A 57,671-nucleotide genomic window follows, 5' to 3' on the forward strand; every position below is an offset into this window, starting at 1 on the left:
ACCGCGTCTATATACCTAACATGATTTTGTGATTTTCAAAGGAATTCTTCATTATTTAGACAATTCGAACTATTTTCATGTTATAATTCCTCCCATATAGCTAAGTAGAGAGATGGGGATACCTGATGTTTGATTGGTTGGGATTTCGCAAAGGGCTGCCTTTATGGCGGTCGTACAAGCTGAATGCAGGGATGAAGGATGATGTAGCGGATATTTTTGAAGGCATCGCAGATACGCGGATGGATATTCTCACGGCATGGACGACGGAATATTGGGATCATCTGGATCGGCTGCACCATCAGCTGTCCTTTCGCCAGCCCGGAGCGGCAGAAGACGAAGCTTGGGATCCCGCCACATTGGAGCGTTTATTCGCAGGAACTCGCGCACGTGCGTCGGATTTCTCCGAGATCTTCCTGCTCGGCGAAGACAGCCGCGTTGTTTTCTCAACAGAGACGCGCCATAGCGGCGAGCATTATGGAACGGGCAGTCTGCTGGAGCCGGGTTTGGCTTATTCGAAGGGTGGTGCTCCGAGTGGCCGCAACTGCTTATTCGGACCTTATGCTGATCCATGGACGCTGAAGATTGGGCCGAGCTCTTCTTCTTTTCACGATAAAATGACCCTGCTGTTCATCTCTCCAATCATGCTTGGCGGCAAGTGGAGAGGCGCACTCTGCGGCCGAGTTCCAAACGATGTCATCGGCGACCTCATCCAGCGCGAATCCGGGCATGTGTATCCCGATTCCGGGGACAACTATCTGTTCATGGCGCGCCCCGTGTTGAATACTCATATTGCACCGGGTACGGCTTTATCGCGAAGCAGGTTCGAGGACCGCACGTTTACGCATGGCGAGAATTTGAAGGACGGTGTAACTACAGATTGGGGCATCGTTTCCGTGAAGGAACACACAGAGCTGGAGCTAGTCTTCACGGATCCTGCTACAGGTCAGCTTCACCCCGGTGTGGCCAACACGATCCGAAACGGCAGCAATCTGTTCGTGGAGTTTCCCGGTTATTCGGATTATCGACATATTCCTGTTATCGGCAAAGGTGTTACCTTCCAGCTTCCCCACTGCCCGGATGTATGGGGGATGATGTGCGAGGGCGATTTGGAGGAAGTGTATCGCATTCGAAGCATTCGCTTCACCCAATTCAGGCATGCTTTAAGCTGGCTAGCCGCTCTTGGTGCACTGGGTACCATTCTCGCGTACTGCTTATTCACGAACGCCATGCCTGTTGCCGGGGCCATTATTGTTGGTCTTTTCAATTTCGTGTTCGGATTGGCCATGATGTGGTCCTTGGATCGCAAAGGCAATCTGGTGACCTCTCTCCAAATGCGAAGGCTGAACCAGTTTATCCGTATTAATGCCGAGGGGAAAGGAGACCTTACTCAGCGGCTTGATACGAGCTTGTTCCCGCCTAACGAAACTCGCGAGCTTGCCAAATGGATTAATAATATGATCGACTCCCTCGAAGGCGTTATGCTGCAGGTGAAGCTTGCTTCCGGCGATGTATTGACGAATCAACGCGCGCTGCTTGAGACCACCGGAGCGACCGCAAGCACGACCGAGCGTGTCAGCAGCCGGATCGGGGATATGATTCTCAGCATTCGGAATCAGCTGAAGGATATCGACATCGCCAAGGATGTGGCCGGCGAGATGCGAGAAACGCTTCGTCTGCTGGAAGATAAGGCATCCGCCAACATCAGCGTGGCGCAAGGGGAACTGCTCCGCATCGGCGATAAAATGGAGCAGATAGCCGGCCGCGTAACGGAAACGAACCGGTCTATCGAATCGTTCATGAAAACAACGAATGAAATTCGCAATGTTCTCGGCGTCATTGAGGAAATCTCCGCACAAACGCATCTGCTTGCACTGAATGCTTCCATTGAAGCGGCGCGTGTCGGCGAGCAAGGCAGAGGTTTCGCTGTAGTTGCGGGGGAAATCAGGAAGCTGGCGGCCCTCACCAAGAAGTCGACGGAAGAAGTGCACAGCATCGTCCAAGATATTTATGTCCATGCCCAGGACGCTACAACTACGATGGCCCAGGGCACGCTTGTCGTGTCTGAGGGGACGGCGCTCGTCGCGGCGGCTTCCGAGCTGCTCAGCAGCACCCAGGAAGATGATTCGCTGAAATCGCAAATTATCGACGAGGTCGTTGTGATTATGGAGAAGATCGCGGCGGTCAGCAAGCAAAATCGCACCATTTCAACAGAGGTTGAGGGCAATGTGCAGGAGCTGCTCGGCGATTTCGTCAACGTCCGCCATACCTCCAATCATGTCGAGGCCATTACAGCGTTCCTGCAGCAGCTGGTTGGACAGTTCCAGCTGAGCGAGGATCGGAAGCGGTAAGCGAACTAAGTGAAGTGCGTGAGCGGTATGGGAAGATACCTAGCCCTTCCGATTGCAGTTGCTGCAATTGGAAGGGCTTTTTTGCTTTTTTGGCGATTGGCATCAGTCGTAGATCGGGGTGTGGGGGCCAAGTTTGCCTGTGAGTACGCTCAGCAGCTCCCGGTTGAATTTCTCCCTCTCGTCGTAGAATAGGCCATGCCCGCTTTCTTCAAAGGGGATGAATCTGGCGTTCTGAATGCCTTTATGCTGCAGCTCGCCAAGGGCGAACGGAACGATACGGTCATGCTTGCCGTGCAGAATCGTTGTCGGCACATGGACATGGGCTAAGTCGGCGCGAAGATCCTCATCCCGCAGCGCCTTCGTCCCTCCAATGGCACCATAGGGAGATGCCTCGAATCCGAGACCGTTGAACCATGTACGGAACGGATCACTGATTGGCTTGTGGAAGAACAGCCGGCCGAAGCCGTCAATGGTCTTCGGTCTATCGGTCATGAGTCCAAGGAGTGTGGCGTCCGATTCAGCGGCCGGTTTGCCGAATGGATAGCCCGGCCGCTGGGTCATCAGCGGTGCGGCTGCGGCGGCAAGGACAAGTCCGCACATTCCGCGGGCGGCGTGCCGTGTAATATAGCGGATGGCGATGGCACCGCCCATGGAGAAGCCGACGAGTGTCGCGTTTTGGATGCCGAGCGACTCCACCACCATTCGAATATCGTCAGACATTCGATTGTAATTGTACCCATGCCAAGGGGCATCCGACTTGCCAAAACCCCGCAAATCGATGCTGATGCAGCGAAAACCGTATTTTGGCACGACATTCAGCTGGTACTCCCACATTTGGCGGTTGACCGGCCAGCCATGTACGAATACGACCGGTCTGCCGTATCCGACATCTTCGACGTACACTTTGACGCCGCGCTCTACTTCCACATAGAACCCCATCGATCAGCCACCTTTCTCCCATCTCTATATGTATACCAAGAGGCGGCTGCATAGTATTGAAACGTACCAAAATCGAACACCAGATAGGCGATAGCCGCATACACTGAACCGAGACATTTACCTATCCACGCTTTTGGAAAAGGAGTTTGATACATGAGTTACTACACGTATATTCCTGGTGCGCCTGCTGGCTATTCCAGTAAATATTCGGATTGTGGCTGCGGCGGACCACGCGCGTTCCCCGGCGGAGCAGGCGGCATGCTTCCCGGAGGCGGCGTATTCCCTGGCGGTGGCGGGGGCGGCGGCATGTTCCCCGGCGGTGGCGGCGGCATGTTCCCTGGCGGCGGGGGCGGCGGCTTCCCTGGCGGCGGGGGGGGCGGCTTCCCTGGCGGCGGAGGCGGCGGCTTCCCTGGCGGCGGGGGCGGCGGCTTCCCTGGCGGTGGAGGCGGCGGCTTCCCTGGCGGCGGAGGCGGCGGTTTCCCTGGCGGCGGGGGCGGCGGCTTCCCTGGCGGCGGAGGCGGCGGCTTCCCTGGCGGCGGGGGCGGCGGCTTCCCTGGCGGAGGCGGCGGCTTCCCTGGCGGCGGAGGCGGCGGCTTCCCTGGCGGCGGAGGCGGCGGTTTCCCTGGCGGCGGAGGCGGCTTCCCACCACCACCATTCCCAGGACCTGGGCCATTCCCACCACCACCTCCTCCGTTCCCATTCCCGGTTCCAATCCCTATTCCGATTCCGGGGCCAGGACCATTCCCAGGACCAGGACAGCGATTTGTGAGAGTCGTCATCAACGGCGGAGCGTTCTTCCCTTGGGTAACACAGGTTTATAATGTAAGACATTTCCCTGGCATGACCATAGCGCAAGCGCTGGCAGGCACAGGTGTTGTACGCTTTGGCAATAACGGCCGAATTATCTCCGTCAACGGAGTTGCTACCATTGGCAGTGTCGACACCATTCTGCGTCTCAACGGTCGCCGTATTCCGGAGTCGCTGCTGTACCTGCCGGTTCAATTCAACGACACCGTTGGACTTGAGCTCATCGCAACCCCAATCGGCGGCCCGCGCGGTGATGATGAGTATTTCGGACTTCACCCCGACCAGATTGAAAATAACTACGAGCAGCTTCAGCGCTTGGAAGAAAACAACCAAGGCTAATCTGCACATCAAAAACCGCCCGCAGTCAATTACTGCGGGCGGTTTTTTGTAGTTTGGAAGCTGGTTGTTTCACAAGACACTGCGCGGTTACGTGGTCAAAGACCTACCGCTAATCTTTTAGCGGTTATTCCGTTTACAGCACTGTTTTCGCATGTTTTCGAACTTCGAAAGCGGTATATCCGCTAACAGCCGCCGAAACCGACGATAATTGGACAGTTTCACCTCTCGAACATCATCGATAGCGGCTATTCCGCTTACAGCTGTAATTCCACATGTTCCTCCCCCTCGAGAGCGGTATATCCGCTATCAGCTTGCAATTGGGGTTAGTTTCCTCATATGTGCCACCATCGGCGCATTGAGACGACTCCCCCAACTCTCGAGCTCATTTCAACGCTGTTTCAGCGGTGATAGTTGGTTTTTCCCACTCTCAGCATCCGGGGCGGAGATAGATTAGTTAAACCACTGAGAGTTCCATTTTTCGACTCTCAGCTTCATTTCAGCGCAGTTTCGACGGTGAGAGTTCCATTTTCGAACTCTCGCTCCTACTCACGGCGCCAAGCTGGTTTGTTGAACCGCTGAGAGTTCCGTTTATCGACTCTCAGCTTCATTTCAGCGCAGTTTCGACGGTGAGAGTTCCATTTTCGAACTCTCGCTCCTACTCACGGCGCCAAGCAGGTTTGTTGAACCGCTGAGAGTTCCGTTTCTCGACTCTCAGCTTCATTTCAGCGCTGTTTCGACGGTGAGAGTTCCATTTTCGAGCTCTCGCCCCTACTCACGGCGCCAAGCTGGTTAGTTGTACCGCTGAGAGTTCCGTTTATCGACTCTCAGCTTCATTTCAGCGCAGTTTCGGCTGCGAGAGTAGGATTTTCCGACTCTCGCTTCCACAAACAGCGCCAACTAGGTTAGTCTGACCGCAGCCCCCCCGCCTACAAACAAAAAGCGGATGCACAGCCTACCGGCTGCCCCATCCGCTTCAAAAAAAGTATTAGTGCGTGCTGCTCGCTTCTTCCTTGATCGCTTTCAGGCGCTTCATGACGTCGTTTGCGCCGCGGCCGTAGTAATCGTGAAGCAGGTTGTACTCGGCGTACAGCTTCTCGTAGACGGCAACGTTTGCCGGGATCGGCTTGAACGTTTCCTCGCGAACGCGGGCCATAGCTGCCGCTGCGTCAACGACGCTGTCGTAGCCGCCTTTGCCCGCTCCGGCTGCTACTGCGCCAAACATGGCGGCGCCGAGCGCCGGCGTTTGCTTCGATGCCGCGATTTTGATCTCGCGGTTCGTGACGTCTGCGTAGATTTGCATCAGCAGACGGTTCTTCTGCGGCAAGCCGCCGCAGGCGTAAAGCTCGTGCACTTCCACGCCGTTGCTGTGGAAAGCATCGATGATTTTGCGCGTGCCGAATGCAGTGGCTTCCAGCAAGGCGCGGTAAATTTCCTGCGGCTTCGTGAGCAGCGTCAACCCCACCAGCATGCCGGTCAAGTTCGTGTCGACGAGCACGGAGCGGTTGCCGTTCCACCAGTCGAGCGCGAGCACGCCGGATTCGCCGACGTTCAGCTCAGCGGCCGCCTTCTCCAGCCATTCGTGGACGCCGATTCCTTCACCTTTGGCCGCTTCGACGACATAAGCAGGAACCGCCTCATCCACATACCAGGCAAAAATATCGCCAACCGCCGATTGCCCCGCCTCATAGCCAAAATACCCCGGAATGATGCCGTCTTCCACCACGCCGCACATACCTTCCACTTGCTTCTCTTCCGAGCCAAGCAGCATGTGGCAGATCGAAGTCCCCATCGCCATAACCAGCTTGCCCGGTGTCACCACGCCAACTGCCGGAACGGCAGCATGTGCATCAACGTTGCCGACCGCAATGGCCGTGCCTGCAGCAAGCCCCATGCGTGCGGCCATCTCAGCTGTAAGCTCGCCGGCCTTTGTACCGAGCGGAAGAACATCGCCGCGCAGCTTCGTTTCCGCCAAATCCTCGAGCCTCTCGTCAAGCGCTTTCAAGAAGGCGCGGTTCGGATAGCCGTCTTGCTTATGCCATACCGCTTTATAACCGGCTGTGCAGCTGTTGCGTACAATGTTGCCCGTCATTTGACCCACGACCCAGTCGGTCGCTTCAACGAATTGATCGGCTGTTTCATAGATTTCCGGTGCTTCATTCAAAATTTGCCATACTTTCGCAAGCATCCACTCCGAGGAGATTTTGCCGCCGTAGCGAGGCAGGAATGCTTCTCCGCGTGCCGCTGCGATTTCATTGATGCGGTTCGCCTCATCCTGCGCCGCATGGTGCTTCCATAGCTTCACCCAGCTGTGCGGGTTCTCCTTGTAGGCCGGATCGAAGCAAAGCGGCTGCCCCGCTTCATTAATCGGCAGCATAGTACAAGCGGTGAAATCAATCCCAAGACCGATAATATCGGCAGGATCAATGCCGGATTCACGCACAACCGCAGGCACGGATTGCTCCAGCACCTCCATGTAGTCGGCCGGATGCTGCAGCGCCCAATCATGCTCCAATTTTAAACCGCTTTCAGGTAAACGCTCATCAATTACATTATGGCGATAAGGCGTAACATGCTCGGCAATCTCAGCACCATCGGACAAACGAACAAGCACCGCGCGGCCGGACTCCGTACCATAGTCAACACCAATAGCATATTTAAAATTCATGATTAGGCCTCCTAAAATAATGTACACTGCTACTTCCGATTACGTTATAGATGACTTCCTAATCCGAAACTCCCTGCCTTCTACTTCTGCCCGTAATACGCGTTCTTGCCATGCTTCCGCAAGTAATGACGATCGAGCAGGTGCTGGTCCATCGGCTGGACCTGCGGGTTCAATTGGAAAGTATGCAGCGCCATCTTGGCCGCTTCCTCTACAACAACGGCGTTATGAACCGCATTATGCGCGTCCTTCCCCCAGCAGAATGGCGCATGGCTGTACACGAGCGCAGCCGGGACTTGAAGCGGATCGATGCCGCCTTTCACGAAAGCCTCAATGATGACATTGCCCGTTTCAAGCTCGTAAGCGCCGTCAATTTCAGCCTCCGTCATCGGACGCGTACAAGGAATTTCCCCGTAAAAATAATCCGCATGCGTCGTGCCCAGCGCCGGAATCGCGCGTCCCGCTTGTGCCCAGCTTGTAGCCCACGGTGAGTGTGTATGCACAATGCCGCCAATCCCTTCAAACGCCTTGTATAGTGCCACATGCGTCGGCGTATCCGATGATGGACGAAGGCTGCCCTCCACAACATGGCCTTCTAAATCCACCAAAACCATTTGCTCAGCGCGCAGCTCCTCATAGGGCACACCGCTTGGTTTAATGGCAACCAATCCGCTTTCGCGGTCGATGCCGCTCACATTCCCCCATGTGAACGTCACAAGCCCATAACGAGGCAGCTCCATATTCGCTTCCCATACTGCTTGTTTCAATGCTTCCAACATACGCCCGCTAACTCCCCTCGCCAGGTCAATTGTAAGCCCATTATAACTTGTACGTACAAGTGTGTCACGACTTAATTTATAGGCTGCATGGGAACAGGGCCGGTAGATTCACGAACGATCAGCTTCGGTTCATAGATCACATCCGCGATACGTTCCTGCCCGCTGCGCCGCTCGATTATAGACATAAGCAGAGCTACGGCATCCTCGCCCATCTTCGTCTTGGGATGCTCGAACGTGGTGAGCTTCACTTCCGTTGCGGTCGCAAGCGAAGCATCATCAAAGCCGACCATAGACAGATCACCAGGTACACTTAGCCCGCTTCGACGAGTGATATCCAGCAGCCGCACGGCCAGCTCATCGTTATAACATACGATAGCCGTCGGACGTTCCGCCGGGTCAAGGCGCAGCAGCTCAGCCAGCATAGCAGCAGGCTTAGTCAGCTTCTCCTCGGTCGTATAACGAATGATCATTTCAGGTTGAAGAGTGATCTTCCGCTCTCTTAGACCTCGCATAAAGCCGCGCATCCGGTGTACACCTTGAAAGTCGTCCGTCTTGAAAAATCCTGCAATCCGCTGATGCCCCAGCTTCACCAGATGCTCTACCGCGCGGAAGCCGCCCAGCTCGTCGTCCACCTTCAAGCAGACCGCATCGAGATCGCTGTATCGCTCATTCAGCATGACATAAGGGATATTCCTCGCCTCCAGCGCCAGAAAATAATCCAGATTCGGATTGCCCTCCGCACTCTTGGTAGGCTCAATAATCAGTCCGCCAAGCTGCTGCTGGAGCAGCATAGACTCCAGATTCTCACGCTCCCGCGACTTCTCGTTCTCCGTACTCGAGAGCAGTAATCTGGCTCCCTGCTTCCGCAGCTCCGACTCTACGCCACGCACAATCGTCGGAAAAATATAATCCGAAATATGCGTCGTCATCATCCCAATTGTCAGCTTCTGCTGCGGCTCTATACGGGACTGACCCTTCTCTACATCCGATACAAAGGTCCCTTTGCCCTGAGCACGGTATAACCAGCCCTCGGCTTCCAAGTCGCCAAGCGCCTGGCGAACAGTCTGCCGGCTGAAGCCGAATCGCGATGCAATTTCATTCTCAGACGGAAGCTTATCATGGGGCTTGAACTGCGCCATCGCGATCCACGAGACGATCTCCTCTTTGAGTTGAATATATTTGGGTGGAAGCTGTTCCTTCATGGCCAAGCACCTCTATTTTCTTTTGTTTCCGCCAACTTGTATGGAAGTAGTATAGCATGCACGCAACTTGTACGTACATACAAGTTGCGAGACCTCCCTTTCTAGCACCATAAGTATAAAAAACTAGACCTCCGCGCAATTTACAAATACGACCGGTCAGCAGTAAGATGATAGCAGCACGGCCATATTGAAAGGAGGGTTTGCATGCCCGAAGGCAATCGTTATCTGCGCATGACGATATTTTTGCTTGCGGTATTATTTGCAGTTTGTATTGTCATTCAAGTGTACTTAGCCGGAATGGCCACTTTTATCGATGGTACGCATTGGTCAGATCATAAAAACTTCGTCCATATTATTGAACCGGTGCCGCTGGCGATATTCGTCCTGTCTTTCTTCGGCCGCGTGCGGGGAGCCGTTCGCTGGATTGGACTTGCCATGCTTGTACTTGTTATGGCCCAATATGCGACCGCCCATTTGAGCGACAAGCTTCCTTACTTCTCTGCTACCCATCCTGTTATTGCTATGATTCTGCTTTGGTTGTCCGTTTACACGGTGAAGCGCTCCTATCAAATATGGCGCCGTACGGTATAGCAAACAAAACCCGCATGGACCGTTTACTAACGGTACATGCGGGTTCTTTATTCTTTATTAGGCGTCGTAAATAGCAGGTAGTCTAATCTCAACGACCGTTCCCCGATCCAGCTCACTCGAAATCTCAATCTCGCCGTGATGTTCATGAATGATTTTGTAGCTGGTCATTAGCCCAAGCCCGATGCCTTGTTCTGTCGTCCCGTAGAAAGGCTGTCCCAAATATCGGATTCGGTCGGGGGCAATGCCGCGCCCGGTATCCATAACCCGAATGATGACCTGATCACCGACATCGATACAAACCACACGCACCACTCCGCCATCCGGCATCGCATCGATCCCATTCCTCACAATATTCATAACCGCCCGCTTGAGCAGCTGCTCATCACAATGCAGATGCGAGTTCCCCGGTCCCTCCATCTCCACTTCGATGGAAACCCCGTTCTGCAGCGCTTCGCTCGCCAGCATAGCCTGTACCTGCCTGATGATACTAAGCGGTTCGCGTTTCATAAATTGCACAGAAGGATATGGCTTCGACAGCAAAATAAACTCTTTGGTGAGCGCCTCGATTTGGTTCAGCTCTTCATTCATAATTTCGATATAAGCCTGAAACTCCGAGCGTGCCCCCATTAACTGCAGGAAGCCTTTCACCACTGTGAGCGGATTTCGGATTTCATGCGCGAGCCCTGCCGCCAGCTGCTGTGAGACATGCAATTTGCTGAAATGATGTTTGAGTTCCTCTATACGCAGTTGATCTGCGACCCGCTTAAGCTCCAGCTCGTCCATAACTACTTGGGCTAGTGTTTCAAGTATACCGATTTCCTCATCTGTCATATGCCGCGGCTTGTAATCCAATACACAAAGGACGCCCACATGCTGCCCCTCGCGGCTGGTTAACGGAACTCCGGCATAGAAGCGCAAACCGCTCTCTCCTGTGATAAGAGACTCCGTACTTGCGCTAGAATCAAGACCTATATCCACCACAATATAAGGCTTATTGGAATAGACTGCTGCACTGCATAGACCGGAATTTCTCTCTATCTCTCGCAGATCAGTGCCATAGCTCGATTTCACCCCAATCCGATCTTCCTCAACGAAATTAATCATGCATAGCGGAATGCCGAGCAGCTGTGCCGCCAGACTTGTAATTCTATCGAAAGCATCTATCGGCGTAGTGTCAAAAATCGGATAGGTCCGTGAAGCCTTTAACTGTGCATATTCGTTCTCGGATGAATTGGGCATAGATGCCTGCCTTTCAAGTCGTAGATTGCCGATTTTTTCCATTATATACTATTTATCATAAGGTTAGTTCCGCATAAGTTCATCACATAATAGTTGCGCGATTGCGCAATTAATTTTGCGCACGAATGAAAAAAGAATTGCATATTCAGCATGATACTGAATATGCAATCCTTAGTTAATTTGGTAAAATAATGGCTAAGTCTTATAACCAGTTACCAGCTGGCTGTGCGTCCTCGGACTTCGCAGCTTTGTTAAAGGTTCCGCTTAGTGCTGCTGTTTCTTGCATCGAGAGCCCTTGCTTAGCCAGAAACGAGCTTACCGTTTCGCGCAATTCGACCTTCTTCATCTTGTGAACCGTGTTGTGAAGCTGGGAGCTTAACTGAATCGCTAGCATGGTGAACAACTCCTCGTGTCGAATTTTGTCTAACGTGCCTATTATAGCAAACTTTACTATCATATGGGAGAATTTGCGTGCGAAATAACATCATCATCAAGCTAAGTGTCTTCACCTTCGTAATGCTGCAGCTTTGGTGTTCGTTTATTACTTTTACAAACCCTTATACAGGTATTAATCTTGCTCTTAGTCCTGAACAACAATGGGTCATCTCGAATTTAGACCCCTCAGGAATAAGCAGTCAACTAGACGTGAAAGTAGGAGATATCATTGTAGAGGTCGATAACAGCATCCCTAATGAATTTTCGACCGTTAGAACCTGGCATGTAATCGAACAAGCACATCACTTGGTGCTTTCAAGGAACGGACTTGAGCATGAAGTCAGAATAAACATGAACAAGCCCACAGCTTACACCATAATTCCATTTCTCGCCGAAATCAGCTGTCAATTTATGGCTCTATTTCTCCTTGTCAGAATGAGACATTCATTATCTGCCAGACTTCTGTTGTTGTTCTTCTTAAGCGCCGCGATAATCTATATGAGCTTAGGCGCCTCCATTAGGGGCGATGCTGTCGGTAAATTGCTAATAGTTAGCTTCATGGTCCTTTTACCTCTCGTTTTCTATCACTTTTTAGGTGTCTTTTTCAAAGAAAAAGGAGAGATCCGACTACAGATACGGTTCTTAAACGTTCTCTACGCAGCAGCAGCTTTAGCCACGGTTGTACGACTATATTTCTATTTCTTTAACACTCGGTTTGCTTACGCGATGATCCACTTTGAGAGTCCGGTCACGTTGCTGCTGTTCATCGCCGGATTTCTATTCAACATGTACGTCTTAACGGCCCTTTATATGAAGTTTCGCAAACAGCAAACGCCAACCTCAACCATCGTTAAGACCGCATGGTGGTCCATGCTTGTCTCGTTCTCACCTGTTATTGGCCTGACCTTTCTTCCTCAATTATTGACCGGTTCGCGCATGTTAGATGGTATCTATACAAGCTGGTTTATTCTATTGTTTCCGATCTCATTGGCGTACCTCCTCTTGTCTGATCAGGTACATGATATCGCGCTGGTACTGCGAAGATTTCTATTTACCGGATTAATTGCTGCTCTTCCTGTCACCTTCTTTACGGGAATCTATATGCTGCTCTTCTACAATTCGGTGGATATGAAACAAATCTTATTTGTATTTCTCGGTACGCTTTCACTTGTGGCCATGATGCTTTATGCTGCAGAATATTTAATGACGCGGTTCGAGCCGTTTCTTTTTCCAAGGAAATTCATCCTGCAATCCGCGCTCATGAACATCTCCCGCCAACTCGGCAGCATTTCCAGCTTCCGTGAATTGAAGGAATTGTTCCTCGTCGATATCGTCAAGACGCTTCAGGTGACGGGAGGAGCGATTGTGTTTGAGTATAACGGCGGAACAGAAATCATTCATGAGGGCGACCTTGATGCGGAGGCAATCAAACGGCTGCTGGTTTCGCAATCGCTTACAGATAATCGGGACTACACGTGCTTGAAAATGAACAACCACGAGGATTATGCCAGCTATTTGATCATGTCTCGGAAGAAAACGAATATGCGCCTTGGCAAAGAGGAGCTCCGCTGGCTTGGATTAATCGCGAACTATCTGGAAATCAGCTTAGAGAATCTCCATCTGATCAATAAGCTGAAGGGCAGACTGCAGGAGCTTGCGGCAAGGCTTCCCGATGAGAGCTCTGCCAGAGACATTCAATGGTTCCGCAAAATCATGTTTGACCTTCAAGAGGAAGAACGCATCCGCATCTCTGCCGATCTTCACGATACAACGATGCAGGATCTCTTCTTCCTGAAGCGCAGGCTGCTGCAGCTTGGCGAGATGCTCGATCGAAGCCCCGAAAGCCGGGAGCAGATCAACAATACGGTTAATTTCGTGGACATGATTAATGCCAGCCTGCGTCAAAGCTGTTTTGATTTGAATCCGTATTTACTGAGCGAAATCGGACTTGTACAGACGGTAAGAACGTATCTCGATAAGGAAGCGTGCACCGTGCCTTTCGAGCTTACCTTCAACGCCGAGCAGGTTCAATTTATCGAAACGAAGGATTTGCAGATGCAGCGGCATATCTTTCGAATCGTTCAAGAGCTGCTCAACAATGCGAAGAAACATTCGGAAGCTTCTAAAGTCATGTTCCGCTTTACCGAGTCCGGTTCTCAGTTTCATTTGAGTTATCAAGACGATGGGGTAGGGTTTCTTCATGAGGAGCTTGCTCAAAGACAGATCGGACAAACGTCCGGCATGGGCATGGAACAGATCAGAAGCAGAGTACAGCATCTGGGCGGTCAGATGCTGATCGTTTCGATGAAAGGCAATGGCGTGAACATCAAGATTACCTTACATAATGAAAAGGAGATTTCGGCATGAACGAACGGGTCAAAACACTCATAGTAGACGATCATCCACTCTTCGCCAGCGCCACCAAAGCATTACTTGAACAAATGGAAGACATTGAAGTCATAGGTATTGTAAGCAGTGCCGCGCAATGCCTCCAGCAAGTATCCTTATTAAGGCCCGGTCTCGTATTCTTGGATTATCATCTGCCCGATCAGTATGGTACAGAGGTTGCCGCGCAAATTAAAAGTCAATTTCCGGATACGCATATCGTTATTTTCTCCGGCATTGAGCTGACTGACATCTATAATAAGCTGATCGATATCAAAGTCAGCGGGGTGCTCTCGAAGGAATCCAGCGAACGCACGATTAAGAATATGGTGAATTGCATTCTGGATAACCATACGATGATGCCACTGGCGCTCTATCAGCAATGTCAGCTGAACGGAACGCTCGCAAGCAAAACAGCGCTCTTGGAAGAAGAAGAAATACTTATGATGAATTTACTCGTAAAAGGCTCCACCTTGGATCAAATTGCAGCCCGCATCCACATGAGCAAACGTACCGTCGATAACTATTTACGCAAAATCTACGATAAATTAGGCGTGCGAACGCGAACGGAAGCGATTGAGTCTTTTATAAAAAGCAGCTATTATTCCTAACCAACGGAGCGTGCAGCTATGGAGTCGACAATCAAAGAGCATATGTACCGTATCGTGGATGACTATATAGATTCGGAGGATTTGAACGGTATGCTGAAATCGTTTATCGACGATAAAGCAGCAGAGACAAGCGTTTGGTCGGAGATTACCATTCTAACGCACCGAATGCTTGGCGGCGATCATGCAGCAATGGAACGGCTCGCGGCTGCCGCGGAGCTGATGATTCTAAGTCTGGATATTATCGATGATCTGCAGGATCAAGACCAACCCGGCAAACCCTGGATGCAAGGTCCGCAAGGTTATGTCTTAAATGCCATTCTGGCTATGCAGATGGGATTCATTGGCGAGTTGGGCAAGCAGCAGCTGGCACCGCAGGCCTTCACGGAAATAGGCCGTATCGTTGCACGAGCCGTAAACGGGCAGCAGAAGGATTTGAATCAATCTGCGGCTAGCGCGGAAGCATATTTATCCATGGTGCAGGAGAAGTCCGGCTCTATTTTCCGGCTTGCATGCTGCATCGGCTATGCTCCGCTAGCCGTCGATGAGGAAACGGCATCGCAGCTATTGGACCTTGCTGATTGTATCGGCCTCATTCATCAAATTCAGAATGACATTAAAGATGTACTTCGCTTTGATGTGAAGAACGACCTGCTCGGCAAGAAACGCACGCTTCCTCTACTATACTTGCTTACGATCGAGGATGACGCCTTCGCACCTATCCAAGACTATTACATGGGCAGCGTAACGTCCGACTTCATTCTGAGCAACAAGCATGAAATCTGCCAGCTGATTCACGACTCGGGATGCTTGGAATACGCCCGTGTCATCCAGTCCATTTGCCTTCAAAAAGCAGAGGAGCTGTTCGGCAGTCTGCCGCTCAGCTCCCCGTGGAAGGAACAATTCAAAACACTTACATTTGGATCGTTCGCCTCGTAGTGTTTACTCGTTAGCTGCTCTCTGGCCATAGGTTCGAATGATCGCTTGGTGCTTCTCATCGGCCTGCTGCATGAGGATACCGAATCCCTCTTGGTCTCCTCTTAACAGCGCCATTTGACCTTTCTCCATTAGGGCCGCTAACGAGTTCGCACCGATATCAAAGGCCATTCCTTTGAGCGTATGAACGAGCCGTTTAGCTTTGCTCAGGTCACCCTCGTGAACAGCTTCAAGAATTTGCTCAATCGCATTAGAATGATTGCTCATGAATAACGCGAGTATCCGATTATAGAGTGCGGTATTTCCTCCAAGCCTCGTGATAACACCTTCCGAGTCCAGCTTCTCAGCAGACGCCTGCTCCTCATTCTGACAGAACCGCAGCAGCACATTATAGAGATCTACAGGATCAAACGGCTTCGTGAGATACCCGTTCATGCCGATCGACATCACCTGATCCTCTACGCCCTTCATAACATCGGCAGTCATGGCGATAATCGGAACGGCTTTCTCCACATCCTGCAATCTTTCCTGTGCTCTGATCGCTTTCGTCGCCTCATAACCATCCATTACCGGCATTTGCAAATCCATCAGAATGGCATCGTAAGCTTTAAGCCCCGCGAGTTTGACTGCCTCTTCACCGTTGTTTGCCACGTCTATATGACGGACTACCTCACGCAGCAGCTCTTTCGCAACCAATTGGTTAATTTCGTTATCCTCGACCAGCAAAATTACGGCGTCCTTCAGATCTGTAGGTTGCAGAGGCTTCATCCCGCCTTCCGGCAGATTGTAAACCCCATCTCGGTGAAGCAGCTCACCTAGTTCGTTATACAATTGCGACTGGCTGATCGGGTACAACAGCGCCTTCGAGATGTACGGTAATTGCACCGCTGCCTCGTACTCCGCTTCATGATAAGCGCTAATGAATAGGACTGACGGGCTTTTCCCATCGAAATCCCGTATAATCTCTTCAGCTAGCTTAGCTGTACATATACCTTTAAGCTTCCAATCAATCAGAACGAGATCATAGGCATTGCCTGCCTGCAATAGCTCCCTTGTCTGATCGGCGTCCGAGCTTGTTTGAACTTTGAAGGCCAGCTGTTCCAGCTGATTCTCTAGCACTGAACGCATCTCGTTATCCTCACAGACGAGCAACAAGCGAGGTTTCTTCTTACCGTAACCCTTCCCCTCTTTGCCCGGTTTGTCTGAAGGTACTGCCAATTGGAAGGGCAATGTAACCGTAAATAGACTGCCTGCGCCAAGCTTACTTTCAACCTTGATGTTTCCGCCCATCGTTTCGGTCAGCTTTTTGCTAATCACCAAGCCAAGGCCTGTACCACCGAACTTGCGCGTGGTCGTCATATCGGCTTGCGTAAATTCCAGGAACAGATTGCTGACTTGCTCAGCGCTCATCCCAATGCCGGTATCGCGAATTCCAAAGGACAGCGTTGCAGTCTGCTCCTCTTGCGAAACAAGGTTTACTGCAATGGAAAGCTCGCCTTTAGGCGTGAATTTAACCGCATTATTCGTAATATTCAGCAGGACCTGCTGCAAGCGGAACGGATCACCCATAATCATCTGCGGAACGTCATGATGAATGTCAAAGTGAAACCTTAAGCCCATCTCATTCGCCTTATAACTAATGAGATTCGAAATATTGCGGAGCACCTCATACAGGTCAAACCGCGTCGATTCCAGGACGATCTTATTCGCCTCGATTTTGGACAGATCCAGCACATCGTTGACCAAATTCAGCAAGCTCTTGGCTGCTGTAATGGACTTGTCCACGTATTCCAGCTGCTTCGGATTCAAATTCGATTGCTGCAGAATATAATTAAGTCCGATAATGGCATTGATCGGCGTACGAATTTCGTGGCTCATATGGGCCAGAAATTGACTCTTCGCTTTGTTCGACTCATCCGCTGCCTTGCGCTTCATGATGTCACTCGTGTCCACGGCACTTCCGATTACATCGACAACTGCACCGTGATTCTTTACGGGATGCAGCGTAACAAGAATATTGATATCCATCATCGTTGTTTCGTAGGAGATCTTCTCCCCTTGCCACGCCTTCTCGTATTGAACTTTAAGAAACGCAGCAAACGCTTCCGGGAATATCCGAACATCGTCTATGGATTTGCCAATAAAGTCATTCGGCTTCGCCCCTAATTGTTTCAAGAGCCGGCCTTCAATTAAACTGTATACAAATTGACCGTTTTTCTTCCGAAATCGAAAGGTAAAGCCCGGCTGCATCCGAAGCAAATAACTCATATCCCGTTCGGTTTGGATCATTCTGGTTTTATAGCGGTGATTGCGGATCAGATAATAAAGGAAGCAGGCGATCAATTGGGAGTAAATGAGTTGAATGAGGATGTATAGCAAGATGGTATTAAAGCTCATCTGACCGGCCAAACATAAGGCTCCGTAGTAATAGATTAATAGAAACAGCGCTCCAATTGGCCACTTGACCCAATACGGACGGATGCGGAAGAACAAATAACCTGTCCCGTATGCTGCCGTTATCCCTATAGCCATTTGGACCCAATTAATCGAGCCGTCTTTCATCAATCTTCCTATGTATACGACTGCCAGCTCCGCAAGCGCCCCCGCCGTACCTCCGAAGAAAGCAGCCATCATAAGCGCAATTCCACGCAAGTTCAAAGGCACTTCCGTACCTTGAATCTGTATGCCGAAGAACATCAGAATGACGCCTAATAACCCGAAAACGCCACCTATATACAATCGTTTGACAAACGACGGCTTGGCCTGGTTCTCCTCTCGGATGAAGAACGGGGAGACGAAGAAAAGATACACGCTGAGTATCGCAAAATTTAGGATTAAATCTTTAGGCACACCGTCACCGTCCAAGGGCTTTTTATACTAATTTACAACATAAATCGACATTACAATAGCCCTTGGACATAAATAAATACGAATATCGGAGTAGGCCATTTCTCCTTGAATTACAGCCTCTAAATCTGACATGAATTGGGAACTATCTCTCCAAATCGGATGGTAATATTAAACAATATTGGGGTCGTTTCATGGAATTGACGCCGGTATTCTCACATATGGAACTTTCACTTCAATCTGTGCTCAGTTGACCTGCAGCGTGTAGCTTACCGTAATCGGTCTGCCTTCTCTGGCGAATTGTCCCCAAACTTTATAGATGCCCGGAGCGGGGAATGTCGTATGGAAAACAGCCTCCGAATCGGCTGATTTCACGTCCTCAGGGTGCACGTGGATGTATTGCTCCGAATCGCCGCTGATAATGACGACATGCCCGGCCGCCCCCAGATACGGTTCAAGGTTATTTGCAGGTTTCTTCGTCTTCGCATCCGCAATATGGAATGTTAGGTTCGTCTCTTCACCGGCAGCCAATCGGTCATAGGTTAACGAAATGATCTCGTGCTCGGTAGATTTCGTGAGCGATGTATCCGGCGAAAGCGGTTTCGACTCTGCTTTCCCGCTTAGCATAATAGCTTGTCTCGATACGACAGAGCCGCCTCCCTCCGGCTGAAACTCCGCGAATAAACGGTACTCGCCCCCGAAAGGAAGCTTGGTATCGATCGTAAACATACCCTCTCCGTCATATTCCGGATGGATATGGTTGAAATACGACAAATCTTTACTCACGACGATCAGATGAAGCAGCTTCTCATGCATGGCGGTGAACCGCGTGACCGGCTTCCCATCTGAGCCATGTGCCATAAATTGAATCCGTATGTTCGAATGCGGAGCCGGTATCTCCGGATTTAATCGCCACATGCCTTGAACCGAAGAGCTCTCCATCTCATGATGCTCATGCTCGTGATGTCCACTGACAGGCGCGGATTCCCCCCTCATGCTTGCCGCTCTGGAGCATGCGCTTAAACCAAGTACGAGTATTACCAAACCAACTATTGCCGCGTTTCGTTTCAATCTTTCCACCTCTTCAATAAATCATCCTATCCCCCTCTATATTCCACAAAATGGTACCATCCATACCCTCAGCAAAAGGAAGCTCAATAAGACAAGGCCACAGACTGGTTCACATAAGTCGTATCCTTTAACGTCCTAAGCAGAAAATGGGCCACGTCCGCACGGGATATACGCCCCTTCCCTCTCGGCACGCCATGCCTGGCTTCGAGATATTGTCCTCTAAGCCGCCCATTGCCAAGCTGCAGCGGCCGGGCAATCGTCCACTGCAGCCCGCTTGCTTCAAGTGCATCAGCCGCGCGCCGATGATCGGCCAGCACCTGTCGCAGCAGCAGCTGCACTACGAATCCGGTCACTCCCGGAATCTCATTGTAGATTCCCGCTGATGCCACGTAACTAATCCGCCCTACGTGATGCTGCTGCATCCCTGCAATAAGATTGGCAGTCATTTTCGAGATGGCTTTTCCGCGGCGACTTAATCCCTTTGTGCCGAGGCAGGAGACGACTACATCATGCCCTTCAATAGCATTGCCGACAGCCTCTTGATCCAGCGCATTGCCTTGCACAACAAGAAGCTTGCCATTGCCCTTGTTTGGCACCTCTATAGTCAGTTTCTGCGGCGAACGAACGAATGCGGTTACGGCTTGCCCCTGCTCCAATGCCTGCCTGACTACCTCTTGCCCCGTCCTCCCGCTTGCACCAAACACGATCATCTTCATTCGTGCTCCGCCTCCGGCCAGTAACATTTTTCTATTGACTTCCATCCTTATTTATAATAATTTTAATTTAGAACTTATTATCATTTAGTTTCAATTTCAATCACATTGGGTTATAGAGGGGAAAGGAGCAATCATTCCATGGAAAACATCGTTATCGTAGGCACAGGGCCAGCCGGCTTGACGGCAGCCATCTATCTCGCTCGTGCCGGTTACAGTCCGCTTGTTCTTGAGGGACCGCAGCCGGGCGGCCAATTGACCACTACTACAGAGGTGGAAAACTTCCCGGGATTTCCCGATGGCATACTAGGCTCCGAACTAATGTCGAATATGCGCAGTCAGGCTGAGCGCTTCGGTGCTCGCTTTGAGACCGGTTGGGTGCAGCATGCCGACCTGTCTGAGCGTCCTTTCAAGCTGTCTCTGGACGGCGGACGCGAATTGATTGCAGGTGCCATGATTATTTCGACAGGTGCTTCGGCAAAATATATGGGTATCCCTGGTGAACGTGACAATATTGGGCGAGGTGTGAGCACCTGTGCAACTTGCGACGGCTTCTTCTTCCGCGGCAAGAAAATCATTGTTGTTGGCGGCGGCGACTCCGCTATGGAGGAAGCCGGCTTCCTGACTAGATTCGGCACTGAGGTTCGTCTCGTGCACCGCCGGGAAGAGCTACGCGCATCCAAGATTATGCAAGACCGGGCACGCGCCAATGACAAAATCAAATGGAGCCTCGGCGTCACTCCGATCGAAGTCGAAGCAGGTGAGCACAGCGTGAAGGGACTTCGTGTCCGCGATAACGCCACTGGCGAAGAAATGCTCCTTGAAGCAGACGGTGTATTCGTAGCCATTGGCCATACGCCGAATACCGCTTTCCTAGGCGGTCAAGTGACGACAGATGAGCTTGGTTACGTCGTTGTAACACCAGGCACCTCGAAGACGAATATCGAAGGCGTCTATGCCTGCGGCGACGTGCAAGATCACCGTTACCGCCAAGCGATTACTGCGGCAGGAAGCGGCTGTATGGCTGCACTGGATTGCGAGCATGATCTGGAAGCATGGAAGGCGACAGCAGGGCTTGCGACAGACACAGCAGTCAATGTGTAAAGTGTAATTCCTATATCCTATTATGAAGGAGCTGTTCAAGATGACGACTAAACTACAAACGAAACTACAAGGCACTCTCAACAAACAAATTGCAACGTGGAGCGTATTGTATATCAAGCTTCATAATTACCATTGGTACGTGAAGGGCAATCAGTTTTTCACCCTGCACGTGAAGTTCCAGGAGCTGTACGAACAAGCAACACTTCATGTCGATGAAATCGCGGAGCGCCTGCTTGCGATTGGCGGCCAGCCGATTGCGACGATGGCCGAGTACCTCAAACACTCCAGCGTGAAAGAAGCGACAGGCAGCGAGTCTGCCGTGGAAATGGTTGACGCCGTCGTAGCCGATTTCACCTTGATCGCTTCCGAGCTCAAGGAAGGTATGGAAGAAGCGCAATCCGCCGGCGACGAGACGACCGGAGACATGTTGCTTGCGATCCACAGCGAACTTGAGAAGCACATTTGGATGCTTAAAGCATTTAACGGGAAAGAAGTTTAAAGTCGAACCAGCCACAATGCAGGCCACTTAATTGCTTGCTTGCGGTTTAACCATACAAAAGACACCTTCTGCAGCCGGGAGTTCCCCGCTGCAAAAGGTGTCTTTTTCGCATCTCATCTATTTCTTCTTATTCGCCGCAATTTGCTCGGCAAGTTCGTTTAAGTATGCCCAGCGGTCCATCAGTTGCTCCAGCTTTGTCTCGAGCTCCTGCTGTTCCTTCAGCAGATCTTGCAACGTAGCCGAGTCGCTGCTCGATACTTCCATCTTCGTTTGAACGGCTGCAAGCGCCGCTTCGGCTTTCTCGATATCCGAATCGATGGATTCGAATTCCTTCTGCTCTTTGTAGGTCATTTTGGTCGGAAGAGCAGGGTCGTTGCCGGTCGCGGCCGGCGTAGCCGAAACAGCTTCCGCCTTGCGCTCCGCAACTGCCGCGCCGCTTGTGCCGGCGTTCGTACCGGAACGATTGCCGTACTGCGCCGCATACTGCTGATAATCCGAGAAGTTGCCCACATGCTGTTCGATGACGCCATCCCCTTCGAAAGCGAAGATGCGATCGGATGTGCGGTCTAAGAAGTAACGGTCATGGGATACGGTGAACACGACGCCCGGGAAGTCGTCCAAATAATCCTCCAGCACCGTTAACGTTGTAATGTCCAAATCATTCGTCGGCTCATCGAGCAGCAGCACGTTCGGCGCTTCCATCAGCACGCGCAGCAGCTGCAATCTGCGTTTCTCTCCGCCGGAGAGCTTCGCAATCGGCGTCCACTGCTGCGCTGGCGGGAACAGGAATCGCTCCAGCATTTGCCCAGCGGTTATGTTCGTTCCGTCGCCGGTCGTCACGCGCTCCGCACTCTCGCGGATGTAATCGATGACGCGCATCGTCTCGTCCATCTCTTCGCGCTCCTGCGAGAAGACGCCGAGCTTCACCGTCGGGCCAAGCCGCACCTCGCCTGCATCCGGCTCCAGCTTGCCGGCGATCAGCTTCAGCAGCGTCGACTTGCCCAGACCGTTACGGCCGACGATGCCAACGCGATCCTCGGGAACCGCAATGTAACTGAAATCGCGGATAACCGTCCGCCCCTCGAAGGCTTTAGTCAACCCTTCCAGCTCGATTATCTTCTTACCGAGCCGCGTGGAAGCCACGGAAACCTCGAGCTTCCCGTTCGCTTTCTCCGGAGCTGCGGCGCTCAGTGCTTCAAAACGCTGAATACGTGCCTGCTGCTTAGTCGACCGCGCCTGCGCACCTCTTCGCATCCAAGCAAGCTCGTTGCGAAGCAGGTTCTTGCGCTTCGCTTCCGACGCCGCTTCCCGCTCCTCCCGGTCGAGCTTCAATTCAATAAACTTGCTGTAGTTCGCCGTATAGAAATAAGCTTTCCCTTTGTCGAGCTCCAGCGTCCGGTTGCTGACCCGGTCCAGGAAGTACCGATCATGCGTAATCATAAGAAGCGCGCCTTTGCGCTTCTGCAGCATCCCTTCCAGCCATGCGACGGATTCGTTGTCGATATGGTTGGTAGGCTCATCGAGCAGCAGCACATCGGCTGGCTGAATCAGCGCCGCAGCCATCGCGACACGCTTGCGCTGACCGCCGGAGAGCGTACCGAGCTTGGCGCCATAGCTTGCGATGCCAAGCTTCGAGAGTGCGATCTTCGCCTCGCTCTCGATGCCCCAAGCATCCAGCTCCGCCATCCGCTGATTGGCGCGAACGAGCCGTTCCTGCAGCCCGGCGTCGCCCGGCAGCAGCTCCAACGCTTGCAGCGCCTCTTCATAGGCGCGCACCGCAACCATTTGCGGCGAATCGCCGCCGAGCACATGCTCCAGCACGGTCTGCTCGGGATCAAACTGCGGATCCTGCGAGAGCATCCGCACCGTTACGCCCCCAGCAACAAGAATAGAGCCCGAATCAGGGGGCTCTGTTCCTGCAACAACTTGAAGAAACGTCGATTTACCGGTGCCGTTGACGCCGATAATTCCGATTTTGTCGCCCGTTTCCACGCCGAACGACACGTCTTGAAACAATATTTTTTCACCGTAGGTCTTTGAAATATGATCAACCGTTAATACGTGCATCTTGTCATTCCCGCCCAACGTTAGTAAATCGCAAAACGCACCGCGCTACGCGTGATTGGTTCGAACATAGCGACAGCCGTTAATCCGTATCTACTCACTTTAAACGATCTGCTAAGCTTCAATCAAATCTTTCTTTGCAAAATCGCCCGCCGCTTGCTCCGCTTTGATCGCAATTGCCGCCATCGTACGAACCGCCTCAACCGGATAGTTACCCGAGGCTGTCTCGCCGGAGAGCATAACCGCATCCGTGCCATCCCATACCGCATTGGCAACATCGCATGCTTCTGCGCGTGTCGGACGCGGGTTGCTTTGCATGGAATCCAGCATTTGCGTAGCTGTAATAACGAATTTGCCTGCGCGGTTACACGCTGCAATCATCCGCTTCTGCGCCATCGGCACGTCTTCAATCGGAATCTCTACGCCAAGGTCGCCGCGAGCAACCATGATGCCTTCAGACGCTTCCACGATTGCGGCAAGCTCATCCAGACCTTCTTGGTTCTCGATTTTCGAAATAATTTGGATATGGCTCGCGCCCTTCTCTGCCAGCAGACGCTTCACTTCAAGCACATCCTCCGCGCGGCGGACGAACGACATCGCGATCATATCGACGCCCGTTTCGATACCGAAGGCGATATGCAGCTTGTCTTTCTCCGTTACGCCCGGCAGGCTTGTTTGAATACCCGGCAGGTTAACGCCTTTACGAGACTTAATGATGCCGCCGTTCAAAATAACGCAAACCACATCGCTGCCTTCAATACGAACCACTTGCAGCTCGATCAAACCGTCATCGATCATAATGCGCGAGCCGACGGTAACATCTTTGGCCAAGTCATAAGAAACCGAAATGCGCGAAGCCGTACCTGCGATCTGTTCTGTCGTCAACGTCAGGAACTCACCGCTTCTTAGCATGTAAGAGGATTCTTGAAGGACCCCTGTCCGAATTTCCGGTCCTTTAATATCCAGCATAATCGAAACAGGTACGTTCAACTTGCTCGCTGCTGCCCGAACCGATAAAATCCGTCCGCGGTGGTCATCCAGCTCGCCATGCGCCAAATTCAGTCTTGCTATATTCATGCCTGCTTTCAGCATTTCTTCTAACATATCAGCCGACATACAAGCAGGTCCCATCGTGCATACAATCGCCGTCTTTTTCATGTCGATCACTCCCAAGTCTAATATCGTTCTGTTACTTTTTATTGTAAGAGAACAATTGCACGATTACATAGGACTATAGTACAGTGGTTGTAAAATAGTACGATCATTGTCTGAAAGCGAGCGTTGCCCCATGTTCCATATCTTCGATATCCGGCAAGAACGCGGCATTCTGCAAGGGGAGCGGCGCGTGCTCGGAATGGATAGCTATACGCTGGTATGGGTCCGCTTCGGCCAAACCAGCTACACCTACTCCGGCCAAACGATCAGCTGTCGCAAAAACGAGCTGCTGCTTATCCCGGCCGGCGTTCCCGCCGCGGAGCTGCATGGCGCGGGGAGCATCCGCGAGAGCGTTACGGTGCGCTTCAGCCCGGCCGATATTTCGGCGATGCAGCTGCTGCCTATTCTGGCGAGAAGGACACCGCTTCGCTGGGTCACGCATATGCCGGAGCTGCTGCTGGAGAAGCTGCTCTATATCGTGGAGCAGTGGAGTGCCCGCGACCGTTACTTCTCCGTCATGTGCTCGGCGCTGCTGACCGAGCTGATCGTGACGATCAGCCGGGAGTATGACGAGGGCGAGAAGGCGCCGTCCTCCATCCAGCACATTGAGCGGATGAAGCGCTACGTCGAAGACAATTACCGCGGCAAAATCACGAAGCTCGAGCTCGGCACCTGCATCAACGTCAGCCCGAATTACGCAGCATCGCTTTTTCGCAAAGTAACCGGCCTCACCATCAGCGAATACGTGCACCGCAGACGAATGAAAACGGCCCACTACATGCTGCGCCACTCCCAACTAACCGCACAGGATATCTCCGAGCATCTCGGTTATAGCGATCCCTCGTATTTCAATCGTATTTTCAAACGCATCATCGGCAAGCTGCCCTCGGATTTAATCGCGGAGCGCACGGCGCGGGAGTGAGTTGGCGTGGTGCTGCTCTGCTTGAGGAGGGGACCTCGGAGGCGAGCGTATGATATTCGAACTCTCGATTCCACACAGAGTGGCGAGATTGGTTAGCTTGAACCCTGAGAGTTCGATTTCTGGACTCTCGGCTTCATTTCGCCGCAGTTTCGGTGACGAGAGTTCGATATAGGAACTTTCGGCTCCACACTTGGTAGTGGGATTGGTTAGCTTGAGCTCTGAGAGTTCGATTTCGGGACTCTCAGCTTCATTTCGGTGCAGTTTCGGTGATAAGAGTTAGATTTTCGAACTCTCACTTCAACAGAAATTGGCGGGATTGACTGGTCGGTTCGAGGTGTAAGCGGAATAGCCGCTTACACGGCCCCTTTTCGGCGGTTTTGGAGGTCATTAGCGCATATGCCGCTTATGGTACGCAAAAGTGGCTGTGCGAGGCGAGATGCGGTGGTTGATTCGATGTTTAAGCGGAATAGCCGCTTAAACAATCCATTTTCAGGTGTTTTGAGTGCTATAAGCGGATATGCCGCTTATGGTACGCAAAAGTAGCTGTGAGTGGCGGGATTGGATGGTTCGCTAATAACTAGACGATCTGCAATAAACGCCGCCTATAAAGTAAACGATGACTATAAACGTCCACCTTTTATGAAATGAACACCAAGTCACACATTCCTTCCCACAACAAAAAAAGCCGCCAATATAACCTTGGCGGCCTCCCACAAACGTCAACCCATTCCTCTGCCCCACTCCGTGCGCGGTGACTCGAAGTCGACCATATCGTCGATGCTCGGCGACAGCGGAATGGCGACCATACGCAGCGCATCCATTGGGCGAAGCATGGATCGCAACTCATACGGCGTCCGCTGCCCGCGCTGCAGCCAATCGCTGATGTCGTCTTGCTCCAGGATCGCCGGCATCAGCGGCTGATACGGAGATACATGCGAGTTCGCCTCCGTCATCAGCATCGTGCAGGTACGCATCTCTTCGCCGGAAGCCGGACGGAACACATCATAGAGCCCTGCGATCGCAAACGTCCCGCTTCGCATCGTAAGCTTCATCCGATGAACTTCCTTGCCAATGGTGCGGGTCACATAGAACCCTGTGCATGGAATGATACAGCGCTGCTTATTCGCAATACGCTCATAAATCGGTTTTTCAAACAACTCGGAGCTGTCCATCCGCACCGAATCGCGAGCCCAGTACGGCACCATCCCCCACCTGAACTCATCCAGAATTCTTCCGTTCTTCGTCTCAATAATCGCCGAAACCGAATCCGTTGGGTTAACTTCATACCGGTTAGAAATATAGAACAGTACATTGTCGAGTTCGAACCGCTCCGTCAGCTCAGAAGCTTGAGCCGTTATGGATATTGACTGACACATGGGAAACACCTCCATCTATTTCGGCTATTATTTCCGGTTTAGCCAAAATCATGTGCGCCCATGGACAGATCCGCTATAATATTACTCAACAAGAGGAGGGGATACGCGGCCAATGCCTGATAAATCCATTCAAAATTTCTCCAAAGGAGAGCGGCTGCTGCCCTACTCCTCCCTATTCCCGGCGGATCACGGATCAGAGCAATTGCCGATCTTCGTCAACCGTGTACATGAATCTTTCGACCTCGTCATGCACGCGCATGATTTTATCGAACTCTGCATGGTAACGGAAGGTACCGGCTTTCATTATATCGGGGACGACCAAATGCCCGTTTCCCGCGGCGACCTCTTCTTCATTCCGGTCGGCATCTCCCATGTATTCCGCCCCAGCTCCACGGCAAAAGGCAGCTCGCTCATCATGTACAATTGCATCTTCACCACGGAACAGCTGGACAAGCTCTTGCAAGCCGTTCACGCAGACCCACAAATAACAGATTCTCTAAGAGAGCTGAATAAGGCCGGCCAATGGCTTCATGTGCGGGATCGCAACGAAGAAGGCCAGCAGCTCTTTCATAAATTGCATGACGAGTTCACGTCTCGCAAGCCCGGGTTCACCACTAATCTATGTGCCGCAACCATTGAGCTGCTCATCATGGTCTACCGCAGATGGCTGGAGAAGTCGCAGCCACAGACCATGCAGCAACAGCAGCCGATGCCCACGGCATCCGCTTCAATGCAGCAGATCGTGGAGCAGATTGACGCCAACTGCACTTCAGAACTGCACGTAGCCGATATGGCGGCGCAGCTGGGCATAAGCGAGCGGCATTTTCAGCGTGGCTTCAAGAAGGCGACGGGCGTGACTTTTCTGGATTACGTGCAGAGCGCACGAATTGATCTTAGCTGTAAGCTGCTGCTGCGCACAGATGCTAAGATCAGTGAAATTGCCGCCCAATCCGGCTACCAGGATATGAAGTTTTTTAACGAGCTGTTTAAGAAGAAAACCGGCGTAACGCCGCGCCAATACCGACGATCTCCCAAGTAACCAAGAAGGGCTAGAACAATCCAGCGACCCAGCGTGGCGAGAGTATGAGCGCCGACGTGCGGATTCAGCACCGCATGACGCGATGAAACCCGCTTGCCGCGATGGCACCGCGCCGCTGGGAGGCGCGCAGTCTGCACGACGCCCCCTCCTCTCAGCGCATCTAACAAGCTGCTAACTCGTCAGTATAAAAGCCTCCCCATCCGTAATCGCCACCGTATGCTCATATTGCGCACCGATTGATCCATCCAGCGTCCGGGCCGTCCAGCCGTCCTGATCAATATTGATGTACGGTCTCCCCGTGACGAAGATCGGTTCGATGGTGATGACCATGCCTTTGGCGAGTTTCTTGCCAGTACCCGCCTTCCCCTTGTGATGTACCTGCGGCTCCTCGTGTATGTTTCGTCCGATGCCGTGTCCAATGAACGCATCGACGATGGAGTACCCCTCCGTTTCCGCCACGCGCTGCACCGCATTGCCGATATCGCCTATACGTTTGCCCGCAGTTGCCTGCGCAATCCCTTGATAGAGCGCATGTTTCGTCGCATTCATCAGCCGCTGCAGATCCGGATTGACATGGCCAACCGCATACGTCCATGCCGAATCCGCCATCCAGCCATCAAGCTCCGCGACCATATCGATGGTCACGATTTCCCCTTCGCGAAGCGGAACATCCTTCGGGAAACCATGACAAACAACCTCGCCGGTCGAAGCGCAAGTCGCATAGGGGTAACCTTTGTAGCCTTTCTGCGCGGGCCGTGCCCCATTTTGGCGCATATAGGTGTCCACGAACCGGTCGATCTCAAGCGTTGTCACGCCGGGTCGAAGCCGTTTCGCAATCTCGGCGTGACAGCCCGCAACGATCCGGCCGGCTTTGCGAATAAGGAGCAGCTGTTCATCGGTCTTGTAATGAATCATACGGCATCCCTCCATACAGGATAAAACAAAAAAACCTTGTCCCTATCGTGCCGGGCAAGGTTAATGGTTCAACTTATTTAGCTTACGGATGATCGAAGTCGTCCCATCTCATGCTCAACGAGCATGGTCAGTTCCTCCTCATATCCGCCCATAATACGATATTTGCGGATATAGTCTCGGACAAACTTCCGTGAATCTTTCGGCTGAAAAATTCTTGTTAGTTCCTTGAGGCTTTCTTTGACTTCATTATGGCTGCGTTTCGCCATGAAATCCCCTCCTAGCATCGGCTTAGTGGTCCTAACAATTACTGCACGAGAACGCGCACGGCGGAACTTGAACCGCGGCTGGTACTCCTCATTGATGTCGAACGATCGGCTTGTATGAAGGTGGGTTAGGAGTTTAGGGAACAGAAATGAAATCAAATGTTGAAATTGTTACATTGAAACAGTCTCATGTTCAAAATGAAATTGTCTCATTTATCAATCAATTATAACATTTTAAACTTAGATATAAAAGCGAACAGAATTAATTTTACAATTCCTTCAGTTTTTGTCGTCTTCTACGGTCTCTTGTCTGGTCGCAGCCGACTCTTCAGCCGACTGAATGAGATCTTCGCTAGGTTGATCGGTTCGGTGAGAGTTCGATGGCGATGAGGCTGACCAGGCACTATTCTTATAGACTCGCAAATAGGCTACTACACCCACAATTGCGACAATGATGCCAAACAAGATAACCACGTTCGTCATCCATGGACTAACCACGTCATTCTCCCCTCTCCCCCGGTTTGTTTTCCAGATATGCTAATTATAGGGGAAAGGGATAACGCTTTCAATGTCACGAACAACCCTCTGCGAAAATGTAACATGTTACAATTAAGTTACTCTGCGAAACGTTCCGCTCCCCCATGCAAGCAGTTCTTCATTATTATCGACAATACGCCCCTGCATTGTGAGTGTTCTTCTCGATTTATGAATAAGAAGCGCTTCACAGCGGATAATTCCTATGCCCGTACTTTGCAAATAGTGGATATTCAGCTGCGTCGTCACCGTCTTCTCACCCGGACACTCCAAAATAACGACAAGCCCCATCGCATTATCAAGCAATGAGGCCAGCACGCCGCCATGAACGATGCGGGCAAGATTCAGATGTTCCGGACGCACATTCAGCGACACGACCGCCTTCCCCGGTTCTGCATGATCCAGCTCACAGCCAAGGTGTCCCCAGAATGTCGGTTTGGCCGCCTCAGCCAGCGCATCAAGCGCCGCTCGCGCATTATGGGGGCGTATCAACCCCGGTTCCGGTCCCGGCCCCGTTTCCTTCTCGCTCATTCGCTTCCTCCTCCTGCAGCTTGCGCCGCAGCACCTTCCCAATCATCGTCATGGGAAGCTCAGTTCGAAATTCATACAGATGCGGCACCTTAAACACAGCCAACCGATCTCTGCACCACCGATCAAGCTGCATCGATGAAATGTTCACATCCTTGCGCAGCACAATAAACGCCTTCACCGTCTCTCCCCGATACGCGTCCTTCACGCCAATAACGGCGGCATCACGCACACCGGGATGCTCGTAGAGCACCTCTTCCACCTCGCGTGGATAGATATTAAAGCCCCCTGCGATAATGATATCTTTGATCCGGTCCACGATCGCGAAGAAGCCGTCACTATCCATTTGCGCCAAGTCTCCGGTACGCAGCCACCCGTCCTGAATTGTCGCAGCGGTAGCCTCCGGCCTTCCCCAGTAGCCGAGCATTACCTGCGGACCGCGCACGAGCAGCTCGCCGACCTCTCCCTGCGGAAGATCTTCTCCTGTCGTCATATCGACGATTTTGGCCTCTGTGTTAGGGAAGGGCAGACCGACCGTACCGATTTTGCGTTTGGTCCAGATCGGATTGACATGCGTCACCGGCGACGCTTCCGTTAGGCCGTAGCCTTCAATAATTTTGCCGCCGGTTAATGCTTCGAACTGCGTCTGCACCTCTAGCGGCAAGGGAGACGACCCGCTGACGCATACTCGAATAGAAGATAAGTCATATTTTTTCACATCGGGATGATTTAAGAGGGCGATGTACATCGTCGGCGCACCTGGAAAAAGCGTCGGTTTCAGCTTCTTGATCGTCTCCAGCACCACACCTACCTCAAAGCGAGGGAGCAGTATAATCGTGCCGCCAATCATCACGGACAAATTCATAATGACCGTTAATCCGAATACATGAAAGAGCGGCAGCGCGGCAAGGAAACGTTCCTTCCCCTCCTCCATCCGGTAAAACCACGCCACGGACTGCTTGGCATTCGCGATTAAGTTCCGGTTCGTGAGCATGACGCCTTTTGCAATCCCCGTGGTGCCCCCGGTGTATTGAATTAGCGCAACATCATTAGCGGGATCAACATCCACCTCGGATGGCAGCTTAGGTGCTTTCGACATAAAGGAGGTGTAACGCGTCACGCCGTGCTTACCATAAGCAACTTTCGGATTATTGCCGGAGCGCCTTTGTTTGATCGGGAAGAGCAGGTTTTTGGGAAAAGGGAGCGCATCTTGAATAGAGGTGACGATGACGGTAAGCAGCTTGGGTACGGGGCCTTCCTCAGGCGTCTTGCCCCGCACCCGTTCCAAACGGGGGTACAGCAGATCCAGCGTCAGTATCGCTGCCGCGCCGCTATCCTTGAGCTGATGCTCCAGCTCCCGCTCCACATAGAGCGGGTTTGTCATGACGACAACGGCGCCGGCGAGCATCACGCCAAAGTAAGCGATGATGGTCTGCGGGCAGTTCGGCAGCATGATCGCGACACGGTCGCCTCTGCTGATGCCGGCAGCCTGCAGCCCTGCGGCGAATCGCTGGGAAGCGGCCAGCAGCTCGCGGTAGGTTGTTTTCTTGCCGTAGAAATGCAGCGCTTCATGGTTAGGGTATTTGGCGGTGGTTTGAAGCAGCATATCGCTTATGCTTATATTCGGAATTTCCACATCAGGCGCAATTTCACCGGGGTAGCAGCGAAGCCAGGGCCTCTCTTGCGGTTGTTCCATCTCCAAACGCCTCCCCCTACAACGTATATTGCTGGCTGCGGATGACGCGCGCGGCAATGCCGCGTTTAAGCGAGATCGTATCGACAAGCGGGGAGCGTGTCAGCTTCTTCATGACGGCCAGCTGGGTTTGGAGCGCATCCCCTTCTTCCAGCGCGGCTAGCGTTGTTTTGGCGTACCGCTCGATCCGTTCCATCGCCTCCTGAACGAATACGACTGTCATGTCGATTGCATTTTGTGTAGCTGCAGCTGCCGCGGAATCGCCTCGCAGCAGCATTTTGCGGGTACGCAGATTGGCGCTTTCCATCGCGAACACTTGAATCATCATATCGGCTAAGAGGCACAGCACCTCTTGCTGCTGCTCCAGTGCAAGTCCGTACTTCTGCACCGCCATGCCGCCGACGGCGAGGAAGATTTTTTTGGCCTGCTGAATGCGGAACGTTTCCTTGCTGAGCGGCTCATCGAATAGAGGAAGAGGCATAGGCTGCAGCAGCTCCGCCTGCAAAGCTCGTGCTTTACGCAGGAGCGGCAGCTCACCCTTGAGCGCTTTCTTCATCAGAGTGCCGGGAATGAGCATCCGATTGATCTCGTTCGTACCCTCAAAGATGCGGTTAATCCGAGAATCGCGGTAGATTCGCTCTACCTTGTATTCCTTGATGTAGCCGTAGCCCCCATGAATTTGGACGCCTTCGTCCGCTACATAGTCGAGCACTTCCGTCGCAAAAACTTTGTTAATGGAGCATTCCAGCGCATACTCGGAAATGGCTTTTGCCGCAATCGCCCCGGCATCAGCACCTTCGCTCGCCGAACCCTCAGCCTCGCTCTCCTTGAGCATTTCGTCGATCCAGCCTGCTGTTCGATAGACCATACTCTCCAGCACGTACGTGGCGATATTCATATCCGCCAGCTTCGCGCCAATCAGCGGGAATGACGCAATGGCCCGGCCGAACTGCTTACGCGTATTGGCATATTTGACGGCAAGCCCAACCGTTTCCTTCGCCCCTCCGACGCATGCTGCCGCCAGCTTGAAACGACCGATATTCAGAATATTAAAGGCGATGAGGTGGCCTTTGCCCACTTCGCCCAGCACGTTCCCAACGGGAACCGGCGTATCGTCGAAGAAAATCGGACAGGTCGAGGAGCCTTTAATGCCCATCTTGTGCTCCTCCGGTCCGATGCTGAAGCCCGGCAAGCCGCGTTCCACGATGAAGGCGGTAAAATGGTCCCCGTTCACCTTCGCGTACACGATGAACAAATCCGCAAATCCGGAGTTCGTAATATATAATTTCGAGCCGTTCAAAATATAGTGCTTCCCGTCCGGCGTCAGCCTTGCCGTTGTGCGCGCACCGAGTGCATCGGAGCCGGAAGCGGGCTCCGTCAGGCAGTAAGCGGCGATCTTCTTGCCGACAGCGAGGTCGGGCAAATACTTCTCCTTCTGAGCCTGCGAACCAAAGAAGACGATCGGCAATGTGCCGATGCCGACATGCGCCCCGACGGAGAGTGCGAACGAGGAGGCTTCCGCCAATGTCTCCGCGAGCAGCGTCGAGCTTACCTTATCGAGACCCAGCCCGCCGTATGCTTCCGGCACGTCAGCACCGAGCAAGCCGAGCTCGCCGGCCTTCTGCATCAGCTCCACCGTCAGCTTGTAATCGAGCGCTTCGATTTCGGCATCGCGGGGGCGAATTTCGCCCACAAGAAAAGCGCGCGCCGCATCTGCAATCATCCGCTGCTCATCGGTAAAATCCTCCGGGGTGACGACTGCGCCCGGCGACATATCCTCCACGACAAACCGGCCGCCCCATCGATTGTTTTGCGCCATCTGACGTTCACTCCTTTCTATCATGGCGATACTTCGATCACGCCTGCTGCGCCCATGCCGCCGCCGATGCACATCGAGACGACGCCGATTCCGCCGCCGCGGCGCTGCAGCTCGTGGATGAGCGAGACAGTCAGCTTCGTTCCCGTACAGCCAAGCGGATGACCGAGCGCAATGGCGCCGCCATTTACATTGACGCGATCCGGATCTAAGCCCAGCTGTTCAATAATAGGCAGGCATTGCGCGGCAAAGGCTTCGTTCAGCTCGAACACATCCACCTGCTCTTTCGTAATACCGGCACGGTCCAGCGCCTTCGGAATTGCTTCAATAGGGCCGATCCCCATAACTTCAGGAGCAACGCCAGCTACGCTATAGGCGCGGAAGACGGCCAGCGGCTTCGTAATCCCCAGCTTCTCTGCACGCGCACGGCTCATCACGATTACGGCTGCGGCGCCGTCGCTCATCTGCGAGGTATTGCCCGCCGTAACCGTCCCTTCGCGCGCGAAGGAAGGCTTCAGCTTCGCCAGCACCTCCGGGGTCGTATCTGCCCTGACCCCTTCGTCCCGGTCAAAGAGCAAGCTGCGCACCCACGGCCGGCCGTTATCGTCTACCCCTTCCCGCTGCACCTGAAGGGGAACGATCTCGCCCTGGAACCGGCCTTCCGCTTGCGCCTGCGCCGCCTTGCGGTGGCTCTCCGCAGCGAAAGCATCCTGCGCCTCGCGGCTGATCCCATAGCGCCGGGCCACCTCCTCGGCGGTGTGGCCCATGCCCATGTACACCTCCGGCATCGCATCGGCAATGCCGGGATGCGGCGAAAGCTTGAAGCCGGTCATCGGGACATGGCTCATGCTTTCCACACCACCGGCGAGCACGACCTCTGCCTCGCCGAGCCGGATTCGCTCCGCCGCGTAAGCAATCGCCTGCAAGCCGGAGGCACAGAAGCGATTCACCGTAACGGCCGGCGTCGTTACCGGATACCCCGCATACAGCGTCATGATGCGGGCGAAGTTCAAGCCCTGCTCGCCTTCGGGCATGGCGCACCCGATAATAACGTCCTGCACATCGCCGTACGTCAGTCCGGGCACGCGGTCAACCGCAGCACGGAGCACCGCTCGGCCCAGATCCTCAGCTCTCGTATCAGCCAGACTGCCTTTCTTCGCTTTGCCTACAGCCGTCCGTACCGCCGACACAATGACAGCGTCGAGCGGATGGTTTGCTTTCAACATTGGCGGTCACCTCCTTGAACTTAACTTCCTTCTACTCGCTAATTCCGCAGCGGCTTACCCGTTGCAAGCATATGCCGCATCCTCGCCTGCGTCAGCGGCTCCCCGCACAAGCTGAGGAACGCTTCGCGTTCCAAATCAAGCAAATACTGCTCGCTCACTGCCGCGCCAGGCGCGGCATCGCCTCCGGCGAGGACATGCGCGAGCTTGCGGCCGATGCGCACGTCATGCTCGCTTACTTGCCCGCCAAGGCGCATCGCGTCGACGGCCAGCTGCAGCACGGCACGGCCTTCGCGCCCCGCTACGCGGATGCGGGCTCCCGCAGGCTGCGGCGTGTAGCCCGCTTGATCAAGTTCAAGGACGCGCCGCTTCGCCTCCGCCACGCGGCTCTCGCCGCGGATAATGACGCGATCCTGCGGCCGCATCAGGCCGATGCGCTGCACGTCGTAGCCGCTGCCCGAAGTCTTCGCCATCGCGATGGTCTCGAACAGCGCATTCACATGCGGCTGCAGATCGCCCCCCGCTCCGGCGCGCGAAGCTGCCAGAGCCGCCGCTTCCTTGCAGCCGCCTCCGGCAGGAATGAGCCCAACACCGGTCTCAACGAGGCCAAAATACGTCTCCGCAGCGTAGATAATTTCATCCGCGGGCAGGCAGGCTTCCACCCCGCCGCCAAGCGTCATCCGATGAGGTGCGGCAACGACCGGACGGTCCAGCCGTTTGAGCAGCAGCATGCTGTCTTGGAACAAGCGAATGATGTCGTCCACTTCATCGAAATCGCCGTTTTGCGCTTCCATCAGCAGCATCATCAGGTTAGCGCCGACACAGAAATGCCGACCCTCATTCGCGACGACAAGTCCGCGCCAATTGCGGCTGACCTCGTCTGCGCTTTGGCGAATCGCTGTCAGAATGTCCCCGCCAATCGCATTGTTCGGGGAGTGGAAAGCCAAGCAAGCGACTTCGTCGCCCAAATCGAGCAGCGATGCGCCGGAATTGCCCAGAATGACTTTGCCGGCTCGTTTGAGACCAGCCAGCGAAATGACATCCGGCTCCTCCTGCAGCACCCGATATTCCTCGCGATTCACATAGAACCTGCGCTGGCCCTCTTCTTTGTAGAAACTTGCGTTTCCCGATGCCAGCCACTCGGAGAGCCACGTCGGAATATCGTCACCTTCGGCGCGCATCCGCTGTACCGACCGTTCAAGGCCAATGGCATCCCACAGCTCGAAAGGTCCGAGCTCCCAATTGAAGCCCCAGACGAGCGCGCGATCCACATCATGGACCGTGTCCGCCACAACGCCGATCTGATGAGCCGCATAGAGCAGCACCGTCTTGATGGACTGCCAAGCAAACTGCGCGTAGCGGTCGTTCGTATCCGTGAAGAGCAGCGCTTTCACCTTGCCGGCCGCGCCTTTTGCCGATTTCGACGCTTCAATGATCGGCGAATTCACGCTCCTCTTCGCCGCGTAAGTCATCGTATCCAGCTGCAAGGTTTCGATATCGCTGCCGCCGCCGGGCCGCTTGATTTTGCGATAAAATCCAGCTCCTGCCTTCTCCCCAATCCAGCCGCGCGCTACAAGCGCTTCAAGCTCCGGAGGTCTTGTGAACGCTTCTTGGTCAATGGCATCCTCACTGCGCTCCCGCACATTATCCACAACATGAAGCAGCGTATCGAGTCCGACTAAATCGAGCATGCGGAACGTAGCCGTCTTCGGACGTCCCATTGCCGGACCTGTCAGGGCATCAACCTCATCGACGCTTAGTCCATATTGCTTCATTGCCGCAATCGTGGTCAGCATGCCGTACGTTCCGATCCGATTGGCGATGAAATTCGGCGTATCCTTCGCAATGACGACACCTTTGCCGAGCTGAAGCTCGCAGATACGCGTCAGGCGACTCATAACAGCAGCATCCGTATCCGGACCTGCCACAAGCTCAACCAGCTTCATATGGCGGGGCGGATTGAAGAAATGCGCCGCTGCAAAATGGTTCCGAAACGCTTGGCTTCGCCCTTCCGACATCGCCGCAACCGACAGCCCGGAGGTGTTCGTCGTAATGAGCGTCCCCGGCTTCAGCACCGTTTCCACACGGGCAAACACATTTCGTTTCACATCGAGCCGCTCCACCACCGCTTCAATAATCCACTCTACGCCAGCCAGCTTGGCGAGATCATCCTCCAGATTGCCCGCCGTAATCCGCTGCGCAAATGCCAAATCATACAGAGCAGGCGGCTGCAGGCCCGCCAGCTTCGCAATGCTGCCCGCTGCCAGTCGATTGCGGACACTTCGATCCTCCAGCGTCAAGCCGGCACGGCTCTCCTGCTCGGTCAACGTCGCAGGCGGTACGTCGAGCAGCAGCACGCTGATGCCTGCATTGGCTAGATGAGCGGCGATGCCGGCTCCCATAACACCCGATCCAATAACAGCCGCGCGGCGAATTGGTGTCGACCGTGAAGCTCGTACTCCCACATAGCTCCCCCCTTTTAAGTGACTGTGCTTGCTTGCGGTTTGCCGAATACGCTCTCCGCCAGCAGTTCTGCAACATCCCTTGCTCTTACGGTCTCCTCCACGCCAAGCTGCTTGATACCATCCTCCATCATCGTGAGACAGTACGGGCAAGCCGAACCGATCACCGTTGGCGAGGTTTCCAGCGCCTGTGCGGTTCTGGCCTCATTCACGCGCAGACCGGTGCGTTCTTCCATCCACATGAGGCCGCCGCCGGCTCCGCAGCACATCCCGTTCTGCCGGCTTCGCTCCATCTCGACCAGCTTGACGCCCGGGATCGAAGCAAGCACTTGGCGCGGCGCATCATAGATGCCGTTGTACCTGCCTAGGTAGCAGGAATCGTGATACACGATCCGCTCCTTCACCTGATGAACGGGCCGCAGCTTCCCTTGTGCGACAAGACGGGCAAGCATTGTCGTATGATGCTCGACAACGACCGAAGCGCTTAAGCCGAAGTCGGAGTACTCGTTTTTCAAAGAATTGAATGTATGCGGGCAAATCGTGACGATTCGCCGGATGCCATAACGCTGCAATGTCTCGACATTGTCGCGGCAAAGCGTCTGGAACAGCAGCTCGTTGCCCATGCGCCGCGCCGTATCCCCGGAATTTTTCTCCTCGCCGCCAAGCACGGCAAACGGAATCCCTGCTTCCTGAAGCAAACGGACGAAAGCAAAAAGCACCTTGCGGCTTCGCTGATCGTAAGCTCCCATCGTGCCGGCCCACAGCAGCAGCTCGGGCTGCTCGCCTTGCCGAACGGCTTCTTGCATCGTGCGCACCGGCTTCGCTGATGGTTGCGTACCGCCGCTTATAGCAGCTGACTCCGCCTCGTACGCCTTTAGCCATGCAGCACGTTCGCCCCGCGGCAACCCCCACGGATTGCCCTGACGTTCAATATTGTTCATCGCGCGCTGGCCCTCTGCCGGAATGCGGCCTTCCATGAGGACGAGGTATCGGCGCATGTCGATGATTTTGTCCACATGCTCATTTCCGACAGGACATTGCTCCTCGCAGCTGCGGCAAGTGGTGCAAGCCCACAGCTCTGACTCCGTCATTACCTCGCCGATCAGCGCCACTTCCGAAACCGCCGTATCCTCATGCACGTTCCACGCTTGCTGCTGCACGGTCATCGTAGGCTCGATCGTCATCGTCGTTGCAGCCGAGTGGTGAACGCTGCGCTGCACCCATACCGGCGTAGCGCTGGTCATGACATGCGCGCTTGTCTGCAGCTTATCGACTTGCCCTCCGAACGAAGGGACCCATGGGGATTTGGAGGTAATCGCCGCACCTTTCTCGGTCAAATGGTCACGCAGCTTCACGATGAGATGCATCGGCGACAGCAGCTTGCCGGTGTTCGAAGCGGGACAAACGTTCGTGCAGCGACCGCATTCGACGCATGCGTAGAGATCCAGCAGCTGTTTGGACGTAAATTGCTCCACCGCGCCGACGCCGAAGGACTCCGCTTCCTCATCCTCCAGATCGAGCGGCACCAGTTTGCCAGGGGGCGTTTTGCGACGAAGCCACAAATTAATAGGAGCCGTAATAATGTGAAAATGCTTCGATTGCGGCACATACACCAGAAAAGCCAACAGCACCGCGTAATGCAGCCACCAGAACAGCTCATAGAAAACGCTGGCCACCGCAGCCGTCATACCGATGTCCCGCAGCGCTTCCGCTATCGTGGAGGAAACGGGAGCATGGCTTGTGTAAAGCGAGTTCGCTTGGAGCTGCGGCTGTCCCGCCGCATGCAGTCTGTCAAACGATTGGGTGAGGAGGACCGTCACCATCAGCCCGCCAATAAACCAAAGCACAAGAGAGGGCTTCCATCCCCTCTTGAGCCGTCTCAGCTGCTCGACGTAACGCCTGAAGCCGCCGTACAGAATAGCCAGAAGGACGAGCAGCACGGTCACTTCCTGAGATTGGACAAACGCATCATAGGCCGGGAGCGGCAGCGGTTTTCCGCTAATTCCTTTCCAGATGATATCGATCGCGCCGAATTGCAGCACGATAAACCCGTAGAAGATGACAACATGCATAAGCCCGCTGCGAATATCCTTCAGCAGCTTCCGGTGGCCAAACACCTGAAACACCCATTCCCAGCCTCTGCGCGTACTCTCGTTTCCCGTTGCCGCCGATGCGAGCGCTGCGTTTGCCGTAAAGGAAGAGGTTTGCAGCATCTCCTCACGGTTATCATTTTCGGGATCGGACGGATCGTGGGAAGTCGAAGATGGACGATTGGGTCCACCGCTACCGCTGCGGCCCATCCGGATGTACCCAACCCGCCTCATCACGACGGTGTAGAAGCACCAGAGCGCCGTTCCCGTCATCCCTGCAAAAAGCAGCCATCGCAACAACGCCGCAAGCAGATGCGCACTTAAAAACCCCACAAGGATCCCTCCTTTTCTGGAATCGCGGAGTGATTCAGTATATGTCCTCCCAAGCGGTAACATGCGGAAAGGGCTCCATCGAAGGGCCCGCTGCGGTCTATTTCAAGGGCCAAGTTCATAAGGTAACACTGGGCGAAGCATGTATAGAGGGCTTAGTTTATCGTATTCGGACGCGGAGCGGACGTATGACTGATGCCTTCAATTCGAACGAACGATCGGGAGGTGTTTGGTACCGATGCAGGTAGTGGTTCTGATGAAGCAAACCTTTGATACGGAGGAAAAAATCGAGCTCGTTGGCGGGGCTGTATCCGAGCATAGCGTGAAATACATCATTAATCCGTATGACGAGTACGCGCTCGAGGAAGCGCTTCGGCTGCGCGAGACCCATGGCGGCAGCGTCATTGTCGTCAGCTGCGGACCGGAGCGCGCCGTCGAAGCGCTTCGCACCGGTCTTGCGATGGGAGCCGACGAAGCGGTGCATGTGAGCGATGAGGGGCTGCAAGGAAACGACCGCGCCATCGCGGCGGCGCTGGCCGCAGTCGTGAAGTCGCTGCAGCCGGACCTCCTGCTGGCCGGCCTGTTTGCCGTGGACCGCGGAGCGGGAAGTGTCGCCCTGCAGGCGGCGGAGCTGCTCGGTTTGCCGCATGCGTCTGCGGCGCTGAAGGTTGAGGTGCGGGATGGCGGTGGCGGTGTAGGAAGCAGATCGGGAAGTGCTAAAAGCGAGGTGGCTGGAGGCGGCGTGGGAAGCGATGCCGGAAGTGCTACAAGCGGAGCGGCTTGGGCAGGCAGCGGCGGGTTGACTGCAATTGTGGAGCGTGATACCGAGTGGGGCTTGGAGACGGTGGAGGTCCCCCTCCCCGCGCTCATCACCGCGCAGCAAGGGCTGAACGAGCCGCGCTACCCTTCGCTGCCGGGCATCATGAAAGCGAAGCGCAAGCCGCTTCGGCAGGTGACCGCGGCGGAGCTCGGGCTGTCCGCCGATGACCTGGCGCCGCGGACGGAGCGGGTTGCGCTGCTCGCGCCGCCGGTTCGCGCCGCGGGCCGCAAGCTCTCCGGCACGCCGGGCGAACAGGCCGCGGCTCTGGCGGACTTGCTGCAGCGCGAAGCGAAGCTGTTCTGAGCACCACCATTTATCCCGTGGAGGTATACGAGCGATGAGCGATCCATTGAAACGAACGGCACTCGTGTATGCCGAGTGCGCGGAGGGCAAGCTGCGGCGCGTGGCGCTGGAAGCGCTCGGCGTCGCCAGGCAGCTGGCCGGAGACGGCGGCAGCGTGCATGCCGTCTTGGCCGGCGGCGGTTCGGCTGCAAGCTCGGCGGCACTCGCTGCAGCTGCAGCCGAGCTTGCAGCCCGGGGGGCGGGGGTCGTCCATGTCGTTGACGACCCTGCCCTTGCGGGCTTTGCGCCCGAGGCGTACGCCGCCGCCATCGGCGCAGCCATTGCTGCGGTGCAGCCGAGCATCATTCTGCTCGGCCACACCGCGGCGGGGCGCGAGCTCGCGCCCCGCGTGGCCGCCGCCGTGCAAGGCGGCCACATCGCGGATGTGACTGCCGTCACCGTGCCGGAGGACGGCGATGTCGCAGACGCGATTTTCACTCGCCCGCTCTACGCCGGCAAGGCGTTCGAGCAGCGGCGTATTGAGCGAGGCGCACTTTGCGTCATAACGGTGCGCCCGAATAACCTGCCCGTCGCAGAGCCGGTCGACGCCGGCAGCGAGGGCACGGTCGCGGCGCTTTCCTTCGCCGCCCCGCCTTTATGGACCATCGTCCGCGACGTCGTGCGCAAAGCCAGCGGACGGGTCGATCTCGCCGAGGCCGATATCATCATCGCCGGCGGCAGAGGTGTGCGCAGCGCAGACGGCTTCGCGCCTCTCGAAGCGCTGGCACAGGTGCTCGGCGGCGCAGTCGGCGCCTCGCGCGGCGCCTGCGATGCCGGCTACTGCGACTACGCGCTGCAGATCGGCCAGACCGGCAAAACAGTCACGCCAAAGCTCTACATCGCCTGCGGCATCAGCGGCGCCATCCAGCATCTCGCCGGCATGAGCCAATCCCGCGTCATCGTCGCGATCAACAAAGACCCCGACGCCCCCATCTTCGGCGTCGCCGATTACGGCATCGTCGGAGACCTGTTCGAGGTCGTGCCCCTTCTCACCACGGAGTTCGAGCGGATCCTTTCGAATCCGAGCAGCTAGCTAAGAAACTAAGAGTAGCTCTCAGAGTCACACATCAGCACAATACCGCGAATTAATCCCATGTGTAGCTCTCAGAGCAACACTCTGGCAGAAAAACATCCATTCGAGCCAATGAGTAGCTCCCAGAGCAACACACCAGCACAATACCGACGAATTATTCTCATGTGTAGCTCCCAGAGCCACACATTCACTCACCACTTCACACAATCACACACTCACCAGGCCGGGTAAGCACTCATTCCAACTAACATCTACTCAACTCGATCCATCTGAACGGTACCTGTTACCGCTCATTGGCCAATTCACACCAGTTTAACTCAAACAGCGGTCCCTCGTACCGCTCATACAGCGAAATGCAGCATCTTCGACACAAGGGCGGTAACCGTTACCTCTCTACCCTGCACCACTCCCACAAACACAAAAAAGGAGCTGCCTTCTGCCATCCAACCCGGATGATAGGGCAGCCCCTTTTATTTTTGCTAACTGATCCTCTTCCTCATCACATACCAGCTGTCCGTGCCTTCGGGGTAGAATAGATGCTCCCTTACCTCATACTGCATTCCCGCGTAGAAGTTTACGTTGCCCGGAATGGACAGCCTCACTCCCACTTCGGTTTCCGAGCAGCCGCGTTCGCCTGCGAACGCCTCCAAGTACGACATGATCTCGCGTCCAATGCCCTTTCCGCGCCATTCCGGCTTCACCGAAACTCTGCCGATGTACAGGCATGTACCCTTGTACGAGTAAACCGCCGTCCCAATCGGTTCGGCACCTTCCCAGACGATCACAGCACCGCCGCCTGCCGTCATTTTGCTGCGAATGCTCGCCTCGGTTTCCCTCAGCGCCCCCGATTGCGGAACCAGCTTACCCTCAAACTCTTGAAAAGCTTCCCGAATCGCAGATAGCACGATTCCCGCTTCATGAAGCTCAGCATGTTTTATTAGACGCGACATCGCAGACCACCGCCCACTTCGGTTTTACAGCCAACTTCCGTTTGTCCTTTTCCCAAGGTTGTTTGTTCTTCTCCCGAGGTACTTAGTCGCTTCTTCCGAGCCGCTTCACGAACCGATAGCCGGCAACCGCAATCGTATAAAATACCATCACAACCGCTGCACAGGCCATGTAGCCGATCCATCCGACATGCATCACCAGAAAGTAACTATCATGATAAGCGAAATCCTGCGGTTGCCTATTCTTCAGTTCTACAATGGCGTAAAGAATGGCATACACGACTCCCGGAAAAGCGAGCGAAAGCACAGCGCCTGCAGCAGCTTGCCTCCTTGTCATTTCCTGTATCCCTCCCCAGCCTGCACGAAAGCTACTTCTTGCCGCAGCCAATCCCGCTAGCTAGCGCATGCGGTAATAGCTTCTCTATTTATCGTTATATAATTTCTTAAAATCAATCTCCAAGAATCGGTCAACCTCTGGAATCCATCTGTTCTCCACAAAATCAACATGCACCGGATGCGCATTATAAGTCTCGTAATCTTCCTGGCTGCCGAACACCATGGAGAAACCGTAGTTATAGTCGTTCTTCACGCTAACTTGCTTGAACACGCTGAACTCCCGCACAACCGGAATCGAGGTCAACAGACGCTCCCCGTCCTTCAAGAACTGCTCCGCCGCAGCCGATCCTTGCTCATGCTTCAAATTGAAAATAACCATGTGCTGAATGCTTGTCTGGTTCATTTGGTTATGCCTCCTAGTGTTTGTTTTCAACTTATTTCACCCAAATACCTCGCTTTGAAAATCTAACGAACGATACAGGCAAACTCAGCCATCCTCAAGTATCCGTCGAAAAAATCGCAATGCCCGACCGTTTCGTCCAGCCCGACCGCGCCCAGAAGCGATTGCCAATCTCGTTGTTCTCCAGCACGAACAGGTGGCATTTCTGAATGCCCGCTTCGCGCAGCTTGTCCAGACTCCGCTTCACCAGTTGTCCGCCAATCCCTTGACCGCGTTGATCCGGCGACACGGCCACATGATAGATGAAGCCGCGCCTGCCGTCGTGCCCGCCTAATATCGTACCAACTATTTGCCCGCCGCTATCCTCACAGACGAAGCTGCAGCCGGGGTTGCGCACTAAGTAGCCTTCAATTTCCTCCCGGGAATCGGCATCGCTCAGTACCATTCCTTCTGTCCTCAGCCACAACGCGTGGGATTCATCATAGTCGGCTATCAGCATCTCTCTGTAAGTTAGCTCCATATACGCTCCACTCCTACCAGCTCATCTAGTTGAAACTCCAATCGGTATACATCCGGCATCGAAGTGCTCTTCCAGAACTCCCAGCCGTAACGAGCATCAAACGCATGCAAAATCATACTCATCACATTCCCATGCGTGCCAACGACGACTGACTTTCCCCGATAATCATGAAGCAGCCCTTTAATAACCGGCACTGCCCGCTGCTGCGCCTGCCTGAAAGATTCTCCGCCTGGAAGCACCGCATCATGATCCGCGAAGGATCGCTTAATGGCCGCCTTAAACTCACCTTCAGGAAGCCGATAGTCGACACCGTGAAGCTCTCGCTCTCGCAGCTCCTCATACGGAACAATCGGCAATTCGCGCTGCTTGGCGATTCCCTGTACGGTCAGCAGTGCTCTGGCATACGGACTGGAAACGACAGCATCGATAGGTGTATCTCGTAGCAGCTTTGTTACTCGTTGAACGTCCTCTTGTCCTCGTTCCGACAAGCCGCGCGTACGGTCCTCTCCAGCCGAGTAAGAGGACTCGGCATGCCTGACCATATAAAGCCGCGTATTCATACCGCACCTCTTCTCGTCGTGCTCCTCATTCCCATGCCATCCATTATAATCCAAGCCGTCTTGCAGCAACACCCTCTTTTGAATGCAATAAAAAAAGGCGCCCGCTTCCATCTAATCGGACAACCTTTCTCTGCTTGTTTAAGCGGTCTTACCTTTTTTTCTGTACACATACACCGTAATAATCGCACCGTAGAGCGTGACCTCCATATCGTGCTGGGCATCCCACTTGTCTCCTTGCGCACCTAGAAACATGCTCCCCTTCTCCGGAGGGGCAGCAAATACCACATACATCTCTCCAATTTCATAGATCGCTGCAAAGCCCAGAAGCAGCCACGGAACAAGAAGGTAGGACCAGCCTCTGCGTAAACCGGTGACGTCTGTTAACACTTCGACTGCCGGATAAGCAAGCAGTAGGCCAAAAGCAAAATGAACCACGCGATCATACTGGTTCCGCTTAAAATCAAAGACATGGTGCATGAATCGATCCAGCGGCGTTATCCCGTATGCATAGTGCGCACCAACTGTATGCAGCAAGATAAAGACAGTGATTAGCGTATAGGCGATGTTGCTGAATTTGTAATAACGATAACCGATCACGAGTCCGATTACCGCCAGGAAGTTCAATATATTTTCCATCCACCAATCAAATGGGTTGACCGGATAAAGCGCGAGCAATCCCCACAAAATGACAAACGCAATGATATCCGCTTGAAGCCATCGATTGCTTCGGAAAGGCATGTTTTTTCACTCCTCACTAGCGTGTTCCCTCATCTTTACCAACTGCTGGCTAAATATCCTAGGCAACTGCCCGTTGACAATTGCACGGCTTGGGAGTATAACAAGGTTAATTGAAATGTTGAAATTCGTTGATGGGAACACGCACATCGCTATGGACAATCCCCAGAGAGTCGGCGCACCGCTGAAAGCCGACGTTTGCCGAGCTATGCCGCATCCTCCCGAAGAAGCCTTGCAGAACCCGCCCGCTTCAAGTTTGCTTGAAGTTTGGTTAGTAAGCATGGACGGTATCCGCCGTTATACGGAGCGCGTATGTTAGTACGTGACAAAGAGCCGTTCAGCCTTCGATGATGAAGGGTTTAACGGAAGTAGGGTGGTAACGCGAGATCAATCTCGTCCCTTGAGGGGCGGGATTTTTTTGTTGTTTATAAGTATCCGGGGAGGAATGGGCTGTCATGGGAAATGAATGGAATGTGAGTTCGACGATCTCTGTTGGTTTGACCGAAATTGCACAAGCGCAAATGCACGTAAAGGAAGTGGCGGCACGTACACCTCTGCAGCATAACCGAGTGCTGTCCGAACGCTACGGCTGCAACGTTTATTTGAAACGGGAGGATCTGCAGGTTGTCCGTTCGTTCAAGCTGCGGGGCGCGTATCACTTGATCAAATCGCTTCCCGAAGAGCGTGTGATGCGCGGCGTCGTATGCGCCAGTGCCGGCAATCACGCCCAAGGCGTCGCTTATTCCTGCCATACGCTCGGTATCCCCGGCAAAATCTATATGCCAAGCACTACGCCTCGGCAGAAGGTCAATCAGGTCGCTTTCTTCGGCGGCGCTGATGTTGAAATTATTCTAACCGGCGATACCTTCGACGATGCTTTCAATGAAGCCATTGCGGCGAGCCGCAAGGACGACCTGGCCTTCATTCATCCCTTCGACGATCCGAAGATCATTGCCGGCAACGGAACCATCGGCAAAGAGATCATGGAAGCGATCGAATCGGCGCCGGACTTCGTATTCGTCACGATCGGCGGCGGCGGCCTTGCTGCAGGCGTTGGCGCTTATGTCAAAGCCGTCTCGCCAAGCACGAAGCTGATCGGCATTGAGCCGGAAGGCGCCGCGTCCATGCGCGCCTCGCTTGATGCGGGCGAAGTGCAGACGATGGATACGATTGATAAGTTCGTGGACGGCGCTGCCGTTAAACGTGTCGGCGAGCTCACCTTCCGCATGTGCCGCGATATGATTGACGACATTATTCTCGTACCGGAAGGCAAAGCCTGCACAGCGATGCTGGATCTGTATAACGAGAATGCGATCGTCGTCGAGCCGGCAGGCTCCCTGCCGATTGCGGCGCTTGATCTGTACCGGGATCAAATCGCCGGCAAAACAGTCGTTTGCGTCGTCAGCGGCGGCAATAACGATGTCGATCGGATGCAGGAAATCAAGGAGCGCTCGCTCGTATTCGAAGGGCTGAAGCATTACTTCATGGTCAACTTCCCGCAGCGTGCAGGCGCTTTGCGCGAATTCCTCGACGAGGTGCTCGGACCCGATGATGATATCACCCGCTTCGAGTATACGAAGAAGCATAACAAAGACAATGGTCCTGCGCTCGTCGGCATTGAGCTTAAGAACCGTAACGATTATGAACCGCTCGTTGCGCGCATGCACAAGAAGGGACTCAACTTCCTTGAACTGAATAAGGATCCGGTTTTGTTCAATCTGCTCATTTAATGTTTTTTGTAAAGCCTGGCTGCTCCACCTTGGAGCGGTCAGGCTTTTTTTGCTGTCTGCCGGTCAAACAAGCAATGATCCGTTACTTTTTGGGGAATCCTATAGCTTACCTGCTATGGGGGCGTAACTTGGATTTTTGTTCCAGCTTGCATATAATGAAGAGGACGTCTGCCCACTGGTGATTGCATTTCGATTAACCTGCGCAAAGGGGATGTGACATCATTACTACTCGTCTGTTCGGCCGTGAGATTGTGCTGTTCTCGGTCATTTTATTTCTGGTTGAATTTGTCCGCGGCGCTGCATTAATCAGCTTCCTTCCGATCTTCGGGGAGAAGACGCTCGGATTGTCCCTCGACATCATTGGCATAGCCATTACCGCCCACTACTTAACCGATACAGCGCTCAAAATGGCCATCGGCTATTTACTCGACCGCTTCTCTATTCGGTTCGTTGTACATACCGGCCTGTTAGCTTCGCTCGTCGGCATCTTCCTCCTTCAATTTGCGCAGCAGCCCTGGCTGTTTATTACCGCTGCCGCCCTATACGGCGTTGGTATTTCGCCGATTTGGATCGTATGTCTGACTAAGGTTTCCGAGGATCGCCGGGCCATGCAAATGGGCTTCTTCTACACGATTTGGTTCATCGGTATCGGCTCCGGACCGATAGTTACGAATATTTTGCTCGATCACAGCACGGCTTGGACCTATTATTTATTGCTTGGATTGGCACTGCTCTGCTGGCTGCTTTCCCTATTCATCACCAACCAGAAGTCAAGCGGCGCAACTTCTTCGCTACCATTACGCGAACAGCTCGTAATACTAAAGGAACGTCTTCGGCATATGCGTCTGCTGCTGCCCGGAATGGTGCTGCAAACGATGGGCGCGGGCATGCTTGTGCCTATTCTGCCGAGCTTCGCCGAGAATAAGCTTGGCATGAACGGCGCGCAATATTCGCTGCTCTTGCTGGCAGGCGGCGCTTGCACCGTTGCCGGTCTTATCCCCCTCGGACGTTTATCGGACATCCTTGGCGGGAAGAAATGGTTTCTCGTCCTCGGCTTCGTTATGATCGGCGCAGCCCTATACTTCTTATCGCTTGCTCCGCCGATGTGGGAATGCATCGTGCTTACCGCCATTCTCGGCTTGTCCTACGCTACGCTGCTGCCTGCGTGGAATGCGCTTCTGGCCAATTATGTGCCGCCTAAGCAGCAGGGGCTGGGATGGGGGATTTTCTCTACCGTAGAGGGCATTGGCGGGATGATCGGTCCTGTTGTCGGCGGTACGCTGGCTACCTGGCAGGGACAGTCTGCCGTACTTTGGTACAGCGGAATCATGTATGCATTGATCGGCTTTTTCTACATTTGGTTCCCATTCCGTGCGTTTAAAGACAGCAGCCACGGCAAAACGTGATGATAGCAAGGAGAGAACAACGGAATGAATGTTTTACAAGATTGGATTACTTCCCTGAAGAAAATGGATCTCGAGCACCTGCAGCGGACGCTGGAAAGCTACAAAGCCTACGGCCCGCTGCCGGGCATCCTGCTGCCGCTGGCGGAATCGTTTCTGCCGATTCTGCCCTTGCTTGTATTTGTCGCAGCAAACGCTAATATTTACGGACTCTGGCTGGGCTCATTGTATTCGTGGATTGGCGTCTGCAGCGGATCGCTCTTGTTATTCTGGATCTCGCGCAGGCTTGGCGGTCATTTCAGCGAATGGCTTCGCCGTCGTTTCCCGAAGGCCTCGAAGCTGCTTACATTTATTGAACGCCGCGGCTTCTCGCCGATTTTTCTATTCGCCTGCTTTCCTTTCTCGCCTTCTGCCATCATTAACGTCGTATCCGGCCTTAGCGGTATTTCCTTCGGTTCCTTTGCGCTTGCCATTCTTTTGGGTAAAGCGGTCATGATACTCAGCGTGTCGCTGCTTAGCTTTAACATTGGCGATTTGCTCGAAGAACCGTGGCGCATTATCATCACCCTCGTGCTGCTCGTCGTCATGTGGTTTGGCGGCAAGAAGCTGGAGTCCCGCTATCATCTGAAATAATCCTGTTATCCTGTGGAGGGTCCGCGTCTATGATGAATGTATTTGCAACCAGCATCGTCTTGCTTTTCGCTGGCGGACTTGTCGCAGCTATGATTTATATGATCCGTCTGTCGACCGATGATTCCGGCAAACATCCGGAGATCAAACAATTCGTGGAAGCCTTGTTTGGAGGGAGCTCCTCTACCCGAACTGACACCACTGCCGCCGGTCAACATGAAAGCGCTGCAGCTCGCGCTCCCGAATCGGACGAGCCCTTCAACGAGCCTTGCCCCGCTTGCGGCGATCCCGTCACTCACCAGCATCAAGAGTGTCCCTCTTGCGGGCTGCGACTGTTGTAGTTGATCTCCGCAAACGTTCTCCACTGGTTAGATTCGCACATAGTTTCCCTCTCCCTGTGGCAAACTGTTAAAGGATTTTCATGACAAACCGCAAATCAGGAGGCCACCCCTATGTCAGGTGAACAACCGTCCCACTTGCAGAATAAAGCGAGTAAGGCCCAGTCCAAGGCAGATCGAACAGGAGCAGGCAAAGCGCAGGCAAGCGCGGCGCAATCCGAGGCCGACAGTGCCGCTGTTACGAAGCATGGGCTGTAGTCTTTTCATCAGGAGGAGAACGTTATGAGCGAAGAAAAGGGCCATTTTGAGATGGATCCCATGTCCGGTGAACCGGTTGAAGTAGACGGTGTATATACGAATGAGTGGGGCCGTGAGGAGAAGCTGAAGCGGGGCGACGTGTTCCCGGCTGATCCTACGCTTGGGACCACGGAATGGGAGCTCACCCAGCTCGAGATCAATACGCATGAGACCGGAGAAACCGATCCGCGTCTTTATCCGAAGAAAGATGCCACCGCCCATGAGGCGCATCTTCAGCATCCTAAGCGGCATAAGAGCAACCAAGGCGACGATTAGCGTTATAAGCGCTGATTGCAATACAACCAGAAACGCCCCTGTACCACGATTTGACGAACTTTCGTCAGTGTCGTGCGAACAAGGGCGTTTCTTTTATGTACGGCTTGGCTCGTTATCCAATCCTCGCTGCTGCACTTGGTCCGACACGCGTTCCAGACGGCGCAGGTGGTACGCGTACTCCAGCATTGCGGATGCGACGAAGACAAGCCGCTTATGCTCATCCGGATCCTCGCGCATGTAATCGTTCAGCTGCTTGATCAGCCTCGCTTCGCGTTCTTCCTCCGGTTCAATCGAAGCGCTGGGCTTCATTTTCCCCTCGATCTTCAGCAGAATCTGCTCATGATACTTGGTCAGCTCTTCGATTTGTCGATCGAATTGCTTCGCCCATGCTTCTGCCCCGGCCGCTGCAAAATAATGCTCTTCCACAACCTCAAGCAAATCGACGCCTTGATGCAGCGCCTTGATAAGATGCTTGGACAGGATAAGCTGCCTTGCACGTACCTGCCTGCGCTGCGGCATAAGCGAGCGCTCTTCTTCAAACAGCAGATACGCCTCGTCCAGCTTGCGAAGGGTTCCTTGCAGCTTCTCTTTCTCCTTGCGATGCACGTCCTCACGCATTTCATTCGAAATCGCCATACGCAGCAGCAATGACAATTGCGTATATGCTTCCTGCACCTGGACGGTGAACAGCTTGCGCGGACGCGGCGGAATGACGAGAATGTTAACCGCGAAGGCAGCAGCCATTCCTGTCAGTACCATGAGGAAACGCTCAACCGCAAAGTACCAGCCTCCCTGATTCGCTTCCATCACCGCTACTACAGTTACTAGCGTCAGTCCAATCGTATTCTCCATGCGCAGCCGAATACTGATCAGAATGACGATGATACAGACCAAGCCAACCGCAATCGGGGTATGCCCGAATAACCGAACGGCCGCAAGGGCCACCATTGCCCCGAGCACATTCGTTTGCAGCTGATCCACGATCTGCTGCCAAGAGCGTGAGATGGAGGGTTGAATCGTAAATATCGAAGCTACGGCCGCGATAATCGGGGAAGGGAATTCCAGCAAATTGCTTAGATAAACAGCCAGCGCTACCGCGAGGCCCGTTTTCAACACGCGTGCGCCAATGGTCATTCCGCTTCGCTCCCCTTCCCGTTAGGTTCAGCGGCAGAAGCATAGACCATGACTGCAGTTTCGGCAACACGTGCACCGTTCACGACCAGCTCAAGGCGATGCAGCCCCGCATAGTGCTTGCGCGTCGTTAAGTCCGTAAAGTCCAGCTTCTTCCCGCCGGCCAATCTCGATCCCGGCGCTGCACTCTTGTCGCTTAGCAGGAAACGCTTCTGCGACACTTTGCCTCCCGCCTTTACATAGAAGACGCCTAGCTCGATACGAAGCTTGACCGGACCGCTTGTAGTGTCTTGCAACCGCAGAGCGTACTTGACCTCGACGATTCCGCCAAGCTCAACTTTATCTTGCAACACCTCAATCTCTGCGGCATCTACGCAGCCTTGCGCTGCTCCTTCCTCATAGCCGAACAGCGCCATAATTTCAGGATCGGCAGCTTTGATCAGCGTCCGACAGCCGTGACGAACGATCCAGTCTGTGAGCGTATGTTGTCCCTTCCAGCGCGCAGCGATTGCTTTTACGACGTCAGGATGATCTTTGGCGATATCGTTCAGATTGTTCGCGACGCTCTTGCGCACATAGAGTGACGGATCACATTTGAGCAGTTCAAGAAGCGGAACGATCGGGGATGGGTCACGCTTGAACATCGTGAGTGCCTGTGCCCAAGGCAGTCGCGGTCTGCAGCCTTCACTCGCAAGACGGCGCAAATGCTCATTATCGCTGCGTGCCCATTCCATCATTCGGGCCATTGTCCGCTCCGTCTCTTGCAATAGAAACGGCCGGATCGCAAACTCCGCCGACGATTGAATCGTGAACTTTTCCAGCGCATGCATGGAACGCTCCCAATCGGAAAGTCCATACCGCTCTACAAAATCGGGGAAGAATAAATAAGGAAATCCGGCGCACCGCCCATGAATCGCAAGCAGTACATCCAGTGCCTCCGGGTAAGATGCGGGCAGTACCGCCCCTAATGATTCCGTAATTCGGCGGATCCGGCCTTTAAGCTCAAGCGCCTCCCAGCCTTCTCCTGTGACCAGGGCGATGAAACGTTCACGCTCGAAGGCCGGCCACTCCGATGCGGTTAGCTCCGCAAATTGCCGCAGGAACGGCATGTCATACATCAACTTCAACGGTTCTGCCATATCTCTGTTCTCGCCTCCTTTCGCTATTATAGCCGATTCTTCAGCAAAAAGAAGTTTTCAACCTGCTTATCCCCCTTTATAATGAGCACATCAGAGGAGGCGTCAAGCACATGTGGATTTTTGCCGTAAATGACAAGTCCGGCGGCGGCCGGGGCAAGAAAGTTTGGAAGCTCGTGGAGGCTGAGCTGCTCCGCCGCAAGCTCCCATACCAAACGATCATGGCACAAACGCCGGAAGAAGCATGCGCGGAAATCCGCAAGCAACTCGCCTTACACTCAAGCAGCGGTACGGGTTCGTCAGTTAAAGGCGTCATTGTCATTGGCGGAGATGGCACGATCCACAGCATACTCCCGGCTTTGCATGAAAGCGGCGTGCCGCTTGGCATCATCCCTTCCGGATCGGGCAATGACACTGCGCGCGCCTTCGATATCCCCGCGGAGCCGATCGAAGCGCTCAATCTCATCCTCACTTCCGAAAGCGCTTTACCTGTTGACCTTATCCAGCTGCGCAGCAGCTCTGCAGACGGACAGGCAACGACGCGGCCCGTGCTCACCGCGCTTGCCGTCGGCTTCGACGCGGCCATCGCCGCAGCCGTTAACCGTTCTGCCTACAAGAAAATATGCAATCTGCTCGGAGCCGGCTCCTTCGCTTACGTCATCGGCCTCTTCCAGATGCTGATGTCCTATCGCCCCCGTCCGATAACGGTGACGGTAGACGGTACAGCACATGAATTCGCGCGCGGCTGGATGGCAGCCGTTTGCAATGTTCCTGCCTATGGCGGCGGCTTGCGCATCTGTCCGGATGCTTCGCCAACCGACGGCTTGCTTGATGTGTGTGTCATCCACACCTGCACGCCACTGCAAATGCTGCGCGTATTCCCAACGCTGTTAAGCGGCAAACATGTTCATCTGCCCTACGTAAAGATGCTGCGCGGCAAAGTCGTAACCGTCGCGGACCAGCAGCAGTCGCATACAGAGCCGATTGCCATATTCGGTGACGGCGAACCTGCCGGTTCCACTCCCTTATACGCAGAAGCAGCCGGCAACCGCATTCGCTTGCTGCGGTAACCGACTGCTTGTTTGCAGCTTATGGCGCATCATGACCCAGTCATGATGCGCTTTCGTCTTCTTCTTGGCGCAGCCGATGAATCGGCGTGACCTTGTTCCACATCTCAACATCCGTAACCTCTGCCGGAATCTGATAGGGCAATATAATGTCAAACGTCGTTCCATCCCCAACACAGCTTTTCACTTCGATGCTGCCCTGGTGATTGTCTACGATTTTGTAAGTCACCATCAGCCCCAGACCTGTGCCCTTCTCCTTCGTCGTATAGAAAGGTTGACCGATCTTCGCAAGCTGATCCTGCGGTATACCCGGCCCTCGATCCGCGATGCGCGCGATAATACGCGAGCCTTCGCGCAAGCAAGTCACCGTAATTCTACCGCCGTCCATCATGACCTCAATCGCGTTCTTGAGCACATTGATAAACACTTGCTTGAGCTGATTCTCGACGCCTCGGACCCACAGCGCTTCCTCGCCTAAATCCGATTCAATTTCAATATTATGCAAAATCGCCTGTGCTTCCAACAAGGTAATCGTATCCGCCATAACGGATCGGATATCCTTGTAAGCCAGCTCATAGATTTGCGGTTTGGACAGCATCAGCAGCTCGCTTACGATGGATTCGATTCGATTTAATTCCGACTTCATGATGTCGTAATAGTTCTTGCTATTATTGCGTCCTGATGCAATAAGCTGCAGGAAGCCTTTCAAGGAGGTCAGCGGATTGCGGATTTCATGCGCGATTCCGGCCGCCAGTTGGCCTGCCACATATAGCTTCTCGGAGTTAATGAGCAGCTCTTCGTTCTTCTTACGCTCCGAGATATCGCGGATAATGATTTGAAAAACCGGCTTGCCCGACAGCTTCGTGCTTGTCTCAATGACTTCCGTATGCAGCGGTTTGCCTTGCACCGTATACCAATCCAGCTCGATCGGACTCTGCCGAACCCGCTGCTTCGTCACTTGGAGCATTCTTTTCAATACGGTATGAAATTTGGGCTGCAGGAACTGGTATACCGGCTTGCCGAGCATATCGGCCTCGCTGTCCGCCGCAAACATCTGAAGGCCGGAACGATTAATATATTCCCATTTCTCATCATGAATGATGGCAATCATATCGATGGACGTTTCAACAAGCAGCTTATAGCGCTCATTCATGGAGGTATAACGGCGGTCTACATAACGGGCTACGAGGCTGAACACAAAGATGACCAGCGTAGCCAGGCCAAGCACAATGGAGAGCAGCTGCATGTAATCATTCAATCGATCGGCGGTAAGCACAACCGAATAGATCACGGTGACCGTTTCCAGTCCTAACAGCTGCATGATAATGCCGGTGAAGCCGAGCAGCAAGCCCGAAAGCAGCATAGAGCCGTTCTTCCGCTCGAAGATATAGAAAGAGCATGCCGTCCCAAAGAAGCTAAACAGAAACGAGAGGCATGCCAAGCTGAAATGAATGCTGTATTCTTTCACCTGTGCACTCATCAGCGTGGAGTATATTAAAGAGCTCGTTCCGAGCGCCATCAGCAGGCTGCAGCCTAACAAGCGGATCGTACGCGGTACCCTTGAACCGAGCAGCCGGAAGGAGCCGTAAGCGCTTGCCATGATGCTGAACAGTTTGACGATGATGGTCCAATCGATGAGAACCATGGTGTCCGATGTCAGTAGTATGATGAAATGGCTGACCCACAAACCGAGGCTATACACAAGCGCACCGCTAAGCAGCCAATATTGCCGCATGACACGGAGCATTTGGAGATGGCCGATCATGCTGTACATCGTGATGGAGGCAAATAAATTGATCGTAAGAGCCAGCATCAACAGCATCCACTTATCGCCAATCATAAGTTCACTCATTACGATTCTCCGATAACGATAGATTTTTTTGGAAGTCTTTTCGTTGTGGAATTCGACATATTTCCAAATTATCCTTTTTTCTTCGCCAGGAAACTGTAGGAATACCCTTCCTATGACATCTGGACTGTTCCTGAACCGGGAGGTGCGCTATAATATTGCAAGTAAAGGAGTGGACTTATGGTTAAAATTTTAAAAGAGTTTAGAGAATTTGCCGTCCGCGGCAACGTGCTTGATTTGGCAGTCGGTGTTATCATCGGCGGAGCCTTCGGCAAAATTGTTACCTCCATGGTAAACGACATTATTATGCCGCCCATTAGCAAGCTGCTTGGCAACGTCAACTTGGCCGATAAATATATCAGCCTGTCGGCTGATGATTCTGTGAAAATCGCTTACGGTAATTTTCTTAACGTCATTCTCGATTTTACAATTGTCGCCTTCTGTATATTTATGATCGTTAAAGGGGCCAATACCCTTCGTCGCCTCAATGTCAAAGAGACCGAATCGAAGCCGGCTGAGCCAACGGATAAGACATGCCCTTACTGCTTGTCCAAAATCCCGGTCAAAGCTACTCGCTGCGGTCACTGTACATCTCATCTGACCGATGAGCCCGCTGAGCTTCAAGAAGGCTTGTCCTAAGGCGATGACTACCCCAACTCCAACCCCAGGGCACGCTTCTGACGAAGAGCACTTCGACATTTACGACGAAGCCGGTGTATGGCTCGGAACGGCACCTCGCAGTGAGGTGCATGCACAAGGCCTATGGCATCGTTCCATTCACTGCTGGCTGGTACGGCGCGAAGGCAATCGCAAGCTGGTGCTGTTTCAGCAGCGGAGCTCGGACAAGGATACGTTTCCAGGCTTCTACGATATAACGGCGGCCGGACATCTGGCGGCCGGTGAATCGATGCGCGATGCTGCACGCGAAATCGAAGAGGAGCTCGGCGCATCCATCCCGTTCGAAGCGCTTATACCGCTCGGCGAAGCGCGTAAAGAAGCTTCGGGCTTCGCCAAGGGTGCAGCGTTTGTGGACCGCGAGGTCAGCGGGGTGTACGGTTTCGTTTATGACGCGCCGCTCGGGTCGCTGACCCTGCAAGTCGAAGAAGTGGCCGGGGTGTACGAAGCCGACCTCGAGGAGATGATTGCCCTGTTTGAAGGAAAGCAGGATCTTGCAGCGGCGGCCGGTTTCCGGCTTGGCCACGATCGCCAGCATATCCCTTCGACGGTGCAAGTGAAGGCTTCCGACTTTGTAACACGGCCTTCAAGCTATTATTCAGGCGTATTCCGCGCTTTGCTGCTCCATTTGTGAGCAGCAGGGCGGAATTGCGCCTTTTTTTGCCTCTCCCGGGCTGACTCGCCACTGAGCTTGAGTTGACCTGCCCCCGATTCCCCGTAGATGCTGACTTCCGGGTCGCCCCTCTGCCGCCTCCTACGAAGCCGTTCTGCCCTACCGCCTGCTCCCACTGCTTATACCACTGATCAATCATGCCATGTATTTGGTAGAAATACGTACTCTGCGGAGCAAGATCGAAATCGTTCAGAAAGTCTTCCCCGAAAATTCTGGACGCTTCTTGATGAATACATCCATGTAAATTCGAGCCCTCGATAAACAGCCCGAGCTGATCCAGCGTACTGAAAGATTGCGGGTTATTGATAATGCGCGATTCGGCGGATTTGTTATAGCAGCGTGTGTTGCGGATCGCCTCAGGCACACTTGGCCACGGTGCAACGAGCTGCGGGTCATATCCTTGCTGATGGTACCACTGCAGCGCTTTATTGATAAAATAGCGATGGAATTGCATAAACTTCGCGCCATAACCTGCCGGCAGCTGCGACGGATCATCGTGATGATTGGCATGGTGCCATTGCATATGCTCCTGCAGAAACGCTTGCGGAAAATTCGGAATAAACGGCATACCTGTCCCCTCCTATGCCAAACGTCCATTTTCCAGTTAGTCTATGCCAGTGTCATGGGAGGGGTTCATAACAAATAAGGGCTGCCTCACCGAAGTGAAGACAGCCCTTACAGAGGAAGACGGTTCGCCAATCAAATTCAGAAGTTGTTACAATTTCCCATCGATACGCAAATGTCGAATGTAATGCGCACGTCGCAGCAGTTACCGAATACACAGGCAATCCGTACACAAGCCATACGGCCTTGGTGGAAGAAACAGACAACATTACAGTTAGGTCCGATCAAGTCTTCA

General features: G+C 53.7%; 52 protein-coding genes and 1 pseudogene (1 of these 53 running past the window's edge). 22 read left to right on the top strand and 31 right to left on the bottom strand.

Annotation, left to right across the window (positions count from 1 at the left end; genetic code table 11):
• The first annotated feature begins 125 nt into the window (after positions 1-125).
• Positions 126-2,348 carry a methyl-accepting chemotaxis protein gene (locus tag AC50Y3_RS23490; RefSeq protein ID WP_494821149.1) on the top strand — a complete coding sequence of 741 codons (2,223 nt, stop codon included), beginning with the start codon at positions 126-128 and terminating at the stop codon, positions 2,346-2,348.
• A 102-nt stretch (positions 2,349-2,450) separates the two neighbouring features.
• Here the strand turns inward: AC50Y3_RS23490 and AC50Y3_RS23495 are convergent, their stop codons facing one another.
• The gene (locus tag AC50Y3_RS23495) at positions 2,451-3,287 is read right to left on the bottom strand and encodes an alpha/beta fold hydrolase (protein WP_494821150.1); all 837 of its coding nucleotides are present in this window, start codon (positions 3,285-3,287) and stop codon (positions 2,451-2,453) included.
• A 153-nt stretch (positions 3,288-3,440) separates the two neighbouring features.
• Between AC50Y3_RS23495 and AC50Y3_RS23500 the strand changes: the two genes are divergently transcribed.
• Entirely contained in the window at positions 3,441-4,433 is a 993-nt protein-coding gene (locus AC50Y3_RS23500) for a hypothetical protein (protein ID WP_494821151.1), read from the top strand.
• A gap of 985 nt (positions 4,434-5,418) precedes the next feature.
• Here AC50Y3_RS23500 and AC50Y3_RS23505 read toward each other — a convergent pair.
• The 3 genes from AC50Y3_RS23505 to AC50Y3_RS23515 all read right to left on the bottom strand — a co-directional run bounded on the left by AC50Y3_RS23505 (position 5,419) and on the right by AC50Y3_RS23515 (position 9,076).
• Positions 5,419-7,098 carry a ribulokinase gene (locus tag AC50Y3_RS23505; RefSeq protein ID WP_494821152.1) on the bottom strand — a complete coding sequence of 560 codons (1,680 nt, stop codon included), beginning with the start codon at positions 7,096-7,098 and terminating at the stop codon, positions 5,419-5,421.
• A gap of 80 nt (positions 7,099-7,178) precedes the next feature.
• Positions 7,179-7,874, bottom strand: coding sequence for an L-ribulose-5-phosphate 4-epimerase (gene araD, locus AC50Y3_RS23510; protein WP_494821153.1), 696 nt, complete (start codon positions 7,872-7,874; stop codon positions 7,179-7,181).
• Positions 7,875-7,945: 71 nt separating this feature from the next.
• The gene (locus AC50Y3_RS23515; protein ID WP_494821154.1) at positions 7,946-9,076 is read right to left on the bottom strand and encodes a GntR family transcriptional regulator; all 1,131 of its coding nucleotides are present in this window, start codon (positions 9,074-9,076) and stop codon (positions 7,946-7,948) included.
• A 204-nt stretch (positions 9,077-9,280) separates the two neighbouring features.
• On the opposite strand from AC50Y3_RS23515, the gene AC50Y3_RS23520 reads away from it, so the two are divergent.
• Positions 9,281-9,667 (top strand): DUF6220 domain-containing protein, encoded by a 387-nt coding sequence (locus AC50Y3_RS23520; protein ID WP_494821155.1) that lies wholly within the window; start codon positions 9,281-9,283, stop codon positions 9,665-9,667.
• 57 nt (positions 9,668-9,724) lie between these two features.
• Here AC50Y3_RS23520 and AC50Y3_RS23525 read toward each other — a convergent pair whose 3' ends face one another.
• A complete protein-coding gene (locus AC50Y3_RS23525; protein ID WP_494821156.1) occupies positions 9,725-10,906 on the bottom strand; it encodes an ATP-binding protein in 1,182 nt (393 codons plus the stop codon).
• 202 nt (positions 10,907-11,108) lie between these two features.
• Positions 11,109-11,300 (bottom strand): hypothetical protein, encoded by a 192-nt coding sequence (locus tag AC50Y3_RS23530; protein ID WP_494821157.1) that lies wholly within the window; start codon positions 11,298-11,300, stop codon positions 11,109-11,111.
• 767 nt (positions 11,301-12,067) lie between these two features.
• On the opposite strand from AC50Y3_RS23530, the gene AC50Y3_RS23535 reads away from it, so the two are divergent.
• Genes AC50Y3_RS23535 through AC50Y3_RS23545 form a run of 3 tightly spaced genes read left to right on the top strand, consistent with a single transcriptional unit; the run spans position 12,068 to position 15,273 of the window.
• A complete protein-coding gene (locus AC50Y3_RS23535) occupies positions 12,068-13,708 on the top strand; it encodes a sensor histidine kinase (RefSeq protein ID WP_494821158.1) in 1,641 nt (546 codons plus the stop codon).
• Positions 13,705-14,337, top strand: a complete 633-nt coding sequence (locus tag AC50Y3_RS23540; protein WP_494821159.1) for a response regulator transcription factor — start codon at positions 13,705-13,707, stop codon at positions 14,335-14,337. The genes AC50Y3_RS23535 and AC50Y3_RS23540 overlap by 4 nt, the downstream gene beginning before the upstream one ends.
• Positions 14,338-14,355: 18 nt before the next feature.
• Positions 14,356-15,273 (top strand): polyprenyl synthetase family protein, encoded by a 918-nt coding sequence (locus AC50Y3_RS23545; protein WP_494821160.1) that lies wholly within the window; start codon positions 14,356-14,358, stop codon positions 15,271-15,273.
• Between the two features lie 3 nt (positions 15,274-15,276).
• Here AC50Y3_RS23545 and AC50Y3_RS23550 read toward each other — a convergent pair whose 3' ends face one another.
• From AC50Y3_RS23550 to AC50Y3_RS23560, 3 genes are all read right to left on the bottom strand, one after another.
• Positions 15,277-18,120, bottom strand: coding sequence for a response regulator (locus tag AC50Y3_RS23550; protein ID WP_494821161.1), 2,844 nt, complete (start codon positions 18,118-18,120; stop codon positions 15,277-15,279).
• 243 nt (positions 18,121-18,363) lie between these two features.
• Positions 18,364-19,188, bottom strand: coding sequence for a DUF8832 domain-containing protein (locus AC50Y3_RS23555; protein ID WP_494821162.1), 825 nt, complete (start codon positions 19,186-19,188; stop codon positions 18,364-18,366).
• Positions 19,189-19,271: 83 nt separating this feature from the next.
• Positions 19,272-19,904: an NAD(P)-dependent oxidoreductase gene (locus AC50Y3_RS23560; protein WP_494821163.1), complete on the bottom strand. Its 633-nt coding sequence runs from the start codon at positions 19,902-19,904 to the stop codon at positions 19,272-19,274.
• 138 nt (positions 19,905-20,042) lie between these two features.
• On the opposite strand from AC50Y3_RS23560, the gene trxB reads away from it, so the two are divergent.
• Positions 20,043-21,005 carry a thioredoxin-disulfide reductase gene (trxB, locus tag AC50Y3_RS23565; RefSeq protein ID WP_494821164.1) on the top strand — a complete coding sequence of 321 codons (963 nt, stop codon included), beginning with the start codon at positions 20,043-20,045 and terminating at the stop codon, positions 21,003-21,005.
• Between the two features lie 40 nt (positions 21,006-21,045).
• Positions 21,046-21,504 (top strand): Dps family protein, encoded by a 459-nt coding sequence (locus AC50Y3_RS23570; RefSeq protein WP_494821165.1) that lies wholly within the window; start codon positions 21,046-21,048, stop codon positions 21,502-21,504.
• Positions 21,505-21,621: 117 nt separating this feature from the next.
• Here the strand turns inward: AC50Y3_RS23570 and AC50Y3_RS23575 are convergent, their stop codons facing one another.
• Both AC50Y3_RS23575 and pyk read right to left on the bottom strand, forming a co-directional pair.
• Positions 21,622-23,571 (bottom strand): ABC-F family ATP-binding cassette domain-containing protein, encoded by a 1,950-nt coding sequence (locus AC50Y3_RS23575; RefSeq protein WP_494821166.1) that lies wholly within the window; start codon positions 23,569-23,571, stop codon positions 21,622-21,624.
• Between the two features lie 156 nt (positions 23,572-23,727).
• A pseudogene (pyk, locus tag AC50Y3_RS23580) lies at positions 23,728-24,726 on the bottom strand (pyruvate kinase); the annotation flags it as partial.
• Positions 24,727-24,856: 130 nt separating this feature from the next.
• Here pyk and AC50Y3_RS23585 point away from each other — a divergent pair.
• On the top strand, positions 24,857-25,645 hold the full coding sequence (locus AC50Y3_RS23585; RefSeq protein WP_494821167.1) for an AraC family transcriptional regulator: 789 nt from the start codon (positions 24,857-24,859) through the stop codon (positions 25,643-25,645).
• 719 nt (positions 25,646-26,364) lie between these two features.
• On the opposite strand, the gene AC50Y3_RS23590 is transcribed toward AC50Y3_RS23585, so the two are convergent.
• Positions 26,365-27,021 carry an SOS response-associated peptidase gene (locus tag AC50Y3_RS23590; protein ID WP_494821168.1) on the bottom strand — a complete coding sequence of 219 codons (657 nt, stop codon included), beginning with the start codon at positions 27,019-27,021 and terminating at the stop codon, positions 26,365-26,367.
• A gap of 112 nt (positions 27,022-27,133) precedes the next feature.
• On the opposite strand from AC50Y3_RS23590, the gene AC50Y3_RS23595 reads away from it, so the two are divergent.
• Positions 27,134-28,060 carry a helix-turn-helix domain-containing protein gene (locus AC50Y3_RS23595; protein ID WP_494821169.1) on the top strand — a complete coding sequence of 309 codons (927 nt, stop codon included), beginning with the start codon at positions 27,134-27,136 and terminating at the stop codon, positions 28,058-28,060.
• Positions 28,061-28,231: 171 nt separating this feature from the next.
• On the opposite strand, the gene map is transcribed toward AC50Y3_RS23595, so the two are convergent.
• The 9 genes from map to AC50Y3_RS23640 form a co-directional block, all read right to left on the bottom strand.
• On the bottom strand, positions 28,232-28,975 hold the full coding sequence (gene map / locus AC50Y3_RS23600) for a type I methionyl aminopeptidase (RefSeq protein ID WP_494821170.1): 744 nt from the start codon (positions 28,973-28,975) through the stop codon (positions 28,232-28,234).
• A gap of 77 nt (positions 28,976-29,052) precedes the next feature.
• Entirely contained in the window at positions 29,053-29,241 is a 189-nt protein-coding gene (locus AC50Y3_RS23605; protein ID WP_090978737.1) for a hypothetical protein, read from the bottom strand.
• 276 nt (positions 29,242-29,517) lie between these two features.
• A complete protein-coding gene (locus AC50Y3_RS23610; RefSeq protein ID WP_494821171.1) occupies positions 29,518-29,736 on the bottom strand; it encodes a hypothetical protein in 219 nt (72 codons plus the stop codon).
• A gap of 111 nt (positions 29,737-29,847) precedes the next feature.
• Positions 29,848-30,303: a PaaI family thioesterase gene (locus AC50Y3_RS23615; protein WP_494821172.1), complete on the bottom strand. Its 456-nt coding sequence runs from the start codon at positions 30,301-30,303 to the stop codon at positions 29,848-29,850.
• Positions 30,248-31,996 carry a long-chain-fatty-acid--CoA ligase gene (locus AC50Y3_RS23620; RefSeq protein WP_494821173.1) on the bottom strand — a complete coding sequence of 583 codons (1,749 nt, stop codon included), beginning with the start codon at positions 31,994-31,996 and terminating at the stop codon, positions 30,248-30,250. Before AC50Y3_RS23620 ends, AC50Y3_RS23615 begins: the two co-directional genes overlap by 56 nt.
• A 16-nt stretch (positions 31,997-32,012) precedes the next feature.
• Positions 32,013-33,812: an acyl-CoA dehydrogenase FadE gene (locus AC50Y3_RS23625; protein WP_494821174.1), complete on the bottom strand. Its 1,800-nt coding sequence runs from the start codon at positions 33,810-33,812 to the stop codon at positions 32,013-32,015.
• 20 nt (positions 33,813-33,832) lie between these two features.
• Positions 33,833-35,035: an acetyl-CoA C-acyltransferase gene (locus AC50Y3_RS23630; protein WP_494821175.1), complete on the bottom strand. Its 1,203-nt coding sequence runs from the start codon at positions 35,033-35,035 to the stop codon at positions 33,833-33,835.
• A 38-nt stretch (positions 35,036-35,073) separates the two neighbouring features.
• Positions 35,074-37,497: a 3-hydroxyacyl-CoA dehydrogenase/enoyl-CoA hydratase family protein gene (locus tag AC50Y3_RS23635; protein ID WP_494821176.1), complete on the bottom strand. Its 2,424-nt coding sequence runs from the start codon at positions 37,495-37,497 to the stop codon at positions 35,074-35,076.
• Positions 37,498-37,511: 14 nt separating this feature from the next.
• Entirely contained in the window at positions 37,512-39,857 is a 2,346-nt protein-coding gene (locus tag AC50Y3_RS23640; RefSeq protein ID WP_494821251.1) for a (Fe-S)-binding protein, read from the bottom strand.
• Positions 39,858-40,152: 295 nt separating this feature from the next.
• Here AC50Y3_RS23640 and AC50Y3_RS23645 point away from each other — a divergent pair, with 295 nt between their 5' ends.
• Entirely contained in the window at positions 40,153-41,037 is an 885-nt protein-coding gene (locus tag AC50Y3_RS23645) for an electron transfer flavoprotein subunit beta/FixA family protein (protein WP_494821177.1), read from the top strand.
• Between the two features lie 46 nt (positions 41,038-41,083).
• Positions 41,084-42,109 (top strand): electron transfer flavoprotein subunit alpha/FixB family protein, encoded by a 1,026-nt coding sequence (locus AC50Y3_RS23650; protein ID WP_494821252.1) that lies wholly within the window; start codon positions 41,084-41,086, stop codon positions 42,107-42,109.
• A 479-nt stretch (positions 42,110-42,588) separates the two neighbouring features.
• Here the strand turns inward: AC50Y3_RS23650 and AC50Y3_RS23655 are convergent, their stop codons facing one another.
• From AC50Y3_RS23655 to AC50Y3_RS23680, 6 genes are all read right to left on the bottom strand, one after another.
• Positions 42,589-43,059, bottom strand: coding sequence for a GNAT family N-acetyltransferase (locus tag AC50Y3_RS23655; protein ID WP_494821178.1), 471 nt, complete (start codon positions 43,057-43,059; stop codon positions 42,589-42,591).
• Positions 43,060-43,141: 82 nt separating this feature from the next.
• Complete coding sequence (locus tag AC50Y3_RS23660) at positions 43,142-43,393, bottom strand: hypothetical protein (RefSeq protein WP_494821179.1); 252 nt, start codon at positions 43,391-43,393, stop codon at positions 43,142-43,144.
• A gap of 84 nt (positions 43,394-43,477) precedes the next feature.
• Entirely contained in the window at positions 43,478-43,795 is a 318-nt protein-coding gene (locus tag AC50Y3_RS23665; RefSeq protein WP_494821180.1) for a Dabb family protein, read from the bottom strand.
• A 94-nt stretch (positions 43,796-43,889) separates the two neighbouring features.
• Entirely contained in the window at positions 43,890-44,312 is a 423-nt protein-coding gene (locus AC50Y3_RS23670; RefSeq protein WP_494821181.1) for a GNAT family N-acetyltransferase, read from the bottom strand.
• On the bottom strand, positions 44,303-44,872 hold the full coding sequence (locus AC50Y3_RS23675) for a histidine phosphatase family protein (protein WP_494821182.1): 570 nt from the start codon (positions 44,870-44,872) through the stop codon (positions 44,303-44,305). Before AC50Y3_RS23675 ends, AC50Y3_RS23670 begins: the two co-directional genes overlap by 10 nt.
• 138 nt (positions 44,873-45,010) lie before the next feature.
• Positions 45,011-45,610, bottom strand: coding sequence for a DUF2238 domain-containing protein (locus tag AC50Y3_RS23680; protein ID WP_494821183.1), 600 nt, complete (start codon positions 45,608-45,610; stop codon positions 45,011-45,013).
• A 115-nt stretch (positions 45,611-45,725) separates the two neighbouring features.
• On the opposite strand from AC50Y3_RS23680, the gene AC50Y3_RS23685 reads away from it, so the two are divergent.
• The 7 genes from AC50Y3_RS23685 (at position 45,726) to AC50Y3_RS23715 (ending at position 50,281) form a co-directional block, all read left to right on the top strand.
• Positions 45,726-45,926 (top strand): hypothetical protein, encoded by a 201-nt coding sequence (locus AC50Y3_RS23685; protein ID WP_494821184.1) that lies wholly within the window; start codon positions 45,726-45,728, stop codon positions 45,924-45,926.
• Positions 45,927-46,062: 136 nt separating this feature from the next.
• The gene (gene ilvA / locus AC50Y3_RS23690; protein WP_494821185.1) at positions 46,063-47,337 is read left to right on the top strand and encodes a threonine ammonia-lyase IlvA; all 1,275 of its coding nucleotides are present in this window, start codon (positions 46,063-46,065) and stop codon (positions 47,335-47,337) included.
• A 251-nt stretch (positions 47,338-47,588) separates the two neighbouring features.
• On the top strand, positions 47,589-48,743 hold the full coding sequence (locus AC50Y3_RS23695) for an MFS transporter (protein ID WP_494821186.1): 1,155 nt from the start codon (positions 47,589-47,591) through the stop codon (positions 48,741-48,743).
• A gap of 24 nt (positions 48,744-48,767) precedes the next feature.
• Positions 48,768-49,373, top strand: a complete 606-nt coding sequence (locus tag AC50Y3_RS23700) for a TVP38/TMEM64 family protein (RefSeq protein ID WP_494821187.1) — start codon at positions 48,768-48,770, stop codon at positions 49,371-49,373.
• A 29-nt stretch (positions 49,374-49,402) separates the two neighbouring features.
• A complete protein-coding gene (locus AC50Y3_RS23705) occupies positions 49,403-49,711 on the top strand; it encodes a hypothetical protein (protein ID WP_494821188.1) in 309 nt (102 codons plus the stop codon).
• Positions 49,712-49,822: 111 nt separating this feature from the next.
• Positions 49,823-49,966 (top strand): hypothetical protein, encoded by a 144-nt coding sequence (locus tag AC50Y3_RS23710; protein WP_494821189.1) that lies wholly within the window; start codon positions 49,823-49,825, stop codon positions 49,964-49,966.
• Between the two features lie 24 nt (positions 49,967-49,990).
• A complete protein-coding gene (locus tag AC50Y3_RS23715) occupies positions 49,991-50,281 on the top strand; it encodes a transposase (protein WP_494821190.1) in 291 nt (96 codons plus the stop codon).
• Positions 50,282-50,374: 93 nt separating this feature from the next.
• Here AC50Y3_RS23715 and AC50Y3_RS23720 read toward each other — a convergent pair whose 3' ends face one another.
• Together AC50Y3_RS23720 and AC50Y3_RS23725 are read right to left on the bottom strand one after the other, a co-directional pair.
• Positions 50,375-51,415, bottom strand: coding sequence for an FUSC family protein (locus AC50Y3_RS23720; protein WP_494821191.1), 1,041 nt, complete (start codon positions 51,413-51,415; stop codon positions 50,375-50,377).
• Entirely contained in the window at positions 51,412-52,551 is a 1,140-nt protein-coding gene (locus AC50Y3_RS23725) for a DNA alkylation repair protein (protein WP_494821192.1), read from the bottom strand. The genes AC50Y3_RS23720 and AC50Y3_RS23725 overlap by 4 nt, the downstream gene beginning before the upstream one ends.
• 110 nt (positions 52,552-52,661) lie before the next feature.
• Between AC50Y3_RS23725 and AC50Y3_RS23730 the strand changes: the two genes are divergently transcribed.
• Positions 52,662-53,618 (top strand): diacylglycerol/lipid kinase family protein, encoded by a 957-nt coding sequence (locus AC50Y3_RS23730; RefSeq protein WP_494821193.1) that lies wholly within the window; start codon positions 52,662-52,664, stop codon positions 53,616-53,618.
• Between the two features lie 40 nt (positions 53,619-53,658).
• Here the strand turns inward: AC50Y3_RS23730 and AC50Y3_RS23735 are convergent, their stop codons facing one another.
• Positions 53,659-55,467: an ATP-binding protein gene (locus tag AC50Y3_RS23735; protein WP_494821194.1), complete on the bottom strand. Its 1,809-nt coding sequence runs from the start codon at positions 55,465-55,467 to the stop codon at positions 53,659-53,661.
• Positions 55,468-55,644: 177 nt separating this feature from the next.
• Between AC50Y3_RS23735 and mscL the strand changes: the two genes are divergently transcribed.
• Together mscL and AC50Y3_RS23745 are read left to right on the top strand one after the other, a co-directional pair.
• Positions 55,645-56,103 (top strand): large-conductance mechanosensitive channel protein MscL, encoded by a 459-nt coding sequence (gene mscL, locus AC50Y3_RS23740; RefSeq protein ID WP_494821195.1) that lies wholly within the window; start codon positions 55,645-55,647, stop codon positions 56,101-56,103.
• Between the two features lie 4 nt (positions 56,104-56,107).
• On the top strand, positions 56,108-56,773 hold the full coding sequence (locus AC50Y3_RS23745) for an NUDIX hydrolase (RefSeq protein ID WP_494821196.1): 666 nt from the start codon (positions 56,108-56,110) through the stop codon (positions 56,771-56,773).
• Between the two features lie 744 nt (positions 56,774-57,517).
• Here AC50Y3_RS23745 and AC50Y3_RS23750 read toward each other — a convergent pair.
• Positions 57,518-57,671 carry the final stretch of a hypothetical protein gene (locus AC50Y3_RS23750; protein WP_494821197.1) on the bottom strand. It continues 263 nt past the right edge of the window, so only the last 154 of its 417 coding nucleotides appear in the window; its start codon lies beyond the right edge, outside the window; the stop codon is at positions 57,518-57,520.

It is taken from the genome of Paenibacillus sp. J22R98 (genome assembly GCF_059383835.1).

Bases quoted from the DNA above. Each gene is read 5' to 3' on its own strand.
- AC50Y3_RS23490 (WP_494821149.1), top strand. From the start codon at position 126: ATGTTTGATTGGTTGGGATTTCGCAAAGGGCTGCCTTTATGGCGGTCG.
- AC50Y3_RS23495 (WP_494821150.1), bottom strand. From the start codon at position 3,287: ATGGGGTTCTATGTGGAAGTAGAGCGCGGCGTCAAAGTGTACGTCGAA.
- AC50Y3_RS23500 (WP_494821151.1), top strand. From the start codon at position 3,441: ATGAGTTACTACACGTATATTCCTGGTGCGCCTGCTGGCTATTCCAGT.
- AC50Y3_RS23505 (WP_494821152.1), bottom strand. From the start codon at position 7,098: ATGAATTTTAAATATGCTATTGGTGTTGACTATGGTACGGAGTCCGGC.
- araD (WP_494821153.1), bottom strand. From the start codon at position 7,874: ATGTTGGAAGCATTGAAACAAGCAGTATGGGAAGCGAATATGGAGCTG.
- AC50Y3_RS23515 (WP_494821154.1), bottom strand. From the start codon at position 9,076: ATGAAGGAACAGCTTCCACCCAAATATATTCAACTCAAAGAGGAGATC.
- AC50Y3_RS23520 (WP_494821155.1), top strand. From the start codon at position 9,281: ATGCCCGAAGGCAATCGTTATCTGCGCATGACGATATTTTTGCTTGCG.
- AC50Y3_RS23525 (WP_494821156.1), bottom strand. From the start codon at position 10,906: ATGCCCAATTCATCCGAGAACGAATATGCACAGTTAAAGGCTTCACGG.
- AC50Y3_RS23530 (WP_494821157.1), bottom strand. From the start codon at position 11,300: ATGCTAGCGATTCAGTTAAGCTCCCAGCTTCACAACACGGTTCACAAG.
- AC50Y3_RS23535 (WP_494821158.1), top strand. From the start codon at position 12,068: ATGATCCACTTTGAGAGTCCGGTCACGTTGCTGCTGTTCATCGCCGGA.
- AC50Y3_RS23540 (WP_494821159.1), top strand. From the start codon at position 13,705: ATGAACGAACGGGTCAAAACACTCATAGTAGACGATCATCCACTCTTC.
- AC50Y3_RS23545 (WP_494821160.1), top strand. From the start codon at position 14,356: ATGGAGTCGACAATCAAAGAGCATATGTACCGTATCGTGGATGACTAT.
- AC50Y3_RS23560 (WP_494821163.1), bottom strand. From the start codon at position 19,904: ATGAAGATGATCGTGTTTGGTGCAAGCGGGAGGACGGGGCAAGAGGTA.
- trxB (WP_494821164.1), top strand. From the start codon at position 20,043: ATGGAAAACATCGTTATCGTAGGCACAGGGCCAGCCGGCTTGACGGCA.
- AC50Y3_RS23570 (WP_494821165.1), top strand. From the start codon at position 21,046: ATGACGACTAAACTACAAACGAAACTACAAGGCACTCTCAACAAACAA.
- AC50Y3_RS23575 (WP_494821166.1), bottom strand. From the start codon at position 23,571: ATGCACGTATTAACGGTTGATCATATTTCAAAGACCTACGGTGAAAAA.
- AC50Y3_RS23585 (WP_494821167.1), top strand. From the start codon at position 24,857: ATGTTCCATATCTTCGATATCCGGCAAGAACGCGGCATTCTGCAAGGG.
- AC50Y3_RS23590 (WP_494821168.1), bottom strand. From the start codon at position 27,021: ATGTGTCAGTCAATATCCATAACGGCTCAAGCTTCTGAGCTGACGGAG.
- AC50Y3_RS23595 (WP_494821169.1), top strand. From the start codon at position 27,134: ATGCCTGATAAATCCATTCAAAATTTCTCCAAAGGAGAGCGGCTGCTG.
- map (WP_494821170.1), bottom strand. From the start codon at position 28,975: ATGATTCATTACAAGACCGATGAACAGCTGCTCCTTATTCGCAAAGCC.
- AC50Y3_RS23605 (WP_090978737.1), bottom strand. From the start codon at position 29,241: ATGGCGAAACGCAGCCATAATGAAGTCAAAGAAAGCCTCAAGGAACTA.
- AC50Y3_RS23615 (WP_494821172.1), bottom strand. From the start codon at position 30,303: ATGAGCGAGAAGGAAACGGGGCCGGGACCGGAACCGGGGTTGATACGC.
- AC50Y3_RS23620 (WP_494821173.1), bottom strand. From the start codon at position 31,996: ATGGAACAACCGCAAGAGAGGCCCTGGCTTCGCTGCTACCCCGGTGAA.
- AC50Y3_RS23625 (WP_494821174.1), bottom strand. From the start codon at position 33,812: ATGGCGCAAAACAATCGATGGGGCGGCCGGTTTGTCGTGGAGGATATG.
- AC50Y3_RS23630 (WP_494821175.1), bottom strand. From the start codon at position 35,035: ATGTTGAAAGCAAACCATCCGCTCGACGCTGTCATTGTGTCGGCGGTA.
- AC50Y3_RS23640 (WP_494821251.1), bottom strand. From the start codon at position 39,857: ATGACGGGAACGGCGCTCTGGTGCTTCTACACCGTCGTGATGAGGCGG.
- AC50Y3_RS23645 (WP_494821177.1), top strand. From the start codon at position 40,153: ATGCAGGTAGTGGTTCTGATGAAGCAAACCTTTGATACGGAGGAAAAA.
- AC50Y3_RS23655 (WP_494821178.1), bottom strand. From the start codon at position 43,059: ATGTCGCGTCTAATAAAACATGCTGAGCTTCATGAAGCGGGAATCGTG.
- AC50Y3_RS23660 (WP_494821179.1), bottom strand. From the start codon at position 43,393: ATGACAAGGAGGCAAGCTGCTGCAGGCGCTGTGCTTTCGCTCGCTTTT.
- AC50Y3_RS23665 (WP_494821180.1), bottom strand. From the start codon at position 43,795: ATGAACCAGACAAGCATTCAGCACATGGTTATTTTCAATTTGAAGCAT.
- AC50Y3_RS23670 (WP_494821181.1), bottom strand. From the start codon at position 44,312: ATGGAGCTAACTTACAGAGAGATGCTGATAGCCGACTATGATGAATCC.
- AC50Y3_RS23675 (WP_494821182.1), bottom strand. From the start codon at position 44,872: ATGAATACGCGGCTTTATATGGTCAGGCATGCCGAGTCCTCTTACTCG.
- AC50Y3_RS23680 (WP_494821183.1), bottom strand. From the start codon at position 45,610: ATGCCTTTCCGAAGCAATCGATGGCTTCAAGCGGATATCATTGCGTTT.
- AC50Y3_RS23685 (WP_494821184.1), top strand. From the start codon at position 45,726: ATGTTGAAATTCGTTGATGGGAACACGCACATCGCTATGGACAATCCC.
- ilvA (WP_494821185.1), top strand. From the start codon at position 46,063: ATGGGAAATGAATGGAATGTGAGTTCGACGATCTCTGTTGGTTTGACC.
- AC50Y3_RS23700 (WP_494821187.1), top strand. From the start codon at position 48,768: ATGAATGTTTTACAAGATTGGATTACTTCCCTGAAGAAAATGGATCTC.
- AC50Y3_RS23705 (WP_494821188.1), top strand. From the start codon at position 49,403: ATGATGAATGTATTTGCAACCAGCATCGTCTTGCTTTTCGCTGGCGGA.
- AC50Y3_RS23710 (WP_494821189.1), top strand. From the start codon at position 49,823: ATGTCAGGTGAACAACCGTCCCACTTGCAGAATAAAGCGAGTAAGGCC.
- AC50Y3_RS23715 (WP_494821190.1), top strand. From the start codon at position 49,991: ATGAGCGAAGAAAAGGGCCATTTTGAGATGGATCCCATGTCCGGTGAA.
- AC50Y3_RS23720 (WP_494821191.1), bottom strand. From the start codon at position 51,415: ATGACCATTGGCGCACGCGTGTTGAAAACGGGCCTCGCGGTAGCGCTG.
- AC50Y3_RS23725 (WP_494821192.1), bottom strand. From the start codon at position 52,551: ATGGCAGAACCGTTGAAGTTGATGTATGACATGCCGTTCCTGCGGCAA.
- AC50Y3_RS23730 (WP_494821193.1), top strand. From the start codon at position 52,662: ATGTGGATTTTTGCCGTAAATGACAAGTCCGGCGGCGGCCGGGGCAAG.
- AC50Y3_RS23735 (WP_494821194.1), bottom strand. From the start codon at position 55,467: ATGAGTGAACTTATGATTGGCGATAAGTGGATGCTGTTGATGCTGGCT.
- mscL (WP_494821195.1), top strand. From the start codon at position 55,645: ATGGTTAAAATTTTAAAAGAGTTTAGAGAATTTGCCGTCCGCGGCAAC.
- AC50Y3_RS23745 (WP_494821196.1), top strand. From the start codon at position 56,108: ATGACTACCCCAACTCCAACCCCAGGGCACGCTTCTGACGAAGAGCAC.